The sequence below is a fragment of the Enterovibrio nigricans DSM 22720 genome, from assembly GCF_900167155.1.
Classification (GTDB): Bacteria; Pseudomonadota; Gammaproteobacteria; order Enterobacterales; family Vibrionaceae; genus Enterovibrio; species Enterovibrio nigricans.
Map to the genome: position 1 here is coordinate 1 of NZ_FUXU01000016.1, position 56,785 is coordinate 56,785.

Genomic DNA, 56,785 nt, shown 5'->3' on the forward strand with positions numbered 1-56,785 from the left:
GCCGCGGAAGAACAAGCCCGTTTGGCTGCTGAAGCCGAAGCGAAAGCTGCTGCGGAAGAACAAGCGACGGCGCAAGCTGAACAAGAAAAACCAAAGCGTGAAGGTTTCTTTGCTCGCCTAAAACGCGGTCTACAAAAAACCAAAGCCAACTTTGGTGCCGGTTTCTTTGGTCTGTTTAGCGGCAAAAAAATTGATGATGAGCTCTTTGAAGAGCTGGAAGAGCAGTTACTTATTGCTGACGTTGGTATGGATACCACTACCAAAATCATCGATAGCCTAACCGACAAAGCGTCACGCAAAGATCTAAAAGACGGCGAAGCCCTGTTTGGACTGCTTAAACAAGAAATGGCAGAGATCCTGAGCAAAGTGGATCAGCCGTTAGACGTGAAATCAGAAAACGGTCCTTTTGTGATCTTGATGGTTGGCGTAAACGGCGTGGGTAAAACCACCACCATCGGTAAGCTTGCTAAGCAATTCCAGCAACAAGGTAAGTCTGTCATGTTGGCTGCAGGTGACACTTTCCGTGCAGCAGCAGTCGAACAGCTGCAAGTGTGGGGTGATCGTAACAATGTTCCTGTGATTGCACAGCACACTGGCGCAGACAGTGCTTCAGTGATCTATGACGCGATTGAAGCTGCAAAAGCACGTAATGTGGACGTGGTGATTGCTGATACGGCAGGACGTCTACAAAACAAAGCTAACCTAATGGAAGAGCTTAAGAAAATTGTTCGAGTAATGAAAAAGCTCGACGAAAATGCGCCACATGAAATCATGCTCACCATTGATGCAGGAACGGGGCAGAATGCGATTAGCCAAGCGCGTCTGTTTAATGACATTGCGCCGTTATCAGGTATCACCCTGACCAAGCTGGATGGTACAGCAAAAGGTGGGGTAATTTTCGCGGTAGCAGATCAGTTCGGTATTCCTATTCGTTACATCGGTGTTGGTGAAGGCATTGATGATTTGAGACCGTTCGACGCAGAAGATTTTATCGAAGCTCTGTTTAGCCAAGAGGACTGATAAGCGTGATCCAATTTCAGCAGGTGAGTAAGGCCTACCGTGGTGGGCATCAAGCGTTACAGAAAGTGAATTTCCACTTACCCAAAGGGGACATGGCATTTCTCACCGGCCATTCAGGTGCGGGCAAAAGTACCCTGCTGAAATTATTGTGCGCAATTGAGCGGCCGAGCGACGGAAAAATTCTGTTCAATGGCCACGATATCTCGCGCATTGATCGCAAGGACATTCCTTTTTTGCGTCGACACATCGGAATCATCTTTCAAGATCATAAGCTTTTGATGGATCGCTCAGTATTCGACAATGTGGCTTTGCCACTGCGTATAGAACAGACGAATGAAACCGATATTAAAAAACGTGTCTCTGCGGCTTTGGATAAAGTAGGTCTGTTAGATAAAGTTAACTGTTTGCCCATGCAGTTATCTGGTGGTGAACAACAGCGTGTAGGCATTGCCCGTGCTGTGGTGAATCGCCCTCAATTGCTGATCGCGGATGAGCCTACCGGCAACCTAGATGCTGCTTTGTCTCAGCAGATCATGGAATTGTTCCGCCAGTTTAATCAAGTGGGTGTAACGGTCTTGATGGCTACCCACGATACCTCGCTGCTGAGTAAATACGACATGCGTCGATTTGACTTGAATCAGGGCCATTTGTCGGAGGTGGCACGTGGCTAACTTTCTTACATTGCACAAGCAGCAAGGCGGTCAGGCTCTGCGTGATCTATTAGCGCGGCCTCTGGGTAACATGTTGACCGTATTAGCGCTGGCATTTTCGTTGGCATTGCCTGCGACGCTCTTTATGCTGGCGAAAAATATTGTTGCGGTTACTGAACAGTGGCAGGCCCCGAACCAAATCACAGTGTATTTGCAGCCAATGCAAGATGAACGTGCTCAGGCATTTTCGGATGAAATTGGCGAATGGCCAGATGTGGCAAGCGCAACCTATATCTCTCCTGACGAGGGTTTGCAGCAGCTTCGCCAAATTCAAGGTTTTGATGCCGCAGTGAGTTTGCTGGATGACAACCCGCTTCCGTCGGTCGTGGTGATTACCCCGCGTGCCGAGGATGCTGCTTCAGCAACAGCATTGGCCTCAAAACTGCGAACCAATACCAACATTGATGAAGTACGTTTGGACAGTGATTGGTTGCAACGTCTGGCGGCGATTGAAAGTTTGGTTTTGACATTAACGACGGTGTTTTCCGGTCTGATGCTAATGGCTGTCTTCCTGATCATCGGCAATACATTGCGCCTGCAGGTTTTGAACCAAAAAGAAGAAATCCAAGTCATGAAGCTTGTCGGTGCCACAGACAGCTACATCTTGCGTCCTTATATCTATACGGGTGTGTGGTTAGCGTTGGCGGGGGCTGTTGTTGCGTGGATTGTTGTGCAAGTGAATGCGCTATTGCTTGATGCGGCAGTCGAAAAGTTGGCTACATTATATAGCAGTGCATTTCGACTTTCGGGACTGGGTGTGGATGAAACATTTCTTCTTCTGTTGGTTACAGGCCTTATCGGATTGCTTGCAGCGCGTCTAGCTGCAGGAAAACACCTGAAAGAAATTGAACCTGTTTCATAGTTCAATGTCTCAGAAATGGTGATTTTGTGCTCAGGCTTGCAGTTTTTTTAATCTTGAGTAGAGTATTGCGTAGGCTGACTACAGCTCACAAAGTCGAGTTAATCGAAAAGAGGTGAAAATGACAACAGAGATGTATGCACTAGCCCCGATCTCTCAAGACAGTCTTGATAGTTATCTACGTCAGGTTAATACCTACCCGATGCTGTCTGCTGATGAGGAGCGTGAGCTGGCAGAACGTCTTCATTATGATGGAGATCTGGAATCGGCGAAAAGCCTGATCCTGTCTCATCTGCGATTTGTTGTTCATATCGCCCGTGGTTATTCCGGTTATGGATTGCCTGTTTCTGATCTCGTGCAGGAAGGTAATATTGGCCTGATGAAGGCCGTAAAACGCTTCAACCCAGAAGTGGGTGTGCGTCTTGTATCTTTTGCTGTTCACTGGATCAAAGCTGAAATTCACGAATACGTATTGCGTAACTGGCGTATCGTGAAAGTGGCGACCACCAAAGCGCAGCGTAAGTTGTTCTTCAACCTACGCAAATCTAAAAAGCGTCTTGGCTGGTTTAATGCTGAAGAAGTTAACATGGTTGCTGAGCAACTGGGGGTTGATGCATCTGAAGTCCGTGAGATGGAATCCCGTCTTGCTGCACAGGATGCAGGTTTTGATGCCGGCGCAGATGATGAAGACCGTGACGGCCCTGTTGCCCCTGTGTTCTATCTGGAAGATAAAAGTTCAGATGTTGCCAACAACCTAGAATCAGAAAACTGGGAAAATCACGCTAATCACCGATTGGCATCAGCCATGTCTGGGTTAGATGAGCGAAGCCAGCACATTATACGTTCGCGCTGGTTGGATGATGACAACAAAGCAACGTTGCAAGAATTGGCAGATCACTATCAAGTATCCGCTGAGCGTATTCGACAATTAGAAAAGAATGCGATGCGTAAGCTGAAAGAGGCTGTTGGCGACGTACTGTGATCGCTGTCTTGCTAAGATCGTAAAAACCGACATATTGTCGGTTTTTTTGTACCCTCAAAACCCTTGTGCTGATTGGGCTGAGATCAGTTGTCCACAGTTTTATTATGATCAACACAAGATGTTGTAGATCCAAATTGCTGATCCTACCTTATCAACGCAATCCACAGACTTTTCCACAGGTGGTTTAAAAGTGTACAAAACACTTACTATCACGATGGAGTTCGTGGGGCGAATCTCAGGTACAATGCAGTTTTTCGGGCAGTTTTGCGGTGTAGCCGAAAAGTTGGAGGCACCCATTTATCGTTGAGGGACGGGAATAACCTATGGAACAATTTGCGCATATCTCAGTAAATGACGCTTGGCAGCTTCTTCAAAATAAAGATCAGGATGCGATTTTGGTGGATATTCGGGATCCTCAGTCTTTTCAGCAATCTCATCCACAGGGCGCGTTTCACCTCACAAATGATTCAATTGTGCAGTTTACGCAAGAGATTGATTACGAGCAGCCGATATTGGTGATGTGTTATCACGGTGTCAGCAGCCAAGGTGCGGCACAATATTTAATTAACCAAGGCTTCGAGCAGGTGTACAGTGTAGATGGCGGTTTTGAAGCTTGGCATCGACAAACACTTCCTGTCGAGTCGGGCACTCTTTAATTCAGAGGTACCATGATACGGCTGATTGCGATACCCAACCCCAGAGCGGGGCAGGCATTTATTGATTACATGGCGTCACGGAGCATTGAAATTCAGATGATGCCGGAGGGAGAAGGTACGTTTGCACTTTGGTTGGTTGATGCAGAACATCAAGTGGAGGCGGAGTCTGAACTTCATGCTTTTCTCAATAATCCGACGGCGCGTAAATATCAATCTGCTTCTTGGGATATGGCAGAAAGCCGGACGGCGCGTTTCTACTACCCTCGACAAGGCTTGCTAACGTCTCTCAAACAAAATTCCGGCCCATTTACTTTATCGATCATGGTCGTTTGTATCGTCGCTTATGCAGGGCTAATGCTTGGCTTTGGCAACGATGTCTTTTCCTTGCTTCACTTTCCCGCAACGGAAGAACAGCAATGGCAGATCTGGCGACTGTTTACACATGCGCTTCTGCATTTTTCAGCCATGCACATAGTGTTTAACTTGTTGTGGTGGTGGGTGCTGGGGGGAAAAATAGAGAAGCAATGCGGCAGTGCTAAATTGGTACAGCTCTTCTTGCTGACGTCTCTGTTCTCCGGTTTAGGGCAATATGCGTTTGAAGGACCAGCGTTTGGAGGCATGTCGGGTGTTGTGTATGCCTTGCTTGGTTACCTCTGGTTGATGGGGGCATTAGCGCCTCAGCGCGGATTGTCGATAGAAACTGCTTATGTTGGCTTTATGTTGTTGTGGCTGGCGGTGGGTTTCTTTGAACCCTTTGGTATGGCGATCGCTAACATGGCCCACTTATTTGGGCTGTTGTCAGGTTGTGCAATTGGTGTCTTTGATGCCAAGTTTTCACGGGCGGCGAGGCATTCTTAATGTGATGCGCTCCGGCGTTCACAGGCCAATCATTGGCTTTAATGCGCTAGGCATTTACACTAAAAACGTCCCGACTGGGGCGTTTTTTTATACTGGAGCTTACGCATTGGAGCCAAGGACGCAGTGAAACAGACTAAACGACATCAGGAAATACTCGATCTCGTACGTAGTAAGGGATACGTCAGTACTGACGATCTGGTGCTGCATTTTGATGTCAGCCCGCAAACGATTCGGCGTGACCTTAATGAATTGGCCGCTGATAATCAAATCCGACGCCAGCATGGTGGTGCTACCCTGCCATCAAGTTCTGTCAATGCCGCTTACGATACACGTAAGATCATGCAGCAAGAAGAAAAGAACCGTCTTGCACAAGCACTTGCTGCACATATTCCCGACGGCGCAACTTTGTTTATTGATATCGGCACTACACCTGAAGCTGTCGCCAGAGCGTTACTTAATCACCAGGATTTACGCATCGTCACCAACAATCTAAATGCCGCTAGCATTCTGATGGCGAAAGAGGACTTTCGTATCATCATGGCCGGAGGGGAAGTGCGCAACCGAGATGGTGGCATCATGGGGGAGGCGACCGTGGACTTTATTTCTCAGTTTCGTTTAGATTTTGGCATTCTCGGGATCAGTGGCATCGACCTGCAAGGTGGACTGCTTGATTTTGATTACCATGAAGTGCGAGTAAAACAGGCCATCATGGAGAACAGCCGATTGGTGATGTTGGCGGTTGATCACACCAAGTTTGGGCGCAATGCCATGGTCAATGTAGGAGATGTGTCGCAAGTGGATATGCTCTTTTCCAATGCGCCTTTGCCGTCTGATATTGAGAAAAGGCTTGCTGACGCTGGGACGCATATAGAAATCATTTCGTAAGTAAAGCAACCACCTGAGAATTCTAAACCGCCGATGGCGGTTTTTTTGTTCTTATAATGGATAAATTTTCATCATTCCACCATGTTAACTGTCCGTTTTTTGCACTAGACTGTTCGTAAACGAAAGTAATAATGCTCGTATGAGCATTTTCTTGATTGCCCGTGCTGTTCGTAATAAATGGAATGGATGATGGAGGTTTGGAATGAGTAACGATGTGTTTGACGTGCTGGTTGTCGGTGGCGGTATCAATGGTGCAGGGATTGCAGCTGATGCGGCAGGACGAGGCTTGACGGTGGGTTTGTATGATGCGGCAGATTTTGCGTCAGCGACCTCGTCAGCAAGCTCCAAACTCATTCACGGCGGGCTGCGTTATTTAGAGCATTATGAGTTTCGTTTAGTGAGAGAGGCGTTAGCTGAGCGCGAGGTTTTGCTGCGAAAAGCCCCCTTTCTTGTAAAGCCAATGCGATTTCGCCTGCCTCATCGCCCTCATCTCCGCCCTGCTTGGATGATACGCGCAGGCTTGTTTCTGTATGATCATCTCAGTACCCGGACAACGCTGCCAGCAAGCAAGGGCATACGGTTTGACGAAGCTTCTGTCCTTAAACCGGAAATCAAAACAGGGTTCGAATACTCAGATTGCTGGGTTGATGATGCGCGTTTAGTCATTTTGAATGTAATGGATGCGGCAGAACGCGGTGCGGAAGTGCGAAACCGCTGTAAGGTTGTTAGGGCTGAGCGTACCGATGGGCTGTGGGAAATTGATGTGTTTGATGAGCAAACGCAAACACGGTTCACCCGTAAAGGTAAGGCGTTAGTGAATGCGGCGGGACCTTGGGTGAAGCACTTCTTTGACGAAAACACGTCTGAAATGTCGCCCCGTAATATTCGTCTTATTAAAGGCAGCCATATCGTTGTTCCTCGTGTCCACGAGGAATCATCAGCTTACATTCTTCAAAATGAAGATGGGCGCATAGTCTTTGTGCTTCCCTACCTCGACCGTTTTTCTGTTATTGGTACCACGGATGTAGAGTTTCATGGTGATCCAAGGAAGGTAGACATTGAAGATAAAGAAATTGCGTATGTACTTGATGTGTATAACCAACACTTTAAAAAGCCGTTGAACAAAGACGATATCGTATGGACTTTCAGCGGCGTTCGCCCATTGTGCGACGATGAATCCAGCTCGCCGCAAGCAATTACGCGTGATTATACCTTGGTGCTTGATGCTGAAGCCGACAGCGCACCACTCCTGTCTGTTTTTGGGGGAAAACTCACGACGTATCGTAAGCTCGCGCAAGCGGCAGTGAGTCAGTTAGCGCCTTTTTTCCCTGACTGCGGAGAGGCGTGGACGGCAACCCAGGCATTGCCGGGAGGGGAGGACATCTCCTCTTATAAGGATGTAGCGCACGCTCTCCATATTCAGTTTCCATGGATGGACGATTTTATGGTTAATCGGCTGGCAACTACGTACGGGAACCGCGCTTGGGTTTGGCTTGGCGATGTAGTTGAAGAGGCGGATTTAGGAAAGCGGTTTGGCGTCAGTTTGTCACAACGAGAAATAGACTACCTGACAACGGCTGAGTATGCGCAAACCGCAGAAGACATACTGTGGCGTCGGACCAAGTTGGGACTGTATTTATCGGCAGACGAACAATCTGAGGTGACGGATTATCTTGCGCAGAAAAATACGGTCAGCGAAAAAAGCCAATGACAGAGAATACGAAATAACAGCAACGCAAAAAGGCGCATCATTCTGCGCCTTTTTATCTCACGGTATCAGCTATTGATAAAGGTACTTGGTAAACAGCAGATCGGCTAAGACTTTTTGTTTGGTCTCTGCTAGCAGCATCTCGTTGACCTTTTCCAAACAAGCTTTGCGAATTGCTTCTCGGCCTGCGAGTGATTTTACCCTGATTTCATTTTCCTGGCTTAACACCTCAATGATGGCATCGCGAATCAGCGGCTGGTGATATTCGAGCTGTTGGATCAACGAAGCATCGTCAACCATCAGATCCACTCGCACATTGATAAATCCAAGCTTGCGTCCGTCTGTAATAAAATTGGTTGTGATTTCAGGCTCTAGCGTAAAATAACTGAAAGCTGGGGCCTGCTCTTCTGTCGCTGAAGCAGGCAGGGAAACTAACAGTGTCATTATTAAGGTGAAAATGGCGGTAATGTTTTTTTTCATGGTTTTTGCCAAACCCCGGATTTAATGAATCTCTTATGGTAGTTTAGCTGCGCGTGAGTGAGCACAGCTGTGTACAATAGCGCACTATTAATACTAATCACTATTGGCCGATTCGGCGAAAGTTTTATGTTTTTTTTGCTCTTTGGCTCAGGATAAAATGTCAAATTTCAAGCGATTACATGTATCAGCTCTGATGGGGGCAAACTGGGAGGCCCCTGATTGGCAACAGCTAGAAACAACGAAGGTTGGTGAATGGTTACTTGAACGCCATTCGATGACAGAACGCTTGAAAGCGTGTTGTGAAACGCTGACTGTTGAAGTAATTGGTTTATACGAAATTAAGAAAAACACACTGTCAGAAGATGAGCGTGCATTGTTGGGTGACGAAGCATGCTTAGTTCGAGAAGTCGTGCTGTCTGGCGATGAGCAATCTTGGCTATGCGCACGTACATTGGTGCCTAAATCAACGCTCACTGAACAAGAGAAAGATATCGCAGATTTGGGGGCCATTCCGCTGGGACAGCGCGTGTTTAATCAAGCAAACGCACGGCGTGATGCGATTGAAGTTTCAACCCTTTTTGTTGATGGACAAGAATTATTGGCGCGTCGCTCACGGTTGTGGGTGAACGATAAGCCTATGCTGGTCTCTGAGCTATTTTTGCCTCATGCGCCGATTTATCAGGAGGAAGGCTGAATGGATGTGGCCAAAGCGAGAGCATTTTGGCAATTGACGCGTATGGACAGGCCGATCGGCAGTTTGTTGCTGCTGTGGCCGACGCTGTGGGCTTTGTTTCTTGCTGCAGACGGTATGCCAAACCCGCATGTACTGATGGTCTTCATTTTGGGTGTGGTGATGATGCGTGCCGCAGGGTGTGTGATCAACGACTATGCTGACCGCAATTTTGATGGTCATGTAAAACGCACCAAAGCGCGTCCATTACCGTCAGGCATGATAACGGCCAAAGAAGCGCTGGCCCTCTTTGGAATGCTTATTTTTGGGGCGTTTTTGCTGGTGCTGACATTAGACAGACTGACGATTCAATTGTCCGTGGTCGCGGCTATCCTTGCTTGTGTGTACCCATTCATGAAACGCTTTACGCACATGCCGCAGTTGGTGCTCGGTATGGCGTTCAGTTGCGCGATCCCAATGGCGTATGCGGCGCAAGCGGGTGTGCTTCCGCCTGTTGCGTGGATGCTGTTTCTCGCCAATGTGGCATGGACAGTGGCATATGACACCTTATATGCCATGGTCGACAGAGATGACGACCTGAAAATTGGTATTAAATCCTCCGCCATTTTATTTGGAAAATTTGATAAAGCCGCCGTCGGTATGTTGCAACTGGTGACGTTATTACTGCTGCTCCTCGTTGGCTACTTGAGTGAGTTGGCCACTGTTTATTACTGGTTCCTGTTGGCAGCGTCGGCCTTGTTTGTTTATCAACAATGGCTGTGTAAAACGCGAGAGCGTGATGCGTGCTTTAAAGCGTTTCTAAATAATAACTATGTCGGCATGTTGGTGTTTGTCGGTATTGCGTTGGCTGTGATGGTTTAAGTAGAATTATCATTGCCATATAAAAAAATCCCCCGCCGAGGCGAGGGATTTTTTTATTCTGCAGATTGGTTCAGTATGGCCTGAATCGTGAGTTGCACTTCGGGCGAGATGAGACCGAAGATGCTTTCAAGCAGCGCCTCCATTTGTTCCGTCCTCGCGTGCTCGTCATCATTCAAATAACCTTCTTCGCGCAGTGATGTCACCAGTGTACTGAAAACACCTTTGTCGAAAAATTCTGGTGCATTGATACCGTGTAGTCGACTTAGGCGCTGTGCCATCATCTGGCTTTGTCGCTCCAGATCAGAACGTGATACATCTGGCTCGTGGCAGAACAGCGTCAGCGTGATCGCATAGCGCTGCAGGGTTTCAGCAATAGTGCGGCCCAGCAACTGAAGCTGTGTCAGCTTCGCTGGATTACGCTGTAGCATATCACCCTCAACCGTGAGTAATTGTTGGCGATTCAGTTCAACCACAACTGCATCCAGATAGCTTTCCAGTGCAGCTTCGTCAAAGCCCATATAAAGCTCGGCTTTAAGTAGCGGATAAAGCTGCTTCACGGTGCTGTTGAGATCTTTGCGACTCACGCTATTTTTAAACACCAACATTTGCGCCACCAGAGAAGGAATGGCAAACAAATGAATGATGTTGTTGCGGTAATAGGTCATAAAGATGGCTTGTTGACGATCCAGTGAAACCACATCGCCCAACGAATCTTTCTCTACCACGAACTTGTTCAGGCTAATGGCATGCTCAACCAAATCCTTCGCTGAATCGTCCGGCACTGTACTGGTGGATGAATACGGTACAGTACGTAGCAATTCTAAATAGATGGTGAGTTGCTCTTCCAATGCTTCTCGGCTCAATGCACGTTGGCGTGAGGCAAGCAAAGCAGTGGCACAAAGCGTGAGAGCGTTAGCGGCTGCCGCGTCATTGATTTTACTCATCATTCGATCGGCCAGCTCATTCACCACTGGATTTAACCAGTTTGGACGCTGAGGCTCGATGGGATCGATGTCCTGATGCCAAGTAGGCGCTTTCTCATTCAGGAAGTGGTTCACCGGAATTGGCTCACCAAAGTTCACGTAGCCTTTACCGTAGTTGCGAAGCTTACGAACAATGCCCAATACCTGACCGAAATTTTCCTTTTCTTTACGTTCACCTTGCAGCTCTTTCGCGTACGTGCTGACTTCCATCACGTGTTCGTAACCGATATAAACCGGCACCAAGGTAACAGGACGTTTCAGCCCACGCAGCATCGCTTGAATGGTCATCGCCAACATGCCGGTTTTTGCGGGTAGCAAGCGGCCTGTACGAGAGCGTCCCCCTTCGGAGAAGTATTCAACGGAATAACCTTTCGCGAACAATTCGGCCAGATACTCACGAAAAACGGTGGAGTATAGACGGTTACCTTTAAACGTGCGGCGAAGGAAAAACGCGCCGCCACGTCGGAAAATCGGACCCGCAGGGAAAAAGTTCAAGTTCACACCCGCAGCTATATGCGGTGGTACTAAGCCTTCTTTGTACAGTACGTATGAAAGCAGCAGGTAATCCATGTGTGAGCGGTGGCAAGGTACATATACAATCTCGTGACCGTCTTGTGCCAATTTACGCACGCGCTCAGAGTTATTGATATTAATGCCTTGATACAGTTTGTTCCAAAGCCACGTCATGACGCGATCGCCATAGCGGATGAGGCTCGGTGAAAAGTCCGCAGCGATCTCTTCCATCATATCGATGGCTTCTTTACGTACTTTCTCTACGGGTACGTCGCGGCTTTCGGCTTCTTCCTGTACCACTTTATCGATGGCTTTAGATGCAAGCAGTCGTTTGAACAAGGCCTGACGGTTCGGCAGACCAGGACCTGACGCGGCCATTTTTTGACGAGAAAAGTGAATCTTCGCCACACGTGCCAGCTTATTCGCGATCGACGTGTCTGTGCCATGTTTGTCCGCCATATAACGTAGCGATACGGCGTTGCTGAAGCGAACCATGCTGTCACGGCCTAGCGTCAGGATGGTGAAACACTTTTGAACACCATTCATCGCGGTCAAAGCAGGCATTGCTGGGCGAGACTCGTTGCCGGGATCGCGGTTCCAAACCACAGATGCGGGCACGAGTTGAATATCTAACTCCGAATCACGCTTATGAAGTTCCAGCAAGTCAGTGAACACTTCAATTGAATCGAAAGGAACCGGATCGCTGTTATTGAACATTCGCTTTCCTTGCGAAATGAACACATAACGTGGCAGTGATTTCCCACCTAGCTCAAGCGGATCGAGTGGATCAGGTAATCCTTGCTGTAAACAACTGTTACGGAGTGTCAGCAGATCGGAATGAGAGCGAAATGGTAGTACGTATACGATTGGGCGGTTAAGGTCAAAACCTAACTGGCCAACGGGATCTGACGGAATACTGATGGTTTTCACCAGTATCGACAGGAGTAAATTCAACAATTTATGATAAATCGATTGGCAAGCAGACATCTGATCGCGGCCTCTTATATTTTGTGCGTGGCAAGTCTAGCAGAAAACGTCTCCGAACTTGCAGCGAAATGACAGTATTCCACACGGTTAAGAGAAGATTTCCAAGAGTGCGCTAATCAAATGTAAAGCGAAAAGTGTGAACTGTATACGGCTTGTTAGGCCTTCGAATCGATCTGTGCCTTTTCAAGTGGTTAAACACTGGATATACTCACAGTTAACTGTATAAAAAAACAGGTCTGATTATGAAGCCGTTAACCGCGAGACAGCAGCAAGTTTTTGATCTAATCAAAGCAAAAATCGACGAAAACGGTATGCCACCAACGCGTGCCGAGATCGCGAAAGAACTGGGGTTCCGTTCAGCGAATGCTGCGGAAGAGCACTTGAAAGCGTTGGCGCGTAAAGGCGTGCTTGAAATCGTACCTGGCGCATCACGCGGTATCCGTTTGTTGGTCGATACGGATGCTGCCAATGATGATGCAGGGCTCCCTTTGATTGGCCGCGTGGCCGCAGGTGAACCCATTTTGGCGCAAGAACACGTAGAAACACACTATCAAGTTGACCCATCACTGTTTAAACCGCATGCCGATTTCCTATTGCGGGTAAGCGGTATGAGTATGAAAGACATCGGTATTATGGATGGCGATCTGTTGGCCGTGCATAAAACACAAGATGTACGTAATGGCCAAGTGGTCGTTGCGCGTGTGGAAGATGATGTCACGGTGAAGCGTCTTGAGCGCCAGGGCAATCAAGTGCTGCTTCACGCCGAAAATGAAGAGTTTGCGCCGATCGTTGTCGACTTGGCTCAGCAACACCTTACCATTGAGGGCATTGCTGTTGGTGTGATTCGGAATACCGACTGGATGTAGCTGTTCTTATATTTATCAAACAGTATAAAAAGATGACTTCAGTGAAAAAACTGAGTGTCATCTTTTTTTTGTGGTGTTTAATGTGCTTCAAGCCATGATAGACGCCAATCCGCTCTCTTTCCCTACCTGACATTTCTTTCTGTATTAAGCGCTAAAGTCACCATGTTTGCCTTTTTTTTACAAGGCTTAGCGCGCACAGGAAAAGATTTTTGCTTCGAGAAAATGCGTAAAAATCTCATCTTCTGAAACAGTTGTCTTTATCTCGTAAATTCGTGGCTGGCATCATGTTTCGGCGCATTTTACTGCTCATTTTTTGTTCTTTTCCCATTCTTTGCCTAGCTTTATTTGTAAACAAAGTGTTAACCAATGTTTCTGTTATTTTCGGCAGCTACTGACTCACAATACAGCGTCGAGATTTTGAGGAGGGATCCGGTGAATAATCGCCAACGTCTATCCATGCTCGCACTTTTACTTCTGCCTTCGTTTGTTGCTCAAGCAGCAAACGAGGCGTCCTCGTTTAACTTAACGAGGGGCGTGACGGAAATTAGTGCCAAGGTTTATGACCTTCATATGACCATTCTTTGGATTTGTGTCGCCATTGGCGTCGTGGTGTTTGGTGCCATGTTTTGGGCCATCATTCATCATCGAAAATCCAAGGGTGCGGTTGCGGCTAATTTTCATGAAAGTACCAAAGTGGAAATCCTCTGGACGCTCATTCCCTTTCTAATTCTCATCAGTATGGCGGTGCCCGCTACGCAGGTGCTACTTGAGATGGAAGACCCAACAGAATCAGAGCTGACTATTCAGGTCACGGGGTCGCAATGGAAGTGGCATTACCGCTACTTCGATCATGATGTTGAGTTCTTTTCACTGTTAGCAACGTCTGCCGCGCAAATTGATGGCGAAGCGACAAAACGCGACAACTATCTGCTGGAAGTCGATCGCCCATTGGTGGTGCCTATCGGCCAAAAAGTGCGCTTTCTCATCACATCAGAAGACGTGATCCACTCTTGGTGGGTGCCAGATTTCGCAGTGAAGAAAGATGCTAACCCCGGCTTTATCAACGAAGCATGGACGCGTATCGACAAACCCGGCATTTATCGTGGGCAGTGTGCGGAGCTTTGCGGCAAAGACCATGGATTTATGCCGATTGTGGTTATTGCCAAACCGGTTGATGAATTTGAAGCTTGGGTACAAAAAACCGCGGCGGCTCAGGCTCAGGTGCGTGAAGATGAGCAAAAACTGTTGGCGATGAACATGGACAAAGAAGAGCTGATGACCCTGGGTGAAGAGGTCTATAACTCGCGTTGCGCGGCGTGTCATCAGGTGAATGGTTTAGGGTTGCCTGGAGTGTTCCCTGCGTTGGCAGGACAAGGCATATCGGCAGATCCTGAGCGTCTTCTCGACCACCTCAATATTGTAATTCATGGAAAGCAAGGTACAGCGATGCAGGCCTTTGGCGCGCAGTTAGGTTTAAAAGAACTGGCGGCTGTTATCACTTACGAGCGAAATGCTTGGGGTAATAACACTGGCGATGCCGTACAGGCTGCTCAGATAAACGCGGTACTCAATGGTGACGATCTTTAAGGAGAGATGGCAATGACAGATATGACGCCAGATCAGGTAGGTCATGATGACCACGACCATGATCATAAACCCCGAGGGTTTATGCGTTGGCTGTTAACAACCAACCATAAAGATATCGGCACCATGTATCTGGTGTTCAGCTTCACCATGTTTTTGGTGGGTGGAGCCATGGCGCTGGTTGTTCGTGCAGAGTTGTTCCAGCCAGGTCTTCAACTGGTCGACCCGAACTTCTTCAACCAGATGACGACGGTGCATGGTCTCATTATGGTGTTTGGTGCGGTGATGCCCGCGTTTACTGGGTTAGCCAATTGGATGGTGCCTATGATGATTGGCGCGCCAGACATGGCGTTGCCGCGTATGAACAACTGGAGTTTTTGGATCCTGCCGTTCGCGTTCTTCATGCTGCTGATGTCATTGTTTATGGAAGGGGGCGGTCCTAATTTTGGCTGGACCTTCTATGCACCGCTTTCCACGACGTATTCTCCCGACAGTACTGCACTGTTTGTGTTTGCCGTTCATATCATGGGTATCAGCTCCATCATGGGGGCGATTAACGTTATCGTCACCATCATGAACCTGCGCGCTCCAGGCATGACATACATGAAAATGCCGCTGTTCGTTTGGACGTGGTTTATTACCGCGTTCCTATTGATTGCGGTGATGCCTGTTTTGGCCGGGACTGTCACCATGGTGCTGACTGACAAGTATTTCGGTACTTCGTTTTTTGATGCTGCAGGCGGCGGCGACCCCGTTATGTTCCAGCACATATTCTGGTTCTTTGGACACCCAGAGGTGTACATCATGATTTTGCCGAGCTTTGGTATTGTTTCGGCGATCATACCGGCGTTTTCACGTAAAAAGCTCTTTGGTTATGCGTCCATGGTGTATGCGACGGCATCCATTGCGGGCTTGAGCTTTATCGTATGGGCGCACCATATGTTCACGACGGGGATGCCGGTTTTTGCCGAACTCTTCTTTATGTATTGCACCATGCTGATTTCGGTGCCAACAGGCGTAAAAGTCTTTAACTGGGTTGCCACAATGTGGCGCGGTTCGATGACGTTTGAAACACCTATGCTGTTTGCGCTTGCTTTTATTGTGCTCTTTACAATCGGGGGTTTCTCCGGATTGATGCTCGCAATAACGCCCGTTGATTTCCAATACCACGACACCTATTTCGTGGTGGCGCATTTCCATTATGTGCTGGTGACTGGTGCGATCTTCTCCATCATGGCGGCGGCTTATTATTGGCTGCCGAAATGGACAGGACACATGTACAACGAGAAATTAGCGAGTTGGCATTTCTGGTGCTCACTGATTTCCGTCAATATTCTGTTTTTCCCGATGCATTTCCTCGGTCTGGCGGGTATGCCGCGCCGTATCCCAGATTACGCCCTGCAATTTGCTGACATCAATGCGATTGTGAGTGTTGGTGCGTTCTTGTTTGGTTTCTCTCAGCTTATTTTCTTGGTGCTGGTGGTGAAATGCGCTCGGGGTGGCGATCCGGCTCCCGCGAAACCTTGGGATGGCGCGGAAGGATTGGAATGGACGGTGCCTTCGCCTGCGCCTTACCACACCTTCACTACGCCACCGAAAATCGATTGAGGTTGAACATGGGTGAAAGTCACAAGCCACAGTCACAACGTTCGAATCGCTCTGCTTTTAAATTGGCGGGAATGGCGGTACTGATGTTCGGTTTTGCTTTTGCTCTCGTGCCACTTTATGACGTATTTTGCGATATCACGGGGATTAATGGCAAAACCAGTGATATCGCCGCAGAGGAAAGTCATCAGATTGATACGTCTCGCACCGTCACCGTCGAATTTGTTTCTTACATTAATCCCGGCTTAGGCTGGGATTTTGTGCCTGAGATAAAGCGTATTTCTGTTCATCCCGGTGAGACGCATACCATCGCTTATCGCGCGAAAAATAACACGGCAGTGAACTCTATTGGACAGGCCGTGCCTTCAGTTAGCCCCGGCCTTGCCGCGCAATATCTCAATAAAATTGAATGTTTTTGCTTTAACCGACAGCCGCTGGAAGCGGGGAAAAACGCGGAATTGCCTTTGGTGTTTTACGTTGATCCGGCGATTCCAGATGATATCAACACTCTGACGCTGGCCTACACTTTGTTCAGTGTCAAACCTGAGCCTGTGACTCAATAACTGCAGTGAGGTCATCATGACAACAACGCATACCCACACAGATGCCCAACAGGATTATGAAAGCTACTACGTACCTTCGCAGAGCATATGGCCCATCGTTGGTGCGGTGGCTTTGTTCTTTATTGCCATGGGGGCAGGAGCGACCGTCGCGGACCTTTTCGGTGGCAATGGTCCATGGATGTTGCTGGCAGGGACCGGCATTTTGCTCTTTATGCTGACGGGTTGGTTCCGTGATGTGATTCGTGAATCGATGGGTGGCTTGTATTCTTCGCAAATGGACCGCTCATTTAGGCAAGGCATGAGTTGGTTTATTTTCTCCGAAGTGATGTTCTTTGCCGCGTTCTTCGGTGCGCTTTTTTATGCACGTATGATTGCGGTGCCTTGGCTTGGTGGTGATAGCAATAATGCCATGACGGCTGAAGTGCTTTGGCCTGACTTTATTCCGACCTGGCCGTTAGAGAAAACCCCGGGTGGTGTTGAAACCACAGCGATGGGCGCATGGGGATTGCCCCTTATCAATACCATCATTCTCTTGACGTCGTCTATCACTCTTCATATCGCGCATGTGGCAATGGAAGAAGGTAACCGCCAGAAAATCAAAGTGTTCCTGGGGGCAACTGTCTTGTTGGGTTGGATATTCCTTGGTCTTCAGGTCGAAGAGTATGTGCATGCATACCAAGAGCTGAACCTCAGGTTGGACTCTGGCATTTACGGGAATACCTTCTTTCTGTTGACGGGATTCCACGGCATGCATGTGTTCTTGGGCTCGATCATTTTGTTCATCATTTTGCTTCGTGTACTGAGAGGACACATGACACCTGACAGCCATTTCGCATTTCAGGCTGGCGCGTGGTATTGGCACTTTGTAGACGTGGTGTGGCTGTGCTTGTTTGTGTTTGTTTATATTTTATAGCTGGGGTAGCCAAGCTCTGTAACCCCCAGTTTTGTAAACCACCGTTCAGAAAGCCAAAGCTCAGTAGGGGCGATTGTTGGGTTCGATAGCCCCAGTCGCCAATGCAATTAGCAAAAGAACGAACACGACCACAGAGAAGAGTACGCGTCGACCGAGGTAACGGGACATAGATATATCGGTTTGACCTTTGACCATGATGGGCAAGGCTCGAAATAGGTTATAGACGATAAAGACCAGCAGACATACAAGGATCCCTTTGAGCAGCATATTGCCTCCGGCAGACCAAAATGGTGATCAGAACGTGGATGAGTTGTCTTCTTCCAAATTACGTCAAGTCAGAAGAGTGGGTTTTCTAGTCTTTACTTTGGCGATGACAGCGCTGTTGGTCAAGTTAGGTTACTGGCAAATGTCACGGGCTGAAGAGAAAGTGCAGCTTTTGATGCAATTGGACGTCAGACAACAGACTGTGTTGACGGCGATAGCCGAACCTAACGCAGACATGAAGGGATTTGGCGTTGCGCTGCAAGGGCAGTTCGAATCGACCCAAAGTATTTTGCTAGATAACCAGACGTTAAATGGCCAAGTTGGTTACCGGTGGATGGTTCCCTTTACCGTTGACGGAAAGTGGTTACTGGTCGAATTGGGATGGGTAGCCGCCCCAGCTAGACGCGATGAGCTCCCGAAATTACCGTTATTACCTGACACCTATGTGGTTCATGGCGTGTTGGATGCGCCGTCAGACAGGATGGTGTTGTCGCATGACATTACCGAGAAACGTTGGCCACTTCGGGTTCAATCTATCGATATGGACGCATTGTCGGTAGCAACAGGAAAGAGCGTGTTTCCTTGGATTGTACGTTCAACGCGTATCGAAGATGTCCAAGGGAATACTGAAAACATCAATGTCACCCCAGTATGGACGCCAGTGGTGATGTTGCCAGAAAAACACTATGCCTACGCGGTGCAGTGGTTTGGATTAGCCATTGTGGTCGCGGTTGGATCCTTGGTTTGGTGGAGGAAGGGACGCTTATGACAGGGAAGAAAGGAATACTACTAGTAACCATTGCCTTCTTGCTGCCTGTAGTGGCAGCGAAATGGGTACTTGAGATGGGCTGGTACAATAAAGGTGTGACCAACAATGGCGAATTGCTGTCAGGTCAGACGAAGACAGAATGGCTTGAACACCAAGGGCTGTGGCGGTTAATTTATACCTTGCCTGAAAAGTGTACTGAACAGTGTGAGAGTGCACTTTTTCAATTGAACCAGATCCCAGTAGCGGTAGGCAGAGAGCGTGAGCGCGTTGCAAGTATATTGTTGGTACCGAGTGACCGTACCGAGATGGAGTCCGTTCGCCCCCAAGTTACAGAACAGCCCATTGACGCAGTTCAACAGAAAAGCTTGTCTTCGTTGCCGTTTGCCGGAGAAGCGATTTATCTGGTTGACCCACTAAATAACCTCATCCTCGCTTACCCAATTCCACAGGAAAAAGCTGCACAAATCACCCAAAGCAAAGGATTACTCAAAGATCTTCGCAAACTGATGAAACTGTCAAAAGTGGGGTGAGTATGGATGCAGAAAGACGTTATCTGGCTTTGATCTACGGTGCACTCTTACTGGCTGTTGTGGTGGTTGGCCTGGGGGCATTCACTCGATTGACGGAAGCGGGGCTAGGTTGCCCCGACTGGCCCGGGTGTTATGGCTTTTTGACCGTTCCACAATCCTCTGAACATATCGCGATTGCTTCCGAGGCATTTCCTGATGCACCGGTTGAAATTCAAAAAGCCTGGAATGAAATGATCCACCGTTATGTGGCGGGTGCATTGGGGCTGATCATTGCGGCGATCGCTTTTTTTGCATGGCGTGGACAACGACGTAACCGAGTTTTGCCGACGACACTACTTGGCGTGGTGACGTTTCAAGCTGCATTGGGCATGTGGACTGTGACCATGAATTTGATGCCCATTGTGGTGATGGGCCATCTTCTGGGCGGTTTTACCACGGTAACGCTGCTGTTTTTATTAGCATGGCTGGAGCGTCGGCGCATCGTTGGTGATCCCATGGCGAGCGTTGAGTCGCCTCATGTGAACAGCAAACTGAAAGTGTTGGTCGTGAGCGCGTTGATTGCGGTAATGGCACAGATAGCGTTGGGTGGATGGACATCGGCAAATTATGCGGCGGTGGTGTGCACTGAGTTACCTGTTTGTGAGACAGATTGGTTAGGTCGCTATGACCCGTCAGCGTTTCACCCCATAAGTCCTGTTAAAGAAACCTACCAGTATGGGGTTTTAACGTTCGATCAACGCGTCACTATCCATGCCACGCATCGTATTGGTGCCATGGTCGTCGCACTTCTTATTTTGATGCTGGCTTGGTCAGTTCGAAAAACACTGGGCGGACGGGCGTCTTTGATGCTGACGGCAACGTTGGCTCTACAAATCACACTCGGCGTGACTAACGTCGTCGCGTATTTGCCACTTTCCGTCGCCGTCGCACACAACCTGTGCGGTCTGCTTTTATTGCTTGTGATGGTGAAAACCACCGTACAGATATTTTCGCCTGCATCCGTGTCCGTTAAGCAGGTGCCTTCAGGGGATACAGGGAGGTTAAGTCATGGTTAAACTTACACAAACACTATCCAGCAGTACCGCAACAGACACACCACAATGGCGAGATTACCTCGAACTGACCAAACCGAAAGTTGTCGCTATGCTACTGCTGACGGCAATGGTTGGGATGTGTCTGGCCGTGCCTGTGTTACCACCTGCAAAAGTAGTGATACTGGGTCTGCTCGGAATTGGGATGCAAAGTGCGGCTGCTGCTGTGTTTAATCATGTGATTGATCAGCGTATTGACCGACAGATGCAGCGCACCATTCATCGGCCAGTTGCAAAAGGGCGTGTAGGCACCGTGCAGGCGGTGACCTTTGGTGTAGTATTGATGGTTGCTGGTTTTGCGTTGCTCTGGATGCTTAATGCCTTGGTCGCTTGGTTGACCTTTGCCAGCCTTATTGGTTATGCGCTGGTCTACACGGTTTGGCTTAAGCATGCTACCCCGCAAAACATAGTGATTGGTGGTCTTGCTGGTGCCATGCCACCTTTGTTGGGTTGGGTTGCTGTGACGGGGCAACTTGACCCGCATGCGCTTTTGTTGGTTGTGCTTATCTTCACGTGGACACCGCCACATTTTTGGGCTCTCGCTATTCATCGCCAGAAAGACTATGCCAAAGCGGGTGTGCCTATGTTACCTGTGACTCATGGCATCGAGTTCACCAAAACCATGATATTGCTGTATACCTTGCTGCTTGTCGTTGTGGGCTTCTTACCATGGCTTTCGGGGATGAGCGGGCCTATTTATCTTGTTGGTAGTTTCGCTTTAAATCTTGGTTTTGCATGGTACGCGTGGTGTTTAAAGTTTGCCGATAAGAAAGGCCTTGCCTGGCAGACGTTTAAATATTCTATCTGGCATATCTTCGGTTTGTTTGTGGTGTTGTTGGCCGACCATGCATGGTATGCGGTAGCATAAGTGCATCACGCACCGCCCGAGTAGTGAGATGCCCCTTTCTGATCTTCAATTTTTCACGCCACGGCTAGACGCTGTGGCGTATTGTCCTTCCGGTGATATCCCCGATGATTTTTCGCGTCGTATCGCCGATGTGCTTACCCCTTCGGTTAAACAGCATTTGCCACCAGAAGTGCATGCGGTTGTTGATACGGAATCAGCCAAGTATTGGCTGACTGAAACTTTATCTGACGCGACACTCGTTACTTTCTCCGAGAGGGGGACGAGAGAATTTGCGGGTTTTATCTTGCTGTATGCCATAAGCGATACGCCTGAAAGGATAGCATTACGCCTCGGCTATGTGGTGTCAGAAGACTTTCAGGGAAAAGGCTTTGCCAGTGAAATCATTGAAGGGCTGGTAGCATGGTGTCGTGCGTCGGGATGCGTCTCATCGCTGGCGGGAGGAGCGGAGAAAGCGAATGCGGCCTCTCTCCGTGTGTTGGAGAAAAATGGCTTCAAAATGGACATTGAGTCAGGGACTGATACCGTCTTTCTCTCGCTCACTTTCTGATACACTTCGCCAACTTGTTCTCGTCGAATTAACGGATTATGTTCCCGGCTCTTCAACAAAAAACACTTCATCTTCGGGTGTTCTCTCTCGCATTTCCTATGGTCTTGTCCAATATCACTGTGCCTTTACTTGGGCTGGTGGATGCGGCAGTCATCGGTCACCTTGAGCACGCTTGGTATCTAGGCGGTGTCGCAGTCGGCAGCACCATGATTGCCGTTACCTTTTGGTTATTAGGTTTCCTGCGAATGGCAACCACCGGGCTGACTGCGCAGGCGTGGGGCGCTGAAAACAAAGCGGGCTTGGCGAATGTATTCTTGCAAGGCCTCTCATTGGCCTGGCTTCTCGCATTGGCAATAGTGGCCTTGCATCCATTCATTGCTGACGCAGTATTTAGCGTCAGCGATGCCAGTGCGGAAGTGAAGCACTACGCAGCGCAATATTTCTCGATTCGTATTTGGAGTGCCCCTGCAGCTCTCACGAATCTGGTGATCATGGGATGGTTGCTTGGCGCGCAAAATGCCAAAAAGCCAATGATGCTGGTGATTGTGGTCAATGCGATCAATATCATTCTCGACCTGCTGTTTGTGGTGGGCTTTGGTTGGAAAGTAGAAGGTGCAGCTGCAGCCAGTGTGATTGCAGACTATGCAGGCATGGCACTCGGCCTTTATTTTGTCGCGGGCACGTGGAAAGCGTCGTCACTGCCGTCACCATTGGCACAGTGGAAAAAGGCGTCAGCAGGCATGGGGCGTCTTCTTAAACTAAACCGCGACATTTTCCTGCGTAGCCTTTGCCTGCAATTGGCATTTACCTTTATGACGTTTCAAGGCGCAACGCTAGGTGACGATGTTGTTGCGGCCAATGCTGTCTTGATGAACTTCCTGATGCTAGTGTCATTTGCGATGGATGGTTTCGCATATGCAATGGAGGCTATGGTCGGGAAAGCGGTTGGTGCGAAAAATCGTGAGGAATTGTTGGCGTCACTCGCCGCGACAACGCTCTGGAGTTTCGTTATTTCGCTATTTATCACGCTCGGTTTTTTGTTGGGTGGGCAGGGAGTGGTTGGCCTTATTTCCGACATTCCAGCGGTCAGAGAGCAAGCATTTATCTATCTGCCATGGCTGGTGGCGATGCCACTTGTTTCTATGTGGTGTTTCTTACTGGATGGGGTATTTATCGGAGCCACGCGTGGCAGGGAAATGCGCAATACCATGTTCATGTCTATGGCAGGATTCTTTGCAATTTGGTGGATGCTGAGTGGCTATGGAAATCACGCTCTTTGGGCGGCAATGCTTGGTTTTATGGCATTACGAGGGCTGACGTTGGCATTGTTGTTTGCCTACCAGTGGCGCAAAGATACGTTTTTAGCCGCGCATTTCTGATACAAAAAAGGCACCAGTCGGTGCCTTTCTTCTGCCTAGAAAACGCTTAGTAGTATGAGTGATCGCCGTGTGCGTGCTCAGTCATGTCGCGTACAGCATTCAGCTCGCCGCTAAACTCTTCCAGTAGTTGCTTTTCGATGCCATCTTTCAACGTGACATCTACCATTGAACAACCGTTACAGCCACCGCCGAATTGAATAACAGCTACGCCGTCTTCGGTGATCTCGACCAAACTGATGTGGCCACCGTGACCCGCCAACTGTGGGTTAACTTGAGTTTGGATAACGTACTCGACGCGTTCCATCAAAGGAGCATCGTCAGACACTTTGCGCATTTTTGCGTTAGGTGCTTTCAACGTAAGTTGTGATCCCATTTTGTCGGTAACGAAATCGATTTCGGCATCTTCCAGAAAAGGAAGGCTCAACTCATCCACATAGGCAGAGAAACCGCTGAATTCGATTTTGGTATCGGTTGCTTCCACTGCATCCTGAGGACAGTAAGAAACGCCACACTCAGCGTTTTGAGTGCCTGGATTCACCACGAATACACGAATACTTGTGCCTTCTGGTTGCTGCTCAAGCAGCTTAACGAAATGGCTTTGCGCATTTTCTGTAATAATAATTTGTGACACGGCTTCTTACCTGAATTTACGGTACTTGTTTATATTCTACTCTTGTTTGCGTTTCCTATCACCCCTAAACCAGCAAGGTTAATTTCCGTTACCAGATGGCGGAGGGGTTCGACACAAACAATAAACATCAATGCGTTTTGCTCCGTGGGCGCGTAATAACTTGCACACCTGAGTCATAGTGGCTCCTGTTGTAACTACATCGTCAACAAGGGCGAGGTGCTCTGGAACTGTTGCGGTAACGGCAAACGCATCATCGAGATTTGATAGCCTAGATTGTCTATTTAAACCGTTCTGCTGGCGAGTAGCACGAACGCGTTTTAGGAGATCGGACGCACATTGCACGCCCAAATGTTTAGCGAGAGATTGTGCTAGCACGTTGCTATGGTTATACCCGCGATGCCAACGCCGAATCCAATGCATAGGGATGGGAGAAATGACTGGCGCGGGCTCATCAATTCGTGTCGCGATCAATGAGGCTAACTCATCGGCAAGCCAGTACTGTCGTTGGTATTTAAAGCGATGTAACAGGGTTGTGTAAGGGAAGGTATAGCTTCCCACGCAGGCAAGGGTGTTCCACGCGGGTGCTGATGTTAAACAGCGCCCGCATGACTCTATTTCATACGGGGTGGGCAATCCACACTGCAGACATCGGGGGCGTAGAGGCAAGGCGTCATGGCAGGTTTGACACCAAGATGTTCTGTGCTCCTCCAACCTGTGATGGCATAGCTGACACCTCAGCGGCAGGGCGCGTAAGATAGAGCGAAACATAGGGACAGCAATTTTCTTAAACATTTTCAGGCAGTTTAAATGACAACACCTCTTCACTGGCATACGGAAGGCCAAGGCTACGATCTGATTCTCATCCATGGTTGGGGGATGAACAGCGCGGTATGGCGAAATCTCCTGCCAAGTCTCACTCCGCATTTTCGCGTACATTGCGTCGATCTTCCCGGGTATGGACACAGTCAACCTACGACGGACCGTTCTCTAGAGGATATGGCACGTACTTTGCTTAATAATTCACCGCAGAGAGCGATCTGGGTGGGATGGTCACTGGGTGGTTTAGTTGCAACGCAAGTAGCCTTACAGGCTCCTGAGCGTGTGACGGGTCTAGTGACGGTAGCCAGCTCTCCCCGCTTTGCTGCAGAACATGGATGGCGAGGGATAAAACCCGAGGTATTGGAAGCGTTTACGAAACAACTCGCGGAGGACTTTACCTCCACGGTAGATCGTTTCATGGCACTTCAGGCAATGGGAAGTCCAACGGCAAGGCAAGATATTAAGTGGTTGAAAGAGGCGGTTCTCTCTCACCCGTCTCCACAACCTGAAGTGCTTCAGGCCGGTCTTAATATTCTTGCTGATGCTGATTTTCGGCCTAATCTGCGTGAAATTTCAATGCCTTGGCTTCGAATGTATGGTCGGCTTGATGGCTTAGTACCTGTGAAAGTGGCGCAAGAGTTGGATATCTTGGCGCCGCAATCTCAGCGGCAAGTTTTTGCCAATGCCTCTCATGCGCCGTTTATTTCGGATCCTCAACATTTTACGCAGGAACTCTTGGCCTTCTGCGGACAATGTTTGCCATCCTGAGGTAACAAAGTGGTTAAATAAAGTGAAACAGGGCTAAATTTTAAACAAAGCTGGCCGATACTTTATTCATCTCACTTGCTATGGCAACAGGAGCGACCATAATGAATATAGGTAACGTTGGGTATTCTCAGCACGCTTATGCCAAGCCGACGCCAGTAAACCAAGAGGCGAAGGCGAATCAAGCAAAAGATGTGTCTGAGGGTGCAAAGCAGTCTTTCGAGCAAGTCGCCAAGGGCGTGTCTGAAGGTAAGGCTGCGAATAAAGCAACGGAAGCCGAAGGCAAAACTTCGTCTGGCGTTGAGTCTTTCACTTACGGGGCATTGGGCATGGACCGTCCTGATGAGGTGAAAAACAACGATGATGCTGCGTACTCAGCAGGTCAAGTATTGTCAGCGTTAGGTACCATTGGGGGCCTGATCGCAGTCTTGGTCTAAACGCAGTAGAGAAAGAGTTTCGCTGTAGAGATACGGCACGCGCATACGCGGGGTAACCCCGCGATATGCACAGGCGACAAAGCCTTCGGTCGATGTTGGGAGACAACATTGGCATGAATATTTCGCCCGCAAACGTCAGCATACCCGCTGTCGTACCATCTGTTAACCCGCCAACCGAACAGGTCGCGCGGGAAAATCGTGTGCGTGAAAAAATTGTCCCTCCAAAGCAGCCAAGTACTAGTGCAGAAGAGCGGCCCGTCACGCAGGATGAGAAACAACTCAAAAACCCATCTTGGGATCCTTCAGAGCACCCTGATTACTCAGACATCACTCAAAAACAAAATGCGTTCACAGGTGGGAATTTTTCTGCGCATGAAACATTGGGTCAGCTCTCATCGATGCTTTCGAGCAATTCCTATGTGCCGCAAAGCGAAAACGGCTATGCAATGAAGATAAAATTGCCGAAGGAAATTTTGGATAAGATTGATGAGCTGAAAGAATCACAGCGAACGGGGGCTGTGGTCGCAATGCGGTATCAGCAATCGTCGGCAGCCAATGTGCCATCGGAAGTGCTTATTGTGATTTGATGTGACATTGAGATAAAAAAACAGCGCCTTTTTTGGCGCTGTTTTTGGTTTCACGTTAGTTTCTTTTGGCTTTAGCAAATGCGTCAGCGAAGGCCCCGCCAAAGGCTGAAGAGTGACCACCACTGTTATCGCGGCTGCCTTTGTTGTTACCACTAAAGCTGCGTTCTTGCTTGACTGCAGGCCGTGATTCACGAGTGGGTTTATTGTCGGTTCCCGGCTCATCACTTAGGCGCATCGATAGAGCGATACGCTTGCGCTGAAGGTCAACGTCCATCACCTTCACTTTCACCACGTCACCGGCTTTTACCACTTCACGTGGATCTGAAATGAATTTGTCTGACAATGCCGAAATGTGGACAAGACCGTCTTGGTGAACGCCAATATCGACAAACGCACCGAATGCAGTCACGTTGGTGATTGAGCCTTCCAGTACCATGCCTGGGATCAGGTCTTTCACTTCGTTCACACCGTCAGCGAATGTCGCGGTTTTGAATTCAGGGCGTGGATCGCGACCTGGCTTAGCAAGCTCCGAAAGGATGTCCGTCACCGTTGGGATACCAAAGGTGTCGTCGGCGTAATCTGCTGCTTTTAATCCACGAAGAAAATCGTGATTGCCAATCATGGCATCCACGGCTTTGCCAGATTTCTCTGCGATGCGTTTAACCACAGGGTAGGCTTCTGGGTGGACGGATGAACTGTCTAACGGGTTCTTTCCATTCATCACGCGTAAGAAGCCAGCACATTGTTCAAAGGCTTTTGGGCCAAGACGAGGCACTTTAAGCAGCGTTTTTCGCTCACTAAAGCGACCGTTTTCATCTCGAAACGCAACGATGTTCGCTGCCATGGCGGTCGACAAACCCGCCACACGAGTGAGCAGGGCTGCTGACGCACTGTTGACGTCAACACCCACGGCATTTACACAATCCTCGACAACCGCATCCAAACGTTTTGCTAATTGGCTTTGGCTTACATCATGTTGGTACTGACCCACACCGATAGATTTCGGGTCGATTTTCACCAATTCTGCCAGCGGGTCTTGAAGACGACGAGCGATAGATGCCGCGCCGCGCAAAGAAACGTCTAGCCCGGGGAACTCTGCCGCCGCCAGCTCAGATGCTGAATACACGGATGCCCCTGCTTCACTGACCATCACGGTTTGAATTTTTTCGCCGGCATCTTTGAGCATACCTGCAACGAACGCATCAGTTTCACGAGAGGCGGTGCCATTACCAATGGCGATTAAATCCACTCCGTGTTTTTTAACCAACGCCATCACAACGCGCGCAGATTCGGCAATTTTGTTCTGTGGCGGAGTAGGGTAAATGGTTGCGGTATCCAGCAACTTCCCTGTGTTGTCTACAACAGCGACTTTACAGCCAGTGCGCAGACCTGGATCGATACCCAAGGTGCAACGTGGACCTGCAGGTGCCGCCATCAGCAGGTCTTTTAGGTTGTCAGCAAAGACCTTTATCGCGTCAGCTTCTGCGATTTCACGCAGGTTGCCCATCAGCTCGGTTTCCATGTGCATTAAAATCTTGATACGCCAAGCGAAGCTCACTACTTGCTTGCGCCAGCGATCTGCCGCGGCGGAGCCAAATGACATGCCGTAGTGGTTAGCAATGATTGTTTCGCAGTAAGAGCCGGTAGAGACTTCTTCTTGACCGGGATCGGCATTCAGAGAGAGTTGTAGGAAACTCTCGTTTCTGCCTCGGAACATCGCCAATGCGCGGTGGGAAGGCACTTTGGTGAGTAACTCATCATGCGCAAAGTAGTCTTTAAATTTTGCGCCTTCATTCTCTTTTCCCGCTACAACACGCGATTGAATCTGCGCTTGCTGATTAAGGTGGCGACGGATTTTATCCAACAGTGCAGCATCTTCTGCAAATTGCTCCATCAAAATCGCACGTGCACCATCCAATACGGCTTTGGTGTCAGTGAATCCAGCTTCAGCATTGAAAAATTTGGCCGCTTCCGTTTCTGGGGTGTGTTCAGGTTGCTCCCAGAGCAGGGTAGCCAACGGTTCAATGCCCGCTTCAATCGCGATTTGCCCTTTGGTACGACGCTTAGGTTTATAAGGCAGGTACAAATCTTCCAAGCGGTTTTTGCTGTCTGCGTCCAGAATGTCTTTTTTCAGCGCGTCAGTCAGCTTACCTTGCTCATCAATCGACTTCAGGATCACTTTGCGACGGTCTTCCAGTTCACGCAGGTAGCCCAGACGAGACTCAAGGTTACGCAGTTGGGTGTCATCGAGACCGTTGGTGACTTCTTTACGGTAGCGCGCAATGAAGGGGACGGTGTTGCCGTCATCCAGCAAATTTACCGCAGCGGTGACTTGCGCTTCGCGAACATTCAGCTCAGTTGCGATTTGTAGATAGATTGAATTAGTCATTATGTTCCTTTACGTGACCCCTCGCTCGTTAGAGCATGGCGTTAGAGTTCGTCTTGCTGGTAGGTAATGGTATTGACGAACCAGACTTTTGCGCCTTCAGGCGTATTGACGACGGCTTCGTCATCAACTTCTTTTTTAATCAGTGCGCGTGCCATCGGGCTATCAATAGAGATGTAATCTTTTCGGCCATAGATTTCATCTGGCCCAACGATACGGAATTTAAGGGTGTCGCCGTCTTCATTTTCAATATTTACCCATGCGCCAAAGAAGACTTTGCCGTCTTGCTGGGGGTTGTAATCAACCACGCGCAGAATTTCGAGGCGTTTTCGCAAATAGCGAACGCGACGGTCAATTTCTCGGAGTATGCGTTTATTGTATGTGTAATCGGCGTTCTCGGAGCGGTCGCCAAGACTTGCGGCCCAAGACACAATTTTCGTGATCTCAGGACGACGTTCTTTCCAGAGGTAGTCAAGCTCTTGCTTGAGCTTGTTATAGCCTTCTCGGGTGACCAAGTCGGTTTTCTTCATTACGTTTTCCGAGGATGAATGTCATTTTCGACACGTGTTATAACCGCTTTGTCGCGCGGTTTAAAGTGAACAGGCACGGCAACGTTAAGCCTGTAGATGAAATGCATTGTTGAATATTCTATCTAGGAGTATAAATCGAAGGGCGAGAACGCGTTACAACTGGTAACAGTTTTTGGTAGCGCTGACGTTAACTTTGATGTTTCATAGCCATGTCAGGCGATACAATCGATGATATACCCAAACAACTTGAAGACGCTCGATTTGAGGTTGTTTGGGTATATAACTGCCGTCAGATGAGAAAGGTTAGTCATGCAAGAAAATTACAAGATCCTGGTTGTTGATGATGATATGCGTTTACGCGCGTTGCTGGAGCGTTATCTGTCTGAGCAAGGTTTTCAGGTTCGCAGCGTGGCGAATGCTGAGCAGATGGACCGTTTGCTGGCGCGTGAAAATTTCCACCTGATGGTGTTGGATTTGATGCTGCCGGGCGAAGACGGTTTGTCTATTTGCCGCCGTTTACGTCAGGCAAATAACCAGCTTCCTATTCTGATGCTGACGGCAAAAGGCGATGAGATTGACCGTATCGTGGGCTTGGAAGTGGGTGCAGATGATTATCTGCCAAAACCGTTTAACCCACGTGAACTGTTAGCGCGTATTCGTGCTGTTTTGCGTCGTCAGACAATTGAAGCGCCGGGTGCGCCATCAAGTGAAGAGAAAATCGTCGAGTTTGGTCAGTTCCGCCTGAATTTAGGTACCCGCGAAATGTTCCGCAACGACGAGCCACTGACGCTGACGTCAGGCGAGTTCGCTGTTCTGAAAGCGTTGGTGACCAATGCACGTGAACCTATGTCTCGTGATAAGTTGATGAACATGGCACGTGGACGCGAATATTCAGCGATGGAACGCTCTATTGACGTTCAAATCTCGCGCCTTCGCCGCATGATTGAAGAAGATCCGAGCAAACCACGTTATATTCAGACCGTTTGGGGTCTGGGTTATGTGTTTGTTCCTGACGGGGACGCGTAATTCATGCGTTTCTCCCCACGAAGTAACTTTGCGCGTACACTCGTGGTTCTGGCTGGCCTGCTTATCGCCAGCCAGATTTTCTCCTACCTAACCATCCTCAATTACGCCCTTCTGCCAAGCATCAAGCAGTTTAATAAGATTTTGGCGCACGAAATCTCTGTGATTTTGGAAGATAACGTGACGCTGGGTGATGGCAAGGTGTACCACCTCGATGAGGCTTTGCGCCGTCAGTTATTGGCGAAGCTCGGTGTGACGTTACATGAAGCGTCAGAGCCGGAGGTGATGCATGAGTTTGATCAGGCCGCGACCATCGATCTTCTCAGCGAAGACATGACGGAGAAACTGAATGCGCCAACGGAAGCGCGCATCAGCCTAGATGACAAAAGTTATGTCCTTTGGCTTGAGAGTAAAGCCTTTCCTGGCCTCGTCATGCGGATACCACTGTCGGAGTTGCATCAGGATGATTTCCAACCGCTATTTTTGTATTCCATGGTGATTGCACTCATGGTGATTGGCGGTGGCTGGATGTTTATTAAGATGCAGAACCGTCCACTTGCTGTATTGGAAAAAGCCGCGTTGGATGTGGGACGGGGCACGTTTCCGCCACCATTACCCGAGCGAGGAGCCTCTGATATTCGCGCAGTGACCAAAGCGTTCAATCAGATGAGTGAAGGCATTCGTAAACTCGAAGAAGACCGTGCATTGTTGATGGCTGGCGTAAGCCATGATCTACGCACGCCACTGACGAGAATTCGCCTAGCGACTGAGATGATGTCTCCGGAAGACAGTTATCTGGCTGACAGCATGATTAAGGACACCGAGGAGTGTAACGAGATCATCAATCAGTTTATGGACTATCTGCGGTCGGTGCAGTTGCAGGACATGGATCGGATTGATTTAAATGCGTTAGTCGACGATGTCTCTGTGGCGGACGGTGCAACGGGACATGAACTGGAACTCAGCAAAGGTGAGCTTATTGGTGATCTTGATGCCAATGAAGTGGCGATTCGTCGTGCGGTGACCAATTTGGTGGTGAATGCGGTTCGCTATGGTGGTGGCTGGGTGAAAATCAGCACCGGCAGCACGGCAGACCGACGTCACCAATGGATTGCGGTCGAGGACAACGGCCCGGGGATTGCACCTGATCAGGTCGAAACAGTCTTACAGCCCTTTACGCGTGGTGATACCGCACGAGGCAGTGAAGGGACGGGCTTAGGCCTTGCGATTGTTAAACGTATTGTTGAACAGCACAAGGGTGCGCTTCGATTGACCCAACGCTCTGAAGGGGGCTTACGCGCCCAAATCGTATTGCCAACCAAGAGGAAGTCGCCGCGCAATAGCCGACACTAAGCCGATTTTGCACTAAAACGAGGAATGCAGGCGATAAGCCTGCATTTTTCTTCCTATCAAAATCCACAAAAAATTCACGCTATTTTTGTCTCATTTGTGAGTCATCTGCTAATACTGTAATAAAGCTCCAATACAGCAGGGATGAAAACATGAAAGTGGTAATCGATCCACAGGACCCGTCACCCAAGTTTCGTCAACTGATGACCCAGATCCAGCGCCAGATTGTTGCGGGTACCTTGATGCCGGGTGAAAAGCTGACGTCTGTCAGAAAATTAGCGGCTGAACTGAATATCAATCCCATGACTATCTCGCGCTGTTACCAGATCATGGAAAAAATGGGCTGGCTGGAGCGTCGCCGGGGGATTGGGATGATTGTTGCGCGCGAAGGTTTAAACGACAGAATGGAAGACAGGTTTGGTTTTGTTGAATCTAAGCTGAAAACGCTGATCACCGATGCCAAAGAAGTCGGTTACAGTCGCTCTGAGGTGATGGCGCTGGTGATGCAATACTGGGAAGACGAGGAGTAACGGAGATACGCACGAACCGTATCTCCTTACGTTGGATATCAGGCGTTACTGTATCTGTCTTTGTTGCCCAGCCATCTTTCGATAATGGCTTTGGCATTTTCTGGGTAGCTTTGGTGAAGGTATAACGCCAATTTCTGCACTTCTGGGATCATTTTCTGATCGCGCACTAAGTCTGCAATTTTAAATTCGGCCATGCCGGTTTGCTTGGTGCCTAGCAATTCGCCTGGGCCACGAATCTCCAAATCTCGTTGGGCAATGACGAAACCGTCACTGCTCTCACGCAGAACACCCAATCGCTGGGTCGCCGTTTTAGACAGCGGTGCGTGATACAGCAGAACACAGTGGCTCGCAACTGAGCCTCGTCCCACGCGCCCTCGAAGCTGGTGAAGCTGCGCAAGGCCTAAGCGCTCAGGGTTTTCGATGATCATCAGGCTGGCGTTAGGGACATCTACCCCCACCTCAATCACAGTGGTTGCAACAAGCAGGTGTAATTCGCCGGATTTGAATGCCTGCATCACAGCCTGCTTTTCCGCTGCTTTCATTCGACCATGCACCAAGCCGATTTTGAGGTCTGGCAGGGCGCGGGACAAATCATCTGCGGTTTCAGCCGCCGCTTGCGCTTCTAGCACTTCGGACTCATCAATCAGCGTGCATACCCAATAGGCTTGTCGGCCTTCCTCTAAGCAAAAGGCATGTACACGGTTGATGATGTCAATACGGCGGGTATCCGGCACAGCAACGGTCTGGATAGGTGTTCGACCGGGTGGCAGTTCATCGATGATGGAGGTATCTAAATCCGCGTAGGCTGTCATGGCGAGGGTACGCGGAATGGGTGTCGCTGTCATGATTAGTTGATGCGGATGCACACCTTGTTTCATGCCTTTTTCGCGAAGCTCTAATCGCTGGTGGACACCGAAACGGTGCTGTTCATCAATGATGACCAAGGCAAGCTTGTCGAATTCTACGTGCTTTTGGAACAGGGCATGGGTGCCGACAACCATTTTCGCTTCGCCGTTTGCGATCTTGGCAAGTTCGGCCTCTTTGGCTTTGCCGGTGAGTTTGCCCGCCAGCCAGCCGACGGAAATGCCGAGTGGCTCCAGCCAGTTGGCGAAGTTAATCGAGTGCTGCTCAGCAAGCAGTTCGGTCGGTGCCATCAGTGCCACCTGATAGCCCTGCTCGATGGCTTGCAATGCTGACAGCGCAGCTACCAAGGTTTTCCCTGAGCCTACGTCCCCCTGCACCAAACGCATCATGGGTTTATTCAGTCCCATGTCCCGTTCAATGTCAGCGACAACACGAGATTGCGCGCCAGTTGGACTGAATGGCAGAGACGCCAACAGTTTCGGTTTCAAGTCAGTCGACGGTGGCAGAGAATAGGTAGGGTCTTGCTGTAGTTTGCTGCGCACAGCGAGCATAGACAGGTTCTGCGCCAGCAACTCTTCGAGAATTAATCGCTTTTGGGCCGGATGTTCACCGGCTTCTAGCTTGGTCACGGAGATATCCGGTGTGGGTCGATGCAGAATTTTTAACGCATCACGCAGGGTTATTTGTCGGTCATACAAACCATCGGGCAGCAATTCTTGAACGGCTGCGCTATCAAGGAGAGCCAACGCCTGATCGGTCAGACTACGAAGCGTCAGCTGGCGCAGACCTTCGGTTGTGGGATACACGGGAGTCAGGGTTTCTTCCAGCGCCAATTCAGTCGGCTCTGAGAATACTTTGTATTCAGGGTGAATGATTTCCAACCCGCCTTGACCGCGCTTGATTTCCCCATAAGCTTTAACGCGCTTGCCTTGCTCAAGGCTATTTTTCATCGCAGCGTTGAAATTGAAAAAACGCAGGGTCAATGAGCCATTGCCATCGGTGATTTTCACGGTGAGCATGCGGCGGCGACCAAAAGTGGTGTTGTTGCTGACCACTTCGCCTTCTACAGTGCCATGCTGACCGGGCATCAGGCTCATGATAGGCCATATGCGGGTGCGGTCTTCGTAACGATAAGGGAGATGAAACAACAAGTCCTGAACTGTAAATAAGCCCAGCTTTTCCAGCTTCTCAGCCATTTTTCCACCGACACCCATCAGTGAGGTGACAGAAATGGCGTCTAACATTGAAGCGCGCATGGTGTTCTCATCTCTCCTAAATCTATACGGTGACAGGCTTATTTTACCGCCTGCATTTTTGCCCACCAGGCCTCGTCTGCGACGATTTGACCTTCTTCATCCAAAGCTGGGTAAGGCAGGCTTTTTCGCTTTGCCACTTTTGCCAGAACAGGATGACCTCTCTCAAAGATAATACGGTCTACTTCATCTTGAGGGATCAAGGTGCGGGTACGTTGGTACATGCCTGCGTTTTGGCGCTGACGCTGGGCTTCATAAAGGATTAAAGCACTGGCAACGGACACATTCAGCGACTGTACCATACCTAACATGGGAATGATGATGTCTTGATCTGCCAATTCAAGCGCTTGCTTACTGATCCCGGTTTTTTCCTGGCCCATAACAATCGCAGTGGGTTTGGTGTAATCAATGTCACGAAAGTCGACGGCGGTGTCAGACAGGTTGGTCACCAGAATCTGCATGCCTTTGTCTTTCAACATGGCAAAAGCGTCAGGGGTGTTGTCATGCGTGACCACATCGACCCAGTTCCGCGCGCCTGCGGACGTGCCACCCAATGTACGCATTTTGCTGTTTTTTGGCCAAACCGCATGTACCTGATGCACGCCGACGGCGTCTGCTGTGCGGATAATGGCAGAGATGTTGTTCGGTTTGTGGACTTCTTCCATACACACAGTGAGATCAGGCTGACGGGTCGCCAGCACTTCATGAATGCGTGCAAAACGTTCGGGTGTCATGGTGTTTCCTGTTTATAAAAACGCCCGCGTTATGGCGGGCGTTGGAGTTTGTTGTCGACGCGACAGGATCAGTTTTTCTGACGGCTTACCTTCACTACATTTGGCATTACGCGAATACGTCGCATAATGTTGGCCAAATGCACGCGATCTTTGGTCGTCAGTTTGACGTCGATGGTATACAAACGACCATCTCGTTCTTCTGTCGTCAGACCCAATATGTTGGAGCCTGTTGCGGCAATTGTATTGGTTAAATCCGCCAATGCGCCCTGATGGTTCAGCATGTCCACGCGAAGGCCTGTGGTGAAGTCCTGATCAATATCATCGCCCCATTCCACAAACATGTACTTGTCGGGTTCTTGGCTGTAGCCACGAACGTTGGCACATTCTTCACGGTGAATCACCAGACCTTTACCTGGGCTTACGTGCGCCACGATATGGTCGCCCGGCAGTGGTCGGCAGCAATTTGCATAGGTCAGCAAAATGCCTTCGGCACCACGAATAGGCAGGCATCCACCTTGCTCTTCCAAACTATCGGCATCGCCCAGCAAACGCTTGGCAATGACCACACTCATCAATTCACCCGAACCGATGTCCGCCAGCAGGTCTTCCAATGTCGCCAATTTCAGATCCTGCAGAACCTTGTTCAGGTTCTCTTTCTCGACATCCTGAACATTGATCGCACCCAGTGCGTGGTTCAGCAGACGTCGACCTAAGATAACAGACTCTTCACGGCGCTTGGTTTTCAGAACCTGACGGATTTTGGTTCGCGCGCGCGAGGTAACGACGTAATTAAGCCACGCCGCATTTGGACGTGCGCCCGGTGCGGTGATGATCTCAATTGTTTGGCCATTTTTCAGTGCCTGACTCAATGGGTAAGACTGGCGATTAACGCGCGCTCCTACACAAGAGTTGCCAACATCGGTATGTACGGCATAAGCAAAGTCCACCGCTGTCGCGCCCACAGGCAGTTCGACAATACGACCTTTTGGCGTAAAGACGAACAACTCGTCGGGGAACAGATCAGATTTGACGCTTTCGATAAATTCAAACGAGCTACCAGCACTTTGCTGAAGTTCGAGCAGGCTCTGCATCCAACGTTGTGCACGCACCTGCGCGGTCGTTCCACCGCTCGCACGATCTGAACCGTCTTTGTATGCCCAATGTGCAGCGACACCTTTGTCGGCCATTTGATCCATGTCTTCGGTACGGATTTGTACTTCAACAGGGACACCGTGAGGGCCTATCATCGACGTGTGCAAAGACTGATAGCCGTTGGCTTTCGGTACGGCGATGTAGTCTTTCATGCGACCCGGACGCGGCTTGTACAGGTTGTGCATCTGGCCCAGCACGCGATAGCAGGTATCCAAATCATCAACAATTACACGAAAAGCGTAAAGGTCCATGATGGTGTGAAAGCGCTGTTCCTTGTTCTTCATCTTGTTGTAGATGGAGTACAGGTTCTTCTCGCGACCCAGTACACGCGCTTTGATGCCCGCATCTTCAAGACGACCTTCAATTTCCGCATGGAATTTTTGGATCATTTCTTTGCGGTTACCGCGAGCGTGAATCACCACCTCTTTCAACACGCGATAGCGCGTTGGGTACAAGGCTTCAAAGCCCAGCTCTTCGAGCTCAACTTTAATGTTGTGAATACCGAGGCGGTGTGCGAGAGGAGAAAAAATCTCTAGGGTTTCACGGGCAATACGACGACGTTTATCCGGACGCAGCGCGCCAAGGGTGCGCATGTTGTGCGTACGGTCAGCCAGTTTGATCAGAATAACGCGAATGTCATGCGCCATGGCCATGATCATTTTGCGGAAATTTTCTGCCTGTGCTTCTTTACGGTCGCGGAATTTGAGCTTATCGAGTTTGGAGACACCATCAACCAGATCGGCGACGTTATCACCAAAACGTTGCTGGAGATCTTCTTTGGTTACGTCTGTGTCCTCGATAACATCATGCAGCAATGCTGCCATCAGGGTTTCGTGGTCAAGACGCATTTCCGCCAGAATACGGGCAACGGCGATAGGGTGGATAATGTAAGGTTCGCCGCTGGAGCGGGTTTGCCCTTCGTGGGCGTCACGCGCGACCAAATACGCTTGCCGGAGTGCCTCTAGGTGCGACTCCGGCAAGTATTGTGCTGCGACTTCTCTCAGGCTATCAAAGAGATACAAACGGCCTGTTCCCTGAGGTTAATTAGCGAAGAGAGCCTGTGATGGTGCTTACAGCAGCCATTTCAGCAGCTTCTTGCTCTTGCTGCTCTTGACGCGCACGTGCATCCAGAATTTCTTTGGTGATCAGGCCTTCTTCGATTTCACGAAGAGCGATAACAGTTTGCTTATCGTTCTCTTCTTGAACCAGTGCGTCTTTACCACCAGTTTGCATTTGGCGTGCGCGACGAGCTGCTACCAATACTAGATCGAAACGGTTGCCAATTTTTTCAACAGCGTCTTGAACGGTTACGCGTGCCATGAAGAAACTCCAGTAAGTGTAATAAAGTCAAAATGACCGAAAATTATACAAAAGCGATTGGATCTTAACAACCAACAAGTGGTTGATGGCGCAAGTTTCGTAATTATTGCGCCAGCAGTCTGTCCAGCATATCGTGATATTTGCTGGCTTGCTTGTCTTGTTTCATTCGCTCGGCGCGAAGGATGGCTTTTATGTCCATCAGTGCCACATCGAAATCGTCGTTCACGATAACGTAGTCGTACTCGTTATAGTGAGAAATTTCAGAAACGGCTTCTTCCATACGTTTTGCGATGATCTCATCAGAGTCCTGACCGCGCGCATTTAAACGACGCTCCAGTTCTTCGCGGCTTGGTGGAAGAATAAAAATGCTTTTTGCTTTTGGCATTTTCTTACGGATTTGCTGGGCACCTTGCCAGTCAATATCCAAGAAAATGTCGACGCCTTTTGCCAGCATTTCTTCAATCCAAAGACGAGAAGTCCCGTAGAAGTTACCGAAAACTTCTGCATGTTCCAAAAACGCATCTTTCTCGATCAGGGCTTTAAATTCGTCAACTGACACGAAATGGTAGTGAACGCCGTTCTCTTCACCTGGGCGAGTTGCTCGTGTGGTGTGAGAAACAGACACTTTCATGTCATAACGAGGGTTGTCTTTTAACAGTGCCGAAATCAAGCTGGATTTACCGGCACCGCTAGGCGCTGAAACGATGTAAAGCGTACCTTGGCTCATGGTCTAGATCACTGTGAGGTTAAAGGGCGCGCAGAGTACCACGGACCGCTTAAAAATTGAATTACCATTTAGGATAACCTAATACCCGTTGTATTGGGTATAAGTCGGGTATAAATCCTTAGGAACAAAAAGCCCGACACAGTGGCCGGGCTTTTAAATGTGTGACTGGGTGATTATTCGATGTTCTGGATTTGCTCGCGCATTTGCTCGATAAGCACTTTCAGTTCAACGCCTGAGGCGGTGATGTCAGTGCTGATCGATTTCGATGCCAAGGTGTTCGACTCACGGTTGAACTCTTGCATCATGAAATCCAGACGGCGGCCACAAGCGCCACCTTTGGCAATGATTTTCTTGGTTTCGGTGACGTGAGAGTCCAAGCGATCCAGTTCTTCTGCCACATCTGATTTTTGTGCCAACAGAATGATTTCTTGTTCAACGCGGTTGGCATCTAATTCCAGCTTGGCTTCTTCTAGCTTGGTGATCAGGCGCTCACGTTGCCATTGCAGAATTTCTGGCATGCGTGTGCGTACTTTTACTGTTTCTGCAGCAATCGCATCCAAACGCGTTTCAATCAACACTTTCATGTTGTTGCCTTCACTTGCACGTGCGGCAATGAAGTCTTTAACGGCTTCATCAAAGCCTTCAAGCAGGGCTTTGTTGATGGTATCCATGTCTTGCTCTGGTGTTTCCATCACACCTGGCCACTGCAGCACTTGGAATGGACCAATGTTGCCTTCGCCGGATATTTCTTTGATCCACTTTGCAGCGTGAATCACTTGTTTCGCCAACTCTTCGTTGATTTTCAATTCAGTGTTGTTCGAAGGGTTGGCTTCAAAGCGCAAGTTACATTCGACTTTACCGCGTGCAAGACGCTGGCGGAAACGCTCACGAATGATAGGTTCAAGGCCACGGAACTGCTCTGGCATACGAATATAGGTTTCGAGATAGCGTTGGTTTACCGAGCGGATTTCCCATACTGCGGTTCCCCATAGGCCCTTGATTTCCCGGCGGGCGTAGGCAGTCATACTGTGGATCATTGATGTGCACTCTTTAAATTAAGTTGTATTGATTATACGCAGTTGCTGCCGTGTGTGTAGTCTCCTCATAGAAGGGCGTGAGAAAAAGAACACTGATCGCGGTAAGTATTAGCACGATAAGGTTGAAATCGTTATAATCGCCGGTTAGCGAAAATCAGCAGTGTTTAAACAATTACAACAGGTGGAACCCCTATGCGCCCAAGCGGAAGAGAAGTAGGTCAAATTCGTCCGGTCACCCTGACTCGTCATTTTACTGCCCATGCAGAAGGCTCTGTGCTGGTGGCGTTTGGTGACACCAAGGTTATTTGTACCGCGACAGTAGAAGAAGGTGTGCCTCGCTTCCTGAAAGGTAAAGGCCAAGGTTGGATCACTGCTGAATATGGCATGTTGCCACGTGCGACCCATACCCGTAACCGTCGTGAAGCGGCGAACGGTAAGCAAGGCGGTCGCACCATGGAAATCCAACGTCTGATTGCTCGCAGTCTTCGCGCAGCGGTTAACCTCGACAAACTGGGCGACTTCACCATCACCGTTGACTGTGACGTTATCCAGGCTGACGGCGGTACACGTACGGCTTCTATTACGGGAGCAAGCGTGGCAATGGCCGATGCACTGAATAAATTGGTTGCTGACGGTAAGCTGAAAGAAAACCCGATGAAAGGTCACGTAGCTGCTGTGTCTGTAGGTATTTTCGAAGGCACGCCGATTTGCGATCTGGAGTATGTAGAAGACTCGCAAGCAGAGACTGACATGAACGTTGTCATGTTGGAAGATGGCCGCATGATTGAGGTGCAAGGCACGGCAGAAGGTGAACCGTTCACCGCCGATGAACTCAATGCCATGTTGTCTTTGGCAACGAAGGGCATTCAGGACATCGTTGCTATTCAGAAAGCATCGTTAATTGATTGATAAGAGAGCGGCTTCTATTGAAGCCGCTTTTTTTTGACGTGTTATTTGTTGAGGCAGTTTTTATGACAAAAATTGTCTCTGGCTATTCCGGCATGTAAGCCGATTTGTAATATCGACAGGAGAGAAAATGAAAGCGTATCAGCGTCAATTCATCGAGTTCGCATTGGAAAAACAAGTATTAAAATTCGGTGAGTTTACTTTGAAGTCTGGCCGTCAGAGTCCTTACTTCTTCAATGCTGGTCTTTTCAATACGGGGCGTGATTTAGCGCGTCTTGGCCGTTTTTATGCAGAAGCACTGGTTGATGCAAAGATTGAGTACGATTTGTTGTTCGGTCCTGCGTACAAAGGCATTCCAATTGCGACGACCACCGCGGTAGCGCTGGCTGAGCATCATGACGTTGACACGCCGTACTGCTTCAATCGCAAAGAAGCTAAAGATCACGGTGAGGGTGGAAACCTGGTAGGTAGCGCATTGGAAGGCCGTGTGATGTTGGTGGATGACGTGATCACTGCAGGGACTGCTATTCGCGAATCTATGGAAATCATCCAAGCGAACGGTGCGGATCTGGCTGGCGTATTGGTCGCGATTGACCGTCAAGAGCGTGGCAAAGGTGAGTTGTCTGCGATTCAAGAAGTTGAGCGTGATTTTGGCTGCAAAGTGGTGTCGATCATCAGTCTTGGCGATCTCGTGACCTATTTGGAAGAGCAGGGCACAAACTCTGCGCATCTGGATGCGGTGAAAGCGTACCGTGCGGAGTACGGCATCTAATTGCCAATATACAACTTGATAAGAGCCCGCCATGATTGGCGGGCTTTTTTGTTTGTCTAGGCGATACCATTGATTTTTCTTCTCTGATGATGTGCGTTTCCTGATTGAACTCCCTCTAATAATTCACGGCGTGAATCACTTTTCATTTGGGTAATGGAAAGGTTGTTGCATATGGGTGTGTGATTAATGCACGAATTGTTCAGTATTTGTTCAGTATTTGTTCAGTGGCGATGGGTATTATGAATTCAACGAAACGGCATGAGTGAACAACGAAGCATTCTTGCCAAACCCTACACACTGTTACGTCGGAGAAGAAACTATGAAAAAAGTAATGATGGCGACACTGGTGACTTTCGGTTTGTTTACTGCAGGAGCGCAGGCAGGGTATACATTGGATGAGACGCGAGCTTGTGCAACTTCAAACCAGTTTCAAAACTGTGTGATTCAGTTAAGTGAGAAAAAGGCTTCTCCTGCGCTAACTGACATGGACACTGCTTACACAAAAGATGAAGTTCGTGCCTGCGGTACAGCGAATGACTTCCATGTTTGCGCGGATCAATTAAACGCGTAATGTCACGGGAAAACTGGGGATTGGATGCGATGCCCGATAAAAAGTCAGGCATATTGAAAAAGGCTGCACATTGCAGCCTTTTTAGTGCCAGTAGTGGGTGCTTAGTCCAACTGTGCGCTCAACAATTGCCAGTATTGGTCAAATTCCGCAGTCGGCGGATATTTGAAGCTGGAGCGAACAAAGCGATTTAAGCTGCCTTCTACCTGACCCAGCAATTGCGCGGCAAGAATGGTTTCCTCAACCGGGAAGCCTTTTCCTTCACGCAGACGACGCTCACGCAATACCTGACGCAACTGGCTTTCGATTTTTTCGAATAGCTGATTGATGCGACCTTGCAGTCGGTCTTGTTCAAACATCAGGGCATGACCAGTCATGATGCGGGTCAAGCCAGGGTTGCGCTCTCCGAATACCAACAGAAGTTGAAGGATCAGGCGCAGACGTGTCAGTGTGTCTTTCTCTTCATTCTGAATACGGTTAATACGTGTGATGAGTGACTCTTCGATAAATTCGATCAAGCCTTCAAACATACGCGCTTTACTCGGAAAGTGACGGTAAAGCGCGGCTTCAGATACCCCTACCTGCGCGGCAAGCTTTGCCGTAGTGATGCGTTGACTGCCCTGATTGGACTCTAGCATTTGAGCAAGAGCCTGAAGGATTTCTTCGCGGCGGTTCTGCTTTTTTTGGCCAGCCATGAATAGATGGTTCCTTTGTTGTATTAGCTAATGTCGGCTGAAGAGGCGCTATCTTAACGGTGCTCCCTCTGTATTAAAAGGATAATGCACCTTCCCCGTCAAAGAAGCCTACTGGAATTTTCTAAATCGTGAATAGCGCAAGAAAAACGCCACTATTTAGCGGCGTTTTCGAGACGTTTACAGTGATTATTTTGTACCTGAGTGTCCAAAACCACCAGCACCACGATCGGTGGCATCGAAATCTTCGACAATATTGAACTCGGCTTGGATCACTGGTACGAATACCAATTGCGCGATGCGCTCGCCTGGCTCAACAACAAAGGTTGTTTGCCCGCGGTTCCAACAAGACACCATCAATTGACCCTGGTAGTCAGAGTCAATCAGACCCACAAGGTTACCAAGGACGATACCGTGCTTGTGGCCGAGACCTGAGCGAGGAAGAATCGTCGCCGCCATGGATGGATCCGCTATGTGGATTGCCATGCCTGTTGGAATTAGGTGCGTTTGGCCAGGTTCAATGGTCAGTGCCTCGTCCAGACATGCCCGCAAGTCCAGTCCCGCAGAACCTTCGGTTGCATACGCAGGAAGTGGGAATTCGTTACCTACACGTGGGTCGAGGATTTTCAGGTCGATTTTTTTCATGACGTTTCCACTGAGTTATTTTTTCTTGGCGTTATATAACGCGGTAATTTCGCTGACGAGTTGGCTACCGAGCTCGGTTTTGTCCGCTTGGGCTAGCACTTTGTTTCCGTCTGGCCAGTAGAGATGCAGAGCATTCTGATCGCTGTTAAAGCCTAAGCCTTCAACGGATACGTCGTTTGCGCAGATAAGGTCGAGGTTTTTCTTCGCAAGTTTGGTGCGTGCGTAGTGTTCCACATCCTGGGTTTCCGCCGCAAATCCGACGGTGAACGGGCGATCGGCGTTCATCGCGGCGACGGAGGCGACGATATCCGGATTCTTGACCAAACTGATGGTCATTTCGTCCTGACCGTCCTGTTTCTTCATTTTCTGGTCGGCCACTGATGCAGGCTTGAAGTCTGCTACCGCAGCACAAGCGATAAAGATTTGGTGCGTATTGGCTTTTGCCTGAACAGCGTTATACATGTCCTCGGCGCTTTGCACGTCAATACGGGTGACATTGTGAGGTGTTGGCAAGCTAACTGGGCCGCTTATCAGTGTGACGTTGGCGCCGCGTTTGGCCGCTGCTTCGGCAATCGCATACCCCATTTTACCTGAGCTGTGGTTTGACAGATAACGCACTGGATCAATGGCTTCGCGAGTTGGACCCGCAGTAATCAGAAAAGAAGTGCCTTCTAAGTCGCCTTCTGCGAAATGGTTTTCCACCTTAGCCACCAGTTGAAGTGGCTCCAGCATGCGGCCGGGACCGACATCACCACAGGCTTGCTCGCCACTTGCAGGTCCCCAAATTGGGTAGCCACGGCGCTTCAGCGTCGCTAAGTTTTCTTGAGTTGCGATGGCGCGATACATCTGCTGGTTCATTGCTGGTGCCACTGCGATTGGCGCTTCTGTCGCCAGGCAAAGGGTGCTCAGCAAATCATTCCCCATGCCGACAGTAACGCGAGCAATGAGATCGGCCGTTGCTGGTGCAAGCAGCACCAAATCTGCCCACTTTGCGATTTCGATGTGTCCCATCGAGGCTTCGGCTGCGGGGTCGAGCAAGCTGTCCGCGACAGGATGACCGGACACCGCCTGCATTGTTAGCGGGGTAATAAATTCTTTTGCCGCAGTTGTCATGACCACACGCACATCTGCGCCGCGCTCAATCAATCGACGGGTAAGATCGGCACACTTATAAGCGGCAATGCCACCACTGATGCCCAATACAATGCGCTTTCCTGCGAGTGTCTGAGTAAATTTCTGAACCATAACCAAATCAACCAATGAGGTAATGGAAGGAAAGATAACACAAAATATTCGCTGATCACGCCTTGGTCGCTGCTGAATGTGAAAGCGGAGGTATCCCAAAGTGATATGTAACAAAGAAGCTTCTCAAAAGTTGAGGGCTTCGGGGTTCCCCAAGCTTTTGCGACCTGAATTTGAACCCATACCCGTAAAAAGGAAGGATGGCGTTTTTCCGTGGGTTAGGCCGATGTCATTAAAACAGCTTCCTGAGCAAAGTCGACCAAGAGAAAAATTGCTGGCCCGAGGCGCAGAGTCATTATCTGACGCTGAACTGTTGGCGATATTTTTACGAACCGGTGTTTCAGGCATGAATGCGATTGAGCTTGCAGGCTATCTTTTAGCGGATTTTGGCTCGTTAAGGGGGTTGATGCAGGCAAATCAGCAGCAATTTTGCGAAAGGAAGGGACTCGGTGCCGCCAAGTATGCACAACTTCAGGCTGTGCTGGAGTTGAGTAAACGCCACTTGAGTGAAGTGATGGCAAAAGAAAATGCGTTGACCAGCCCATCCCACACGGCACGTTATTTATCTGCGCGGTTACGAGATAGACCAAGGGAAGCGTTCCTCGTTCTTTTCTTAGATAACCAAAATCGGCCCATTGCAGATGAGATCCTGTTTGAAGGAACTATTAACGCCGCAGGCGTGTATCCGAGAAAAGTTGTTAGACGTGCGTTGGAAATGCATGCAAATGCGGTTATTTTGGCGCATAATCACCCATCAGGTATTGCAGAACCGAGTCCTGCCGATAGGCATATCACATCACGTATTGCAGATGCATTGTCCTTGGTCGATATCCGGCTGCTTGATCACATGGTGATAGGGGATGGAGAAACTGTCTCCTTCGCTGAACGTGGCTGGATATAAGCGTTTCAAAGAAAACTTGCTAAAAAACGATCAAAAAATGGCAAAAGGATCTGCTCGGGACTTGAGCAATGCAATTACAGTTAGTATAATGCGCCACCTTTGATAGCCTTGACCTAGAGCCTGACCTTGTTTGCAGGACTGGTGGGCAAGGTTGATATCGAGCTGAAACGATTTGGAGAGACATTCATGTCACGAGTATGCCAAGTAACTGGCAAGCGTCCTGTAACGGGTAATAACCGTTCTCACGCACGTAACGCCACCAAGCGTCGTTTTCTGCCGAACCTGCAAACTCATCGTTTCTGGGTAGAAAGCGAAAACCGCTTCGTTAAACTGCGTCTTACCCCTAAAGGTATGCGCATTATCGATAAGAAAGGCATTGATTCTGTTCTTACAGAAATGCGTGCCCGTGGTGAGAACGTTTAAGAGGATTTAAAGAATGGCTAAAGGCATTCGTGAGAAGATCCGTCTAGTATCATCTGCTGGTACAGGCCACTTCTACACTACTGACAAAAACAAGCGTAATATGCCGGGCAAATTTGAGATCAAGAAATTTGATCCAGTTGTTCGTCAACACGTTTTGTACAAAGAAGCAAAAATCAAGTAATTGGTTTTTCACTTCTTATAAAGAACCCGGCTTTGGCTGGGTTTTTTTATACCTAAAATTCGTGGATACGGTATAAAACACCAAATCTAGGAAATATCGAAAAGCTATAAATCAGCGACTTCCGGATATAAACTGAACGTATTGTTACTGTTTTGGGGCTCAAAGATGGCACTACCTTCCCGTCGCGCGTTTAACAACTTCCTTATCATTGGTATTTTGGTGTTCATTGCCCTGATAAATCTGCCTACGTATCTACGTAGCAAAGTGGCGGAGTTTGATGCCGCGCAACAGTCCCAGCAAGTCGTCCCTGATGGTGTGATCGCTCTGATGCCTCACGATTTATCAGTGAAAGCGCTTCAATTCCCCGATTTTACGCTAACGAAAGGCTCCCCGTGGCAAACCGACATTGCTTTAAACATTTCTCCCACTGAATTGGCGGGTCGTTGGATGAACTTATCGGGCACAGAAATCGATAAAGCAATGTATGACAAACTTAAACCCAGCTTGCTGTCGCCGTCTACGCTGGTTGTCGATTTAGGACAAGACGTTGAGCCACTGAGACTGACCTATTTCCAACTCCCCCAGTTTTGGTTGATTCAAAATGCGGAAAATCGTTGGCTTGCAGTATCTGTTGAGCCACACTACTTGTTCCCATTCGCGAATCAGAATTGATCCCATGCCAGAATTACCGGAAGTTGAAGTCAGCCGTATGGGGATTAAACCGCATGCGGAAGGACAAGTAGTCTCGAAGTTAGACATCAGGCAGCCACAATTGCGATGGCGCATTCCTGATGCACTTTACGATATAGAAGGGCAGGTGATTCGTGCGGTAAAACGCAGGGCGAAATACCTGATACTCGAAACTGACATTGGCTATGCGCTGGTCCACCTTGGCATGTCGGGCAGTTTACGAGTGTTGCCCGTGGGGTCGCCACCAGGCAAGCATGATCATGTGGATCTGCATTTGGCCACTGGCGTGATGATCCGATATAACGATCCGAGGCGTTTTGGTGCTTGGTTGTGGCAACCGAATGATAGTGATCATCCTGCACTGGAAAAATTAGGTCCTGAGCCTTTGACTGACGATTTCACTGGTGATCTCCTGTTTGACAGAAGCCGTGGTAAACGAACTGCTATCAAACAATTCATTATGGATAATGCTGTGGTAGTGGGGGTCGGAAATATCTACGCCAGTGAATCTCTATTTATGTCGCGTATCCATCCGAAAAGACAGGCGGGACAGCTAACACTAGATGAAGCCAATGTGCTGGTGGCAGACATTAAAGACGTGCTTGCGACCGCCATCAAACAAGGTGGTACCACGCTAAAGGATTTCACCCAAACAGATGGCAAACCGGGGTATTTTGCTCAAGAACTTCTGGTTTATGGAAAGCAGGGACAGCCTTGCTCTGTATGCAGTACTGAGATTGAGAGTGCTAAAATCGGGCAACGAAATACGTTTTTTTGTTCAAACTGCCAAAAATAAAAAAAGCCTGCGAATGCGGGCTTTTTTATAACGCTATATTGGCTTACTTGTTCAAACGTTCTTTAAGCGCCGCGAGCACGGTTGGATGCACGAAACCGCTGGTGTCACCACCATGCAAAGCCACTTCTTTCACAAGGGTTGATGAGATAAACGAGTTTTCTTCTGACGGGGTCAGAAAGACGCTTTCAAGCTCTGGCATCAAACGGCGATTCATGTTCGCCAGTTGAAACTCGTACTCAAAGTCAGACACAGCACGCAGGCCTCGAACCAGAATATTCGCATCATATTTTTTCGCAAAGTCGACAAGCAGGCCTGAGAAGCCCACGACGCTCACGTTATCCAGATGTGCGGTTACTTCTTTCGCCAGTGCAACACGTTCTTTTAATTCGAATAGCGGCTTTTTACTCGGGCTGGCAGCAATACCGACAACCACTTCATCAAACATGGATGCAGCACGCTCCACCAAATCAACGTGGCCGTTGGTGATTGGATCGAAAGTGCCCGGATAAATCACTCGGGTCAGTGCTTTTTTATTCACAGTGATGTCCTGCCATAGTTTTATCTCGCGACATGCTACCAAAAACTTGTCGAAAATGGTCTATTCTTACTGTTGGATACATTGAAAAAAGCTACCCATCTGACATTTATTCTTCTGAGTCCCTAGTCAGAGGCTTAGCACTTGTATCATCATCCGGTATGATCGGCATCAAGAACCGTAAACGGGTACACAGAATGAAAAAAATCCTTGTCATTAGAAACGACAAAATTGGCGACTTTATGCTGGCATGGCCGGCATTTGCTATGTTGAAACAATCCATGCCGGAGGCTGAGATCACCGCGTTGGTGCCGTCTTATACGAAAGCATTGGCAGGGCTTTGTCCGTCTATTGATAAGGTGTTGGTAGATTGTGGAAAAGATGCGGGTAGTCTGGGGAAAAAGGCGTTGATCCAAACGATCAAGGCGGCGCAGTTTGATGCCTCGATCTGCCTTTTCTCTGACAGCTATAACGCCAAGCTGGTATGGCGATCATCGATTCCGTTCCGACTGGCTCCGGCCACCAAAATTTCCCAGTTTCTGTATAACTGCCGAGTGAAGCAGCGTCGCTCACAATCAGCCAAGCCAGAATTTGAATACAATCTGGACTTAGTGCGGGTGTTCTTGGAAAAGTTTGCAACGTCAGTTTCAGAGCCCTGCGCCCCTTATTTGGTGTTCAGTGAGGATGATTTGTCGACGCAAAAATCCAAATTGGTACAGGCATTGTCCCTGCGTTCTGATTTGCCATGGCTGTATGTCCATGCGGGCAGCGGCGGTTCGGCGAATAACCTTTCATTGGCTCAATATGCAGACTTGGTGTCGGGCATCGTTGCAGAAAATGCGATGGAAGTGGTGTTGACTGCTGGACCGGGTGAGGAGGTAAAAGCGGCAGAACTTCAGACTCTATTGGGTAAGAAGCATGTCTCTTCCGTGGTTTATGACAAAAATGACGGTTTGCAGGATTTTACTCGTTCTATTGCGTGTGCGGATGCGTTTATCGCGGGTTCGACAGGGCCGCTGCATATCGCGGCAACGGTGGATGTCCCGACCGTGGGGTTTTTCCCAGCAAAACGCAGTGCAACACCGCTTCGCTGGCAGCCGATTAACAGTGAAGGCAAGCACCTTGCCTTTGCCCCACCTAAGGACAAAGACAAGGACGTGGCGGCAGACATGTCGAAGATAAATATCGACGCCATTTTGCCGGACGTGAATGCGTTTTTAGCACGTGTTGTTTAGTCGAGTAATGAGACTAAACTAGTCTTTCATTGCGCGGCTGTCGTTATCACGAATCCAAAGATCAGCGTATTTCACAAAGGTGGAGTGCGCTGATAATACCGCAATTAAAAAGCCTTGTTTACCATCGAGGAAGCCGCGCTTTAATATGTACATCTTCAAAAAGCAGCCCAGAGCGTGGGTGATCCCTTGGCTGATGCTGCTTTTCTTTCCTCGTGCCTGACGTCCATCCGCCCATGATTTGGCATAAAACGCTGATTTCACCAGATACTGATGAAGGTCCCGGTAGGAGTAGTGCAACATGTCCCCGTTGAGCGTCTGTTTTTTCACGCCGTTAGGTTCAATGATTTTTTCATGCACCAGCGCATCATTATATCCAGTCAGCTCACGCGGGTAGAGACGCACAATTTTGTCATACCAGCCCGAGTGCTTGAGGAAGCGACCGAATACCCAAGTGGTGCGGCGTAAGATGAACAAAGTGTCTTTCGGTGGATTTTGAAGCACTTCAATAATACTGCTTTTCAGCGCGTCAGTGATCACTTCGTCAGCATCAATGGCCAGCACCCAGTCTTTGGTTGCAAGGCTCTGAGCTAGCTGCTTTTGTTTCCCAAAGCCTGGCCATGTTGCGTTCACATGCACTTTTGCGCCAGACGCCTTGGCGATGGCTATTGTGTTGTCTGTGCTGCCTGAGTCCACCACCACAATTTCGTCAACCCAATCCAGCGAGGCCAAGCACTCTGGCAAGATCTGCTCTTCGTTCTTGGTGATGATGATGGCGCTAATCGTCGCACGCGGTGACTGACTCATTGGAGTTCCTCTTTTTCGGTGACTTCATCGAATCGCGCGATCACTGACTCGGTTGTAATGCGTTGCATGGCATGTTCGTCTTTTACACGGGTACGCCATGATACCTGCTCCACAGTTTTTCCAGTTTCAGCCTCTATGGCGTCGGCATAAGCACTGACCACATAGTGTCGCCAGTTATAAGGGCCAGTTCGAGCTGGGTTGTGGTGCGCGTAGAGACCAATCACCGGTGTGTTGACGGCATTGGCTAAATGCGCAGGGCCGCTGTCCGGGGCCAATACCAACGCCACTTCTTTTTCCAATGCCAGCAATTGCAGTAGGGTGGTTTTGCCAATCAGATTTTTCACCTGACGTGAAATTTGGTTTTCGATGGCATGACCTAAATCGATTTCGATTTGCCCTGGCCCACCCACCAAAATGATATCAAAACCTTTGTCGATGGCGTGCTCAATGACAGCGGCATACCCTTCAGCCGTCCAGTTTTTAAACGCCTTGCTGGCGGCGGGCGCCACGATAAGCGTTGGTTGGTCGCCCAGTTGTGCTTTTGCCCACACGGTGTCTTCCTCGCGAAGAGGCAATGTCCACGTGGGTTTTTGTTGCGTCAAACCCAGTGTTTCCGTGAAGGCCATAAAGCCATCCAATACATGCAATGATTGGGGCGATGGCACTTTCACGTTGGTGAAGTATTGTTGTAAATCACTGACGCGCGTCTTATCAAACCCGAGTTTGTACTTGGCCTTTATACCCAATGACAACAGGCTGGCACGAATGGCGGTCTGCATATGAAGCAAGGCATCGAAGCGTTTTCCATTGAGGGCTTTCCACACCGCTTGCATACCTTTAAATCCCGCTTTCTTATCGAAGGGGATGACGGTGATAGTTGGCAATAATGGTGTTAATAGCGCAGCCTCAGCCTTACCTGCAATCCAGGTAATATCGGTTTCTGGCCATTGTGTCTGGATTGCCTGAATGGCTGCTATCGCATTGCACACATCGCCAATAGCGGAAAGGCGAAGGACGCAAATGGATTGAGGTGGTGTGGAAAATAGGGCCATGATGCTGCTTTTGTGATTATCTTGGCTGAAATTATGCAGTTGCCGATCAGCAATGTAAAATGCAACGATCTTTCAGAACAAATTTCTGAGAGGATTTGAATGCAAAAAGGAGCACGCGTGGAGCGATTGGCTGATAACAATATCCGAATTTGGTTTGATGAAACGCTGTTAAAAGAAGATGCATCACGCTGTTTTGATGTGGAATTCTGGCAGCAAAAAGACGCGATATTGGGGTCTGCAACCGGACGTGGCACCACGTGGTTTGTGCAAACTGAAACTTTGCCCGCTGCGTTGCGCCACTACCGTCGCGGTGGGCTATTTGGCAAGCTAGTGGCTGACAGCTATTGGTTCTCGGGATGGGAAAATACCCGTTCAGCCCAAGAGTTCAATTTGTTGCATTACTTGATAGAACAAGGCATTTCTGTTCCTCGCCCTATAGCGGCGAGAGCTGTCCGTGATGGTTTGACATACCGTGCTGATCTTTTGGTCGAGAAAGTCGATGGCGCGAAAGATTTGGTTGATATCCTGACCCAATCATCTCTGTCTGCCGAAAAGTATCGTGAAATCGGTGTTTTGGTGAGAAAGCTTCACGATACGGGTGTGTGTCATACCGATTTGAATATTCACAATATCTTGCTGGATAACAACGGCACATTTTGGTTGATAGATTTCGACAAATGCGGCCGCCGCAGCGGGGATAGCTGGAAAGCAGCAAACTTGAGTCGTTTGCTGCGTTCGTTTAGAAAAGAGCAGGGTAAACGTGCCATCCAATGGCGGGAATCAGACTGGGCTGAACTTCTGAATGGCTACGACACTTAGCGTCTGGCTTAATTAATCCAAGGCGCAAGGGTGGCAAGCGTCGTTGCTAATGCGCCGCGATTACGCTCGACAACGGCGAGTGCGTTGTGTCCCATCATCTCGCGTTTTTCTTTGTTTGCCATTAAGGACATAATGTCTTCAGCTATCTCCTCGGGTGTTGCTTTTACTGAGCATGCACCGCTTTCGATAAGCTGCTCCGCAATCACCTGGAAATTAAAATAGCTTGGCCCCGTGATAAGCGGCATGCCCAGTGATGCGGGCTCTAACAGGTTATGCCCTCCCACCTTTTCACCAATCAGGCTACCCGCCATAAACGTAATATTAGAGACGGCAAAGAGTGTCATCATCTCGCCCATGGTATCACCCAGATAGACTTGGGTGTCAGCGGTGATAGTCTCGCACAGGCATCTACGCGCCAATGAGAGTTTGCTGCTTTTGACAATCTCCGCCACGCTACTGAATCGTTCTGGATGACGGGGTACCAAGATCATCAATGCATCGGGCTGGCTTTTCAGAATGCGGTGGTGCGCATCGAGTAATATGCCATCTTCATTTGGGTGCGTGCTCGCGGCAATCCACACCGGACGAGAACCGATCTGGCTTTTTAGTTCTGTCACATCTGGGCGATGGATATCGAATACTGGCAGATCAAACTTCACGGAGCCTGATACAGAAATTTTGTCTCTATCTACACCTAGGTCAACGAAACGGCGGGCATCATCCTCGAATTGACATAAAACATGGTCAATATTACGAGAAAGTGCGTTAAATAGCGGTTGAATACGTTGGTAGCCGCGCTGGGATTTCTCCGACAGTCGCGCATTCATGACGATGACGGGAATGCCGGCGGTATGGACAGCATGTAGCGTGTTCGGCCACAACTCGGTTTCCATAATAAGCATGATTTTAGGGTGGGTGTGCTTTAGAAAGCGATTGATGGCAAACCCGAAATCAATGGGCATGTAGCGATGTTCAATACCGTCGATTGTCGCCGCAATGGCTGCACCGGTCGCTGTCGTGGTGGTAACAAGGATGGGGAGAGCTGGATATTGCGCTTTCAACGCTGCGATAACGGGTTTTGCTGCGATAACTTCACCGACAGATACCGCATGTACCCAAATCGGTTTTTCGTGATGCTTCAAAGATGGCGTGCACCCAAAGTGCTCAACCCAGCGCTTACCGACTTTAGGTTTCCCGTCTTTGGCGCGATATAGCCCCAGCAACAGAAAAGGGGCAGCAAGGGCAAGTAACAGGGTGTAGAGAAAACGCACAACGCATCCTTTTAAAACGATTTTTGGCTAGTGTACAACAAAGGGCTAAAACGGGAGCCATTTTCGTTTTTATGCTTATTGAAGAAGTCCTTCTTTTTGCAAATAAACATCCACCTGATCAGCATAATTGACCTTGTGTGAGTACTTTTCGCTATCGCAGGCCGCGATGGTATTTACCACGAGGTAAAAAGCCGTCAGCCCTATCAACAGTTTTCTAAAGCGAGAGGGATTATCTTGTCGCCATTTATCGACGGTGACCAATATCGGGATAAGCGAAATCGGGAAGGTCATGATCAGATGCCAATACGAAAAGGTAATAGGCGAGAGCATGGCATTGATGATGATGGCCAGTACGGTGGCAGCAGCGTATAGCAAAAGCCAGTGCGAGTTATTTGGAATCACAGTGTCCCGCTTGATCATGGGTTTCACCGTTTTCCAGGCTCGCCAGTTTATCTTGGCGGCTATCACGACGGTTACCGCGCCAACCAGATACAGTGTGGCTTGCCAAAGGTATTGGAACACCATCTGCAGCCAGCCAATGGTTGTCAACCAGTCAAACGTGGTGTCCGTGATAATGCGGTTTGAAAAGAGTGTCGAGGCATAGCGCAGCCAATAGAGGATGGCCTTTAACACCGGATAGACGTGCACCAATCCATAACCAATATACCGATCACTTTCGCGGCTTATCGTTTCATTGTTGGCGTATTCCTGAAAGTAGGGAATAAGGGACATCAGAATGACTAAACCCGCAGCGACAACTCCCCACCAGTTTGGGTGGGACATTTTTCGATAGAGCAGGTAGCACGAGATAACGGCAAGAATCGGCCAAGAGTAGTGGAACTGCATCGCGCCGCCAATTGCCAAAACATGCAAGAAACTGAAGATGAAATCTGGCTTTTCTCTGAGCTTAAACGCCGACCAAAAATGCAACGCTGCGAAAAAGCAAAGATAGGCGGGGTTATAAATCTGACTGTCGTACAAAAGCCAAGGGTTGAGCAAGTACGCCACCATAAAGAAAAGACGTACTTGCTGACTGAACACCTGCTTGATGACGGCGTCCAGCATCAGGTAGGACAGCACACGTAAACCAATCAACAGCAACATGGGGGCCCATGGGTTATCCCATAGCAAAAGTGGTCCGCCAACAATCCATGCGGACAAGGAGCCGGGCACATTACCGACAGCACTCGCTGCATTGCCATAGGCCAGCCAGATATCTTGGTATGCCCCTAGGTAGCCTTTGAGCAACATTTGCTCCTGATCGCCTGTCATGATTTGGTAGTTGGCGTAAAGGATGGCTAACAGCAAGCCAAGGGTTACCCCTGTTTTTTGAAGTAAAGAAAAATGACGATCGATAAAAGGCATAGGCAAATCCGAGAATTAAGGTTTGGCGGGCTCTGAAAATGTCCAGATTTTGTGAATGATGTAGGTGACCAAGGGGATGAGGAAAACAACGATGAGGACTCGGAGATAAGGGCTGGACCCTTGAAATATTTCGCTAATAAGCTGAGAAATGACAAGCGCGGAGAACTGTACGGTGAAAAAGCGAAAAGCATTATTGAGAGATAGATGTTGTTTGAAGACGAAGGTCGATTGCAAAAAGTAAGAAAGAAAAAACGCGCATGCGAAGCCAATCACGTTAGCAACGAACACGGGAGTCATGAAAAAATGGATCATCGCAAAGGCGGCAACGACATGCATTAACGTTGCCAGCCCTCCTGTTAGCGCGAAGCGAACAATCCGCACGTTGAGCAATTTATCTGACCAGCTACTCACGGCGTATCGCTATGCGCTTTATCGGAATCACTTTCAACAATGTAGACAGGACGTCCCTTTGTCTCCATATAGATCCTTCCAATGTACTCGCCCATCACCCCAAGCCCAATAAGCTGAATACCGCCAATGAATAGAACCGCGCTTAAAAGTGATGCATAACCGGGTAAATCTATGCCATGCCACATTGTACGAATGATGATGGCACTGCCATAGACAAAGGCGATAAGGGACACGATAACGCCGAGATACAGCCATATTCGTAGTGGGGCAGTGCTAAAACTGGTGATCCCTTCTAGCGCGAAATTCCAAAGCCGCCAGCCATTAAAACTGGTTTCACCTGCAGCACGAGGCTGGCGTGTGTATTCGATGACCGAGGTTTTAAACCCTACCCAAGAAAATATCCCTTTCATAAAGCGTTGGTTTTCTGGAAGAAGTTGAATCGCGGTGACAACTCTGCGGCTGATGAGACGAAAGTCGCCCACATTGTCAGGGATTTCAGGGTGGGCGATGCTGTTGTGAAATCGATAAAACAAATTCGCCGTTATTCTTTTTGAGATGGTATCGCTGCTTCTGTCTACGCGTTTAGCGACAACAACATCAAAGCCTTTTTGCCATTCTTGAATAAAATCGCGAATGAGCTCTGGTGGGTCTTGGAGATCGGCATCGATAGGGATAATCGCGTCTCCTTTCGCTAAGTTTAAGCCTGCTGTTAGCGCCGCTTCTTTGCCAAAGTTTCGGGAGAGGTTGATGATGCGGATGTTTGGGTCATTCTTCGCAAGCTGGTTCAATACGGAGAGCGTATCATCTGAACTGCCGTCATTGATGAATAGCAGCTCATAGCTAAGTTGGATATCTGTCAGAATCTGAGATATTTGGGCGTGAAAGCGAGCAAGAACGACTTGTTCGTTGTAGCAAGGGCAAACGATCGAGATGCTTACCTCTTTCGATTGCCCATTGGTGATACTTTGGCCTTGCCCTTGTTTCTGCTCTTCCATGAATTCTCCAAGGCGTTTTAGCAAGCTCTTCCTTTAAAATGTTGTACTTCTTTGGGCGGAAACAGTTTGTTTAGAAGGTTATTTACTTTGCCCTTGATGCTTTTTTCTTTATACACAGTAGGTAGATCAACTAACTGGATCTCTCTCATTCTGGCAAGGTCGTTTTCCAACCTCGAGTTAGAGAGCATTGAGAGCATAAAGAAATCCACAATTCGGGTATTCCACTGTTCTTTATTCCCCCAATAGTGACCAATTTGATTCTCTGCAGGTTCCAAGGGGCCTATTGACTTTAGGGCAACCGAAAACGCGAACTGTTCAACAAGTCGGCGAGTACAATCTGTCGCACACATTTCATCACAAATTGAAATCGCCAACGAAATAGCGGATTTTGCATTTTTCCCACTTATCGCGATAACACCTGCGTTCCACATTTCAGAGTGCGAATCGATAGTGACGTCAGCAAATGTTTTTCCCTTAAGCGATTTCCACATTTTAGTGAAGGTACCGCTAGAACTGTTTGCCAGTGTACCTTCTCTTTCATGCATGTAAGACATGCCTCGGCCTAGACCATCTATGATTTTGTCAAGATTTTGAACATAAAAGGTATCTGAATCAATATAGACAGTATCTTGGTCAGGGTTTGCCAAAATGGCAGATTCGATCCCTTTCATTTTAATGCGCCAGAAAAAGTCATGTTCTCCTCGCCACTCGTTCATGATCTGTTGGTTGATCTCGATGATATCGACATGGCTTCCGAAATATTCATAGTACTTAGGGCGATCAGTGACGACACAAACCTTCTTTACTAATGGGCTTTGTAAAAAAGAGAGAATTGCAAATGAGGCCTGATAGTGATTTTCTAGGCGGTCGCCAAATGTAAGTAAAGTTAAGACCATCAATAAATCCGTTTATATGTTTATTAGTAGTTTTATGGAAATCAGTGTTGAGAGGTTATCCCAGCACTTTCCATACATTGAATGATTTGCACTGTAGTTGGGATCGACGTGTCTGCATTCATCACAATATGATGAATTGGTTCATATCGTGGCGTGTATCTAAACGGTACCGTTGCATAAAAAATGCCTACAGTTGGTGTATGCGTCGAAATTGCGACATTTCGAACGCCAGTATCAGGTGCTACAACAAGACAGGCTGCAGCGCAGTA

Annotated in this window: 62 protein-coding genes (1 of these 62 cut by a window edge); 37 read left to right on the forward strand and 25 right to left on the reverse strand. The window is 48.8% G+C overall.

What is annotated here, in order from left to right:
• The 8 genes from ftsY to glpD form a co-directional block, all read left to right on the forward strand.
• The coding region (gene ftsY, locus B5D35_RS08105) for a signal recognition particle-docking protein FtsY (RefSeq protein ID WP_078752147.1) at positions 1-1,020 on the forward strand (1,020 nt) is incomplete at its 5' end.
• Between the two features lie 5 nt (positions 1,021-1,025).
• Positions 1,026-1,691 (forward strand): cell division ATP-binding protein FtsE, encoded by a 666-nt coding sequence (ftsE, locus tag B5D35_RS08110; RefSeq protein WP_078752081.1) that lies wholly within the window; start codon positions 1,026-1,028, stop codon positions 1,689-1,691.
• On the forward strand, positions 1,684-2,592 hold the full coding sequence (gene ftsX / locus B5D35_RS08115; RefSeq protein WP_078752082.1) for a permease-like cell division protein FtsX: 909 nt from the start codon (positions 1,684-1,686) through the stop codon (positions 2,590-2,592). Before ftsE ends, ftsX begins: the two co-directional genes overlap by 8 nt.
• 118 nt (positions 2,593-2,710) lie before the next feature.
• Positions 2,711-3,571 carry an RNA polymerase sigma factor RpoH gene (gene rpoH / locus B5D35_RS08120; RefSeq protein WP_078752083.1) on the forward strand — a complete coding sequence of 287 codons (861 nt, stop codon included), beginning with the start codon at positions 2,711-2,713 and terminating at the stop codon, positions 3,569-3,571.
• Positions 3,572-3,894: 323 nt separating this feature from the next.
• Positions 3,895-4,227 carry a thiosulfate sulfurtransferase GlpE gene (gene glpE, locus B5D35_RS08125; RefSeq protein WP_078752084.1) on the forward strand — a complete coding sequence of 111 codons (333 nt, stop codon included), beginning with the start codon at positions 3,895-3,897 and terminating at the stop codon, positions 4,225-4,227.
• Between the two features lie 12 nt (positions 4,228-4,239).
• The gene (gene glpG, locus B5D35_RS08130) at positions 4,240-5,085 is read left to right on the forward strand and encodes a rhomboid family intramembrane serine protease GlpG (protein ID WP_078752085.1); all 846 of its coding nucleotides are present in this window, start codon (positions 4,240-4,242) and stop codon (positions 5,083-5,085) included.
• A gap of 123 nt (positions 5,086-5,208) precedes the next feature.
• A complete protein-coding gene (locus tag B5D35_RS08135) occupies positions 5,209-5,970 on the forward strand; it encodes a DeoR/GlpR family transcriptional regulator (protein ID WP_078752086.1) in 762 nt (253 codons plus the stop codon).
• A 202-nt stretch (positions 5,971-6,172) separates the two neighbouring features.
• Positions 6,173-7,681 (forward strand): glycerol-3-phosphate dehydrogenase, encoded by a 1,509-nt coding sequence (glpD, locus tag B5D35_RS08140; RefSeq protein ID WP_078752087.1) that lies wholly within the window; start codon positions 6,173-6,175, stop codon positions 7,679-7,681.
• Positions 7,682-7,750: 69 nt separating this feature from the next.
• Here glpD and B5D35_RS08145 read toward each other — a convergent pair whose 3' ends face one another.
• On the reverse strand, positions 7,751-8,158 hold the full coding sequence (locus tag B5D35_RS08145) for a flagellar basal body-associated protein FliL (RefSeq protein WP_078752088.1): 408 nt from the start codon (positions 8,156-8,158) through the stop codon (positions 7,751-7,753).
• A 157-nt stretch (positions 8,159-8,315) separates the two neighbouring features.
• On the opposite strand from B5D35_RS08145, the gene B5D35_RS08150 reads away from it, so the two are divergent.
• Complete coding sequence (locus B5D35_RS08150; protein ID WP_078752089.1) at positions 8,316-8,852, forward strand: chorismate--pyruvate lyase family protein; 537 nt, start codon at positions 8,316-8,318, stop codon at positions 8,850-8,852.
• Positions 8,853-9,710 carry a 4-hydroxybenzoate octaprenyltransferase gene (gene ubiA / locus B5D35_RS08155; RefSeq protein WP_078752090.1) on the forward strand — a complete coding sequence of 286 codons (858 nt, stop codon included), beginning with the start codon at positions 8,853-8,855 and terminating at the stop codon, positions 9,708-9,710.
• A 53-nt stretch (positions 9,711-9,763) separates the two neighbouring features.
• Here the strand turns inward: ubiA and plsB are convergent, their stop codons facing one another.
• On the reverse strand, positions 9,764-12,193 hold the full coding sequence (gene plsB, locus B5D35_RS08160; protein WP_078752091.1) for a glycerol-3-phosphate 1-O-acyltransferase PlsB: 2,430 nt from the start codon (positions 12,191-12,193) through the stop codon (positions 9,764-9,766).
• Between the two features lie 242 nt (positions 12,194-12,435).
• On the opposite strand from plsB, the gene lexA reads away from it, so the two are divergent.
• From lexA to B5D35_RS08185, 5 genes are all read left to right on the forward strand, one after another.
• A complete protein-coding gene (gene lexA, locus B5D35_RS08165; protein ID WP_078752092.1) occupies positions 12,436-13,059 on the forward strand; it encodes a transcriptional repressor LexA in 624 nt (207 codons plus the stop codon).
• Positions 13,060-13,491: 432 nt separating this feature from the next.
• Complete coding sequence (coxB, locus tag B5D35_RS08170) at positions 13,492-14,646, forward strand: cytochrome c oxidase subunit II (protein ID WP_101210082.1); 1,155 nt, start codon at positions 13,492-13,494, stop codon at positions 14,644-14,646.
• A 12-nt stretch (positions 14,647-14,658) separates the two neighbouring features.
• Positions 14,659-16,251, forward strand: coding sequence for a cytochrome c oxidase subunit I (ctaD, locus tag B5D35_RS08175; RefSeq protein WP_078752094.1), 1,593 nt, complete (start codon positions 14,659-14,661; stop codon positions 16,249-16,251).
• Positions 16,252-16,259: 8 nt separating this feature from the next.
• Positions 16,260-16,811, forward strand: a complete 552-nt coding sequence (locus B5D35_RS08180) for a cytochrome c oxidase assembly protein (RefSeq protein ID WP_078752095.1) — start codon at positions 16,260-16,262, stop codon at positions 16,809-16,811.
• Between the two features lie 16 nt (positions 16,812-16,827).
• Positions 16,828-17,724 (forward strand): cytochrome c oxidase subunit 3, encoded by an 897-nt coding sequence (locus B5D35_RS08185; protein ID WP_078752096.1) that lies wholly within the window; start codon positions 16,828-16,830, stop codon positions 17,722-17,724.
• A gap of 60 nt (positions 17,725-17,784) precedes the next feature.
• Here B5D35_RS08185 and B5D35_RS08190 read toward each other — a convergent pair whose 3' ends face one another.
• The gene (locus B5D35_RS08190) at positions 17,785-17,991 is read right to left on the reverse strand and encodes a DUF2909 family protein (protein ID WP_078752097.1); all 207 of its coding nucleotides are present in this window, start codon (positions 17,989-17,991) and stop codon (positions 17,785-17,787) included.
• Between B5D35_RS08190 and B5D35_RS08195 the strand changes: the two genes are divergently transcribed.
• The 6 genes from B5D35_RS08195 to dinF are packed head-to-tail and all read left to right on the forward strand — an operon-like array spanning position 17,981 to position 23,172.
• The gene (locus B5D35_RS08195) at positions 17,981-18,757 is read left to right on the forward strand and encodes an SURF1 family protein (protein WP_244556534.1); all 777 of its coding nucleotides are present in this window, start codon (positions 17,981-17,983) and stop codon (positions 18,755-18,757) included. The two genes, B5D35_RS08190 and B5D35_RS08195, sit on opposite strands and share 11 nt — an antisense overlap.
• Positions 18,754-19,287: a hypothetical protein gene (locus B5D35_RS08200; protein ID WP_078752099.1), complete on the forward strand. Its 534-nt coding sequence runs from the start codon at positions 18,754-18,756 to the stop codon at positions 19,285-19,287. The genes B5D35_RS08195 and B5D35_RS08200 overlap by 4 nt, the downstream gene beginning before the upstream one ends.
• Before the next feature lie 2 nt (positions 19,288-19,289).
• Complete coding sequence (locus B5D35_RS08205; protein ID WP_078752100.1) at positions 19,290-20,342, forward strand: COX15/CtaA family protein; 1,053 nt, start codon at positions 19,290-19,292, stop codon at positions 20,340-20,342.
• Complete coding sequence (cyoE, locus tag B5D35_RS08210) at positions 20,335-21,246, forward strand: heme o synthase (RefSeq protein ID WP_078752101.1); 912 nt, start codon at positions 20,335-20,337, stop codon at positions 21,244-21,246. Before B5D35_RS08205 ends, cyoE begins: the two co-directional genes overlap by 8 nt.
• A 28-nt stretch (positions 21,247-21,274) precedes the next feature.
• On the forward strand, positions 21,275-21,793 hold the full coding sequence (locus B5D35_RS08215; RefSeq protein ID WP_078752102.1) for a GNAT family N-acetyltransferase: 519 nt from the start codon (positions 21,275-21,277) through the stop codon (positions 21,791-21,793).
• A 38-nt stretch (positions 21,794-21,831) separates the two neighbouring features.
• Positions 21,832-23,172 carry an MATE family efflux transporter DinF gene (gene dinF / locus B5D35_RS08220; RefSeq protein WP_078752103.1) on the forward strand — a complete coding sequence of 447 codons (1,341 nt, stop codon included), beginning with the start codon at positions 21,832-21,834 and terminating at the stop codon, positions 23,170-23,172.
• Between the two features lie 46 nt (positions 23,173-23,218).
• Here dinF and nfuA read toward each other — a convergent pair whose 3' ends face one another.
• Complete coding sequence (gene nfuA / locus B5D35_RS08225) at positions 23,219-23,803, reverse strand: Fe-S biogenesis protein NfuA (RefSeq protein WP_078752104.1); 585 nt, start codon at positions 23,801-23,803, stop codon at positions 23,219-23,221.
• A 78-nt stretch (positions 23,804-23,881) separates the two neighbouring features.
• A complete protein-coding gene (locus B5D35_RS25395; RefSeq protein ID WP_342068296.1) occupies positions 23,882-24,727 on the reverse strand; it encodes a ComFC family protein in 846 nt (281 codons plus the stop codon).
• On the opposite strand from B5D35_RS25395, the gene bioH reads away from it, so the two are divergent.
• The 3 genes from bioH to B5D35_RS08245 all read left to right on the forward strand — a co-directional run bounded on the left by bioH (position 24,611) and on the right by B5D35_RS08245 (position 26,411).
• Positions 24,611-25,390, forward strand: coding sequence for a pimeloyl-ACP methyl ester esterase BioH (gene bioH / locus B5D35_RS08235; RefSeq protein ID WP_078752105.1), 780 nt, complete (start codon positions 24,611-24,613; stop codon positions 25,388-25,390). The two genes, B5D35_RS25395 and bioH, sit on opposite strands and share 117 nt — an antisense overlap.
• Before the next feature lie 101 nt (positions 25,391-25,491).
• On the forward strand, positions 25,492-25,824 hold the full coding sequence (locus B5D35_RS08240; RefSeq protein WP_078752106.1) for a hypothetical protein: 333 nt from the start codon (positions 25,492-25,494) through the stop codon (positions 25,822-25,824).
• Between the two features lie 92 nt (positions 25,825-25,916).
• Positions 25,917-26,411 carry an ATP-dependent Lon protease gene (locus B5D35_RS08245; protein ID WP_078752107.1) on the forward strand — a complete coding sequence of 165 codons (495 nt, stop codon included), beginning with the start codon at positions 25,917-25,919 and terminating at the stop codon, positions 26,409-26,411.
• Positions 26,412-26,466: 55 nt separating this feature from the next.
• On the opposite strand, the gene B5D35_RS08250 is transcribed toward B5D35_RS08245, so the two are convergent.
• Both B5D35_RS08250 and greB read right to left on the reverse strand, forming a co-directional pair.
• Positions 26,467-28,800: a Tex family protein gene (locus B5D35_RS08250; RefSeq protein WP_078752108.1), complete on the reverse strand. Its 2,334-nt coding sequence runs from the start codon at positions 28,798-28,800 to the stop codon at positions 26,467-26,469.
• Positions 28,801-28,841: 41 nt separating this feature from the next.
• A complete protein-coding gene (gene greB, locus B5D35_RS08255) occupies positions 28,842-29,327 on the reverse strand; it encodes a transcription elongation factor GreB (protein ID WP_078752109.1) in 486 nt (161 codons plus the stop codon).
• Positions 29,328-29,636: 309 nt separating this feature from the next.
• On the opposite strand from greB, the gene ompR reads away from it, so the two are divergent.
• From ompR to B5D35_RS08270, 3 genes are all read left to right on the forward strand, one after another.
• Positions 29,637-30,353, forward strand: coding sequence for an osmolarity response regulator transcription factor OmpR (gene ompR / locus B5D35_RS08260; RefSeq protein ID WP_078752110.1), 717 nt, complete (start codon positions 29,637-29,639; stop codon positions 30,351-30,353).
• A gap of 3 nt (positions 30,354-30,356) precedes the next feature.
• Entirely contained in the window at positions 30,357-31,703 is a 1,347-nt protein-coding gene (gene envZ, locus B5D35_RS08265) for a two-component system sensor histidine kinase EnvZ (protein ID WP_078752111.1), read from the forward strand.
• 149 nt (positions 31,704-31,852) lie between these two features.
• A complete protein-coding gene (locus B5D35_RS08270) occupies positions 31,853-32,230 on the forward strand; it encodes a GntR family transcriptional regulator (protein ID WP_078752112.1) in 378 nt (125 codons plus the stop codon).
• Positions 32,231-32,268: 38 nt separating this feature from the next.
• Here B5D35_RS08270 and recG read toward each other — a convergent pair whose 3' ends face one another.
• From recG to B5D35_RS08300, 6 genes are all read right to left on the reverse strand, one after another.
• Positions 32,269-34,350: an ATP-dependent DNA helicase RecG gene (recG, locus tag B5D35_RS08275; RefSeq protein WP_078752113.1), complete on the reverse strand. Its 2,082-nt coding sequence runs from the start codon at positions 34,348-34,350 to the stop codon at positions 32,269-32,271.
• A gap of 38 nt (positions 34,351-34,388) precedes the next feature.
• Positions 34,389-35,081 (reverse strand): tRNA (guanosine(18)-2'-O)-methyltransferase TrmH, encoded by a 693-nt coding sequence (gene trmH, locus B5D35_RS08280; protein ID WP_078752114.1) that lies wholly within the window; start codon positions 35,079-35,081, stop codon positions 34,389-34,391.
• A gap of 68 nt (positions 35,082-35,149) precedes the next feature.
• Positions 35,150-37,255, reverse strand: coding sequence for a bifunctional GTP diphosphokinase/guanosine-3',5'-bis pyrophosphate 3'-pyrophosphohydrolase (spoT, locus tag B5D35_RS08285; RefSeq protein WP_078752115.1), 2,106 nt, complete (start codon positions 37,253-37,255; stop codon positions 35,150-35,152).
• Positions 37,256-37,277: 22 nt separating this feature from the next.
• On the reverse strand, positions 37,278-37,553 hold the full coding sequence (gene rpoZ, locus B5D35_RS08290; protein ID WP_067412613.1) for a DNA-directed RNA polymerase subunit omega: 276 nt from the start codon (positions 37,551-37,553) through the stop codon (positions 37,278-37,280).
• Between the two features lie 103 nt (positions 37,554-37,656).
• Positions 37,657-38,280: a guanylate kinase gene (gene gmk / locus B5D35_RS08295; protein ID WP_078752116.1), complete on the reverse strand. Its 624-nt coding sequence runs from the start codon at positions 38,278-38,280 to the stop codon at positions 37,657-37,659.
• Positions 38,281-38,453: 173 nt separating this feature from the next.
• Positions 38,454-39,317 (reverse strand): YicC/YloC family endoribonuclease, encoded by an 864-nt coding sequence (locus B5D35_RS08300; RefSeq protein ID WP_078752117.1) that lies wholly within the window; start codon positions 39,315-39,317, stop codon positions 38,454-38,456.
• A gap of 192 nt (positions 39,318-39,509) precedes the next feature.
• Between B5D35_RS08300 and rph the strand changes: the two genes are divergently transcribed.
• The 3 genes from rph (at position 39,510) to B5D35_RS08315 (ending at position 41,566) form a co-directional block, all read left to right on the forward strand.
• Entirely contained in the window at positions 39,510-40,226 is a 717-nt protein-coding gene (gene rph, locus B5D35_RS08305) for a ribonuclease PH (RefSeq protein WP_078752118.1), read from the forward strand.
• Positions 40,227-40,353: 127 nt separating this feature from the next.
• Positions 40,354-40,995 carry an orotate phosphoribosyltransferase gene (pyrE, locus tag B5D35_RS08310; RefSeq protein ID WP_078752119.1) on the forward strand — a complete coding sequence of 214 codons (642 nt, stop codon included), beginning with the start codon at positions 40,354-40,356 and terminating at the stop codon, positions 40,993-40,995.
• 319 nt (positions 40,996-41,314) lie between these two features.
• Positions 41,315-41,566 (forward strand): hypothetical protein, encoded by a 252-nt coding sequence (locus tag B5D35_RS08315; RefSeq protein WP_139367734.1) that lies wholly within the window; start codon positions 41,315-41,317, stop codon positions 41,564-41,566.
• 101 nt (positions 41,567-41,667) lie between these two features.
• Here B5D35_RS08315 and slmA read toward each other — a convergent pair whose 3' ends face one another.
• The 3 genes from slmA to coaBC form a co-directional block, all read right to left on the reverse strand.
• Positions 41,668-42,258: a nucleoid occlusion factor SlmA gene (gene slmA / locus B5D35_RS08320; RefSeq protein ID WP_078752121.1), complete on the reverse strand. Its 591-nt coding sequence runs from the start codon at positions 42,256-42,258 to the stop codon at positions 41,668-41,670.
• A 186-nt stretch (positions 42,259-42,444) separates the two neighbouring features.
• Entirely contained in the window at positions 42,445-42,900 is a 456-nt protein-coding gene (gene dut / locus B5D35_RS08325) for a dUTP diphosphatase (protein ID WP_078752122.1), read from the reverse strand.
• Positions 42,901-42,915: 15 nt separating this feature from the next.
• A complete protein-coding gene (coaBC, locus tag B5D35_RS08330; protein WP_078752123.1) occupies positions 42,916-44,145 on the reverse strand; it encodes a bifunctional phosphopantothenoylcysteine decarboxylase/phosphopantothenate--cysteine ligase CoaBC in 1,230 nt (409 codons plus the stop codon).
• Between the two features lie 223 nt (positions 44,146-44,368).
• On the opposite strand from coaBC, the gene radC reads away from it, so the two are divergent.
• From radC to mutM, 5 genes are all read left to right on the forward strand, one after another.
• Positions 44,369-45,043, forward strand: coding sequence for a RadC family protein (gene radC, locus B5D35_RS08335; protein WP_078752124.1), 675 nt, complete (start codon positions 44,369-44,371; stop codon positions 45,041-45,043).
• Between the two features lie 186 nt (positions 45,044-45,229).
• Complete coding sequence (gene rpmB / locus B5D35_RS08340) at positions 45,230-45,466, forward strand: 50S ribosomal protein L28 (protein ID WP_078752150.1); 237 nt, start codon at positions 45,230-45,232, stop codon at positions 45,464-45,466.
• A 13-nt stretch (positions 45,467-45,479) separates the two neighbouring features.
• The gene (rpmG, locus tag B5D35_RS08345; protein ID WP_005371942.1) at positions 45,480-45,647 is read left to right on the forward strand and encodes a 50S ribosomal protein L33; all 168 of its coding nucleotides are present in this window, start codon (positions 45,480-45,482) and stop codon (positions 45,645-45,647) included.
• A gap of 165 nt (positions 45,648-45,812) precedes the next feature.
• Entirely contained in the window at positions 45,813-46,319 is a 507-nt protein-coding gene (locus B5D35_RS08350; RefSeq protein WP_078752125.1) for a hypothetical protein, read from the forward strand.
• Positions 46,320-46,323: 4 nt separating this feature from the next.
• Positions 46,324-47,133 (forward strand): bifunctional DNA-formamidopyrimidine glycosylase/DNA-(apurinic or apyrimidinic site) lyase, encoded by an 810-nt coding sequence (gene mutM, locus B5D35_RS08355; RefSeq protein WP_078752126.1) that lies wholly within the window; start codon positions 46,324-46,326, stop codon positions 47,131-47,133.
• Between the two features lie 43 nt (positions 47,134-47,176).
• Here mutM and coaD read toward each other — a convergent pair whose 3' ends face one another.
• Positions 47,177-47,671, reverse strand: coding sequence for a pantetheine-phosphate adenylyltransferase (gene coaD / locus B5D35_RS08360; RefSeq protein WP_170915154.1), 495 nt, complete (start codon positions 47,669-47,671; stop codon positions 47,177-47,179).
• Between the two features lie 194 nt (positions 47,672-47,865).
• Between coaD and B5D35_RS08365 the strand changes: the two genes are divergently transcribed.
• Entirely contained in the window at positions 47,866-48,903 is a 1,038-nt protein-coding gene (locus B5D35_RS08365) for a glycosyltransferase family 9 protein (RefSeq protein WP_078752127.1), read from the forward strand.
• An 18-nt stretch (positions 48,904-48,921) separates the two neighbouring features.
• Here the strand turns inward: B5D35_RS08365 and B5D35_RS08370 are convergent, their stop codons facing one another.
• Both B5D35_RS08370 and B5D35_RS08375 read right to left on the reverse strand, forming a co-directional pair.
• Entirely contained in the window at positions 48,922-49,707 is a 786-nt protein-coding gene (locus tag B5D35_RS08370) for a glycosyltransferase family 2 protein (RefSeq protein WP_078752128.1), read from the reverse strand.
• Positions 49,704-50,759 (reverse strand): glycosyltransferase family 9 protein, encoded by a 1,056-nt coding sequence (locus B5D35_RS08375; protein ID WP_078752129.1) that lies wholly within the window; start codon positions 50,757-50,759, stop codon positions 49,704-49,706. The genes B5D35_RS08370 and B5D35_RS08375 overlap by 4 nt, the downstream gene beginning before the upstream one ends.
• Positions 50,760-50,876: 117 nt before the next feature.
• Here B5D35_RS08375 and B5D35_RS08380 point away from each other — a divergent pair, with 117 nt between their 5' ends.
• A complete protein-coding gene (locus B5D35_RS08380) occupies positions 50,877-51,578 on the forward strand; it encodes a 3-deoxy-D-manno-octulosonic acid kinase (RefSeq protein WP_078752153.1) in 702 nt (233 codons plus the stop codon).
• A gap of 8 nt (positions 51,579-51,586) precedes the next feature.
• Here the strand turns inward: B5D35_RS08380 and waaA are convergent, their stop codons facing one another.
• From waaA to B5D35_RS08410, 6 genes are all read right to left on the reverse strand, one after another.
• Entirely contained in the window at positions 51,587-52,849 is a 1,263-nt protein-coding gene (gene waaA, locus B5D35_RS08385) for a lipid IV(A) 3-deoxy-D-manno-octulosonic acid transferase (RefSeq protein WP_078752130.1), read from the reverse strand.
• Positions 52,850-52,924: 75 nt separating this feature from the next.
• Complete coding sequence (locus B5D35_RS08390) at positions 52,925-54,214, reverse strand: 3-deoxy-D-manno-octulosonic acid transferase (protein WP_078752131.1); 1,290 nt, start codon at positions 54,212-54,214, stop codon at positions 52,925-52,927.
• A gap of 15 nt (positions 54,215-54,229) precedes the next feature.
• A complete protein-coding gene (locus B5D35_RS08395; RefSeq protein WP_078752132.1) occupies positions 54,230-54,625 on the reverse strand; it encodes a GtrA family protein in 396 nt (131 codons plus the stop codon).
• Positions 54,622-55,620, reverse strand: a complete 999-nt coding sequence (locus B5D35_RS08400) for a glycosyltransferase family 2 protein (RefSeq protein WP_078752133.1) — start codon at positions 55,618-55,620, stop codon at positions 54,622-54,624. The genes B5D35_RS08395 and B5D35_RS08400 overlap by 4 nt, the downstream gene beginning before the upstream one ends.
• Before the next feature lie 17 nt (positions 55,621-55,637).
• Positions 55,638-56,516, reverse strand: a complete 879-nt coding sequence (locus B5D35_RS08405; RefSeq protein WP_078752134.1) for a hypothetical protein — start codon at positions 56,514-56,516, stop codon at positions 55,638-55,640.
• A 41-nt stretch (positions 56,517-56,557) separates the two neighbouring features.
• Positions 56,558-56,785 carry the 3' portion of a glycosyltransferase family 9 protein gene (locus tag B5D35_RS08410; RefSeq protein ID WP_078752135.1) on the reverse strand. It continues 831 nt past the right edge of the window, so only the last 228 of its 1,059 coding nucleotides appear in the window; the start codon falls outside the window, past its right edge — the gene reads right to left on this strand; the stop codon is at positions 56,558-56,560.

Coding starts and splice junctions, on each gene's coding strand:
- rpoH (WP_078752083.1), top strand. CDS start 2,711: ATGACAACAGAGATGTATGCACTAGCCCCGATCTCTCAAGACAGTCTT.
- glpE (WP_078752084.1), top strand. CDS start 3,895: ATGGAACAATTTGCGCATATCTCAGTAAATGACGCTTGGCAGCTTCTT.
- glpG (WP_078752085.1), top strand. CDS start 4,240: ATGATACGGCTGATTGCGATACCCAACCCCAGAGCGGGGCAGGCATTT.
- glpD (WP_078752087.1), top strand. CDS start 6,173: ATGAGTAACGATGTGTTTGACGTGCTGGTTGTCGGTGGCGGTATCAAT.
- B5D35_RS08145 (WP_078752088.1), bottom strand. CDS start 8,158: ATGAAAAAAAACATTACCGCCATTTTCACCTTAATAATGACACTGTTA.
- B5D35_RS08150 (WP_078752089.1), top strand. CDS start 8,316: ATGTCAAATTTCAAGCGATTACATGTATCAGCTCTGATGGGGGCAAAC.
- ubiA (WP_078752090.1), top strand. CDS start 8,853: ATGGATGTGGCCAAAGCGAGAGCATTTTGGCAATTGACGCGTATGGAC.
- plsB (WP_078752091.1), bottom strand. CDS start 12,193: ATGTCTGCTTGCCAATCGATTTATCATAAATTGTTGAATTTACTCCTG.
- lexA (WP_078752092.1), top strand. CDS start 12,436: ATGAAGCCGTTAACCGCGAGACAGCAGCAAGTTTTTGATCTAATCAAA.
- ctaD (WP_078752094.1), top strand. CDS start 14,659: ATGACAGATATGACGCCAGATCAGGTAGGTCATGATGACCACGACCAT.
- B5D35_RS08180 (WP_078752095.1), top strand. CDS start 16,260: ATGGGTGAAAGTCACAAGCCACAGTCACAACGTTCGAATCGCTCTGCT.
- B5D35_RS08185 (WP_078752096.1), top strand. CDS start 16,828: ATGACAACAACGCATACCCACACAGATGCCCAACAGGATTATGAAAGC.
- B5D35_RS08190 (WP_078752097.1), bottom strand. CDS start 17,991: ATGCTGCTCAAAGGGATCCTTGTATGTCTGCTGGTCTTTATCGTCTAT.
- B5D35_RS08200 (WP_078752099.1), top strand. CDS start 18,754: ATGACAGGGAAGAAAGGAATACTACTAGTAACCATTGCCTTCTTGCTG.
- B5D35_RS08205 (WP_078752100.1), top strand. CDS start 19,290: ATGGATGCAGAAAGACGTTATCTGGCTTTGATCTACGGTGCACTCTTA.
- cyoE (WP_078752101.1), top strand. CDS start 20,335: ATGGTTAAACTTACACAAACACTATCCAGCAGTACCGCAACAGACACA.
- B5D35_RS08215 (WP_078752102.1), top strand. CDS start 21,275: ATGCCCCTTTCTGATCTTCAATTTTTCACGCCACGGCTAGACGCTGTG.
- dinF (WP_078752103.1), top strand. CDS start 21,832: ATGTTCCCGGCTCTTCAACAAAAAACACTTCATCTTCGGGTGTTCTCT.
- bioH (WP_078752105.1), top strand. CDS start 24,611: ATGACAACACCTCTTCACTGGCATACGGAAGGCCAAGGCTACGATCTG.
- B5D35_RS25395 (WP_342068296.1), bottom strand. CDS start 24,727: ATGCGGAGTGAGACTTGGCAGGAGATTTCGCCATACCGCGCTGTTCAT.
- B5D35_RS08240 (WP_078752106.1), top strand. CDS start 25,492: ATGAATATAGGTAACGTTGGGTATTCTCAGCACGCTTATGCCAAGCCG.
- B5D35_RS08245 (WP_078752107.1), top strand. CDS start 25,917: ATGTTGGGAGACAACATTGGCATGAATATTTCGCCCGCAAACGTCAGC.
- B5D35_RS08250 (WP_078752108.1), bottom strand. CDS start 28,800: ATGACTAATTCAATCTATCTACAAATCGCAACTGAGCTGAATGTTCGC.
- greB (WP_078752109.1), bottom strand. CDS start 29,327: ATGAAGAAAACCGACTTGGTCACCCGAGAAGGCTATAACAAGCTCAAG.
- ompR (WP_078752110.1), top strand. CDS start 29,637: ATGCAAGAAAATTACAAGATCCTGGTTGTTGATGATGATATGCGTTTA.
- envZ (WP_078752111.1), top strand. CDS start 30,357: ATGCGTTTCTCCCCACGAAGTAACTTTGCGCGTACACTCGTGGTTCTG.
- B5D35_RS08270 (WP_078752112.1), top strand. CDS start 31,853: ATGAAAGTGGTAATCGATCCACAGGACCCGTCACCCAAGTTTCGTCAA.
- recG (WP_078752113.1), bottom strand. CDS start 34,350: ATGCGCGCTTCAATGTTAGACGCCATTTCTGTCACCTCACTGATGGGT.
- trmH (WP_078752114.1), bottom strand. CDS start 35,081: ATGACACCCGAACGTTTTGCACGCATTCATGAAGTGCTGGCGACCCGT.
- rpoZ (WP_067412613.1), bottom strand. CDS start 37,553: ATGGCACGCGTAACCGTTCAAGACGCTGTTGAAAAAATTGGCAACCGT.
- gmk (WP_078752116.1), bottom strand. CDS start 38,280: ATGAGCCAAGGTACGCTTTACATCGTTTCAGCGCCTAGCGGTGCCGGT.
- B5D35_RS08300 (WP_078752117.1), bottom strand. CDS start 39,317: ATGATCCACAGTATGACTGCCTACGCCCGCCGGGAAATCAAGGGCCTA.
- rph (WP_078752118.1), top strand. CDS start 39,510: ATGCGCCCAAGCGGAAGAGAAGTAGGTCAAATTCGTCCGGTCACCCTG.
- pyrE (WP_078752119.1), top strand. CDS start 40,354: ATGAAAGCGTATCAGCGTCAATTCATCGAGTTCGCATTGGAAAAACAA.
- B5D35_RS08315 (WP_139367734.1), top strand. CDS start 41,315: ATGAAAAAAGTAATGATGGCGACACTGGTGACTTTCGGTTTGTTTACT.
- slmA (WP_078752121.1), bottom strand. CDS start 42,258: ATGGCTGGCCAAAAAAAGCAGAACCGCCGCGAAGAAATCCTTCAGGCT.
- dut (WP_078752122.1), bottom strand. CDS start 42,900: ATGAAAAAAATCGACCTGAAAATCCTCGACCCACGTGTAGGTAACGAA.
- coaBC (WP_078752123.1), bottom strand. CDS start 44,145: ATGGTTCAGAAATTTACTCAGACACTCGCAGGAAAGCGCATTGTATTG.
- radC (WP_078752124.1), top strand. CDS start 44,369: ATGTCATTAAAACAGCTTCCTGAGCAAAGTCGACCAAGAGAAAAATTG.
- rpmB (WP_078752150.1), top strand. CDS start 45,230: ATGTCACGAGTATGCCAAGTAACTGGCAAGCGTCCTGTAACGGGTAAT.
- rpmG (WP_005371942.1), top strand. CDS start 45,480: ATGGCTAAAGGCATTCGTGAGAAGATCCGTCTAGTATCATCTGCTGGT.
- B5D35_RS08350 (WP_078752125.1), top strand. CDS start 45,813: ATGGCACTACCTTCCCGTCGCGCGTTTAACAACTTCCTTATCATTGGT.
- mutM (WP_078752126.1), top strand. CDS start 46,324: ATGCCAGAATTACCGGAAGTTGAAGTCAGCCGTATGGGGATTAAACCG.
- B5D35_RS08365 (WP_078752127.1), top strand. CDS start 47,866: ATGAAAAAAATCCTTGTCATTAGAAACGACAAAATTGGCGACTTTATG.
- B5D35_RS08370 (WP_078752128.1), bottom strand. CDS start 49,707: ATGAGTCAGTCACCGCGTGCGACGATTAGCGCCATCATCATCACCAAG.
- B5D35_RS08375 (WP_078752129.1), bottom strand. CDS start 50,759: ATGGCCCTATTTTCCACACCACCTCAATCCATTTGCGTCCTTCGCCTT.
- B5D35_RS08390 (WP_078752131.1), bottom strand. CDS start 54,214: ATGCCTTTTATCGATCGTCATTTTTCTTTACTTCAAAAAACAGGGGTA.
- B5D35_RS08400 (WP_078752133.1), bottom strand. CDS start 55,620: ATGGAAGAGCAGAAACAAGGGCAAGGCCAAAGTATCACCAATGGGCAA.
- B5D35_RS08405 (WP_078752134.1), bottom strand. CDS start 56,516: ATGGTCTTAACTTTACTTACATTTGGCGACCGCCTAGAAAATCACTAT.